The organism is Streptomyces sp. NPDC050806, from assembly GCF_055586425.1.
Map to the genome: position 1 here is coordinate 1 of NZ_JBVJIF010000018.1, position 54,667 is coordinate 54,667.

58 protein-coding genes and 1 pseudogene are annotated in these 54,667 nt (G+C 69.1%); 27 read left to right on the forward strand and 32 right to left on the reverse strand.

The window, feature by feature from the left end; translation table 11 throughout:
• Window positions 1–545 precede the first annotated feature (545 nt).
• A complete protein-coding gene (locus tag ACZ6WH_RS37600; RefSeq protein ID WP_469734475.1) occupies window positions 546–2,969 on the forward strand; it encodes a helicase associated domain-containing protein in 2,424 nt (807 codons plus the stop codon).
• A gap of 87 nt (window positions 2,970–3,056) precedes the next feature.
• Here ACZ6WH_RS37600 and ACZ6WH_RS37605 read toward each other — a convergent pair whose 3' ends face one another.
• On the reverse strand, window positions 3,057–3,269 hold the full coding sequence (locus ACZ6WH_RS37605) for a hypothetical protein (RefSeq protein WP_469734477.1): 213 nt from the start codon (window positions 3,267–3,269) through the stop codon (window positions 3,057–3,059).
• Between the two features lie 681 nt (window positions 3,270–3,950).
• Window positions 3,951–4,805 carry a hypothetical protein gene (locus ACZ6WH_RS37610; protein ID WP_469734479.1) on the reverse strand — a complete coding sequence of 285 codons (855 nt, stop codon included), beginning with the start codon at window positions 4,803–4,805 and terminating at the stop codon, window positions 3,951–3,953.
• Window positions 4,806–4,961: 156 nt separating this feature from the next.
• On the opposite strand from ACZ6WH_RS37610, the gene ACZ6WH_RS37615 reads away from it, so the two are divergent.
• Window positions 4,962–5,522, forward strand: a complete 561-nt coding sequence (locus tag ACZ6WH_RS37615; RefSeq protein WP_469734481.1) for a hypothetical protein — start codon at window positions 4,962–4,964, stop codon at window positions 5,520–5,522.
• 132 nt (window positions 5,523–5,654) lie between these two features.
• Here ACZ6WH_RS37615 and ACZ6WH_RS37620 read toward each other — a convergent pair whose 3' ends face one another.
• Complete coding sequence (locus tag ACZ6WH_RS37620; protein ID WP_469734483.1) at window positions 5,655–7,619, reverse strand: hypothetical protein; 1,965 nt, start codon at window positions 7,617–7,619, stop codon at window positions 5,655–5,657.
• Between the two features lie 247 nt (window positions 7,620–7,866).
• Between ACZ6WH_RS37620 and ACZ6WH_RS37625 the strand changes: the two genes are divergently transcribed.
• From ACZ6WH_RS37625 to ACZ6WH_RS37635, 3 genes are all read left to right on the forward strand, one after another.
• Window positions 7,867–9,156 carry a hypothetical protein gene (locus tag ACZ6WH_RS37625; RefSeq protein ID WP_469734485.1) on the forward strand — a complete coding sequence of 430 codons (1,290 nt, stop codon included), beginning with the start codon at window positions 7,867–7,869 and terminating at the stop codon, window positions 9,154–9,156.
• A gap of 694 nt (window positions 9,157–9,850) precedes the next feature.
• Entirely contained in the window at window positions 9,851–10,039 is a 189-nt protein-coding gene (locus tag ACZ6WH_RS37630) for a hypothetical protein (protein ID WP_469734487.1), read from the forward strand.
• Between the two features lie 148 nt (window positions 10,040–10,187).
• Window positions 10,188–11,408 carry a helix-turn-helix domain-containing protein gene (locus ACZ6WH_RS37635; protein WP_469734489.1) on the forward strand — a complete coding sequence of 407 codons (1,221 nt, stop codon included), beginning with the start codon at window positions 10,188–10,190 and terminating at the stop codon, window positions 11,406–11,408.
• A gap of 104 nt (window positions 11,409–11,512) precedes the next feature.
• On the opposite strand, the gene ACZ6WH_RS37640 is transcribed toward ACZ6WH_RS37635, so the two are convergent.
• The 7 genes from ACZ6WH_RS37640 to ACZ6WH_RS37670 form a co-directional block, all read right to left on the reverse strand.
• The gene (locus ACZ6WH_RS37640; protein ID WP_469734491.1) at window positions 11,513–12,208 is read right to left on the reverse strand and encodes a DUF4232 domain-containing protein; all 696 of its coding nucleotides are present in this window, start codon (window positions 12,206–12,208) and stop codon (window positions 11,513–11,515) included.
• A 226-nt stretch (window positions 12,209–12,434) separates the two neighbouring features.
• Window positions 12,435–13,097: an HNH endonuclease family protein gene (locus ACZ6WH_RS37645; protein WP_469734493.1), complete on the reverse strand. Its 663-nt coding sequence runs from the start codon at window positions 13,095–13,097 to the stop codon at window positions 12,435–12,437.
• Window positions 13,098–13,210: 113 nt separating this feature from the next.
• Window positions 13,211–13,702, reverse strand: a complete 492-nt coding sequence (locus ACZ6WH_RS37650; RefSeq protein WP_469734495.1) for a hypothetical protein — start codon at window positions 13,700–13,702, stop codon at window positions 13,211–13,213.
• 119 nt (window positions 13,703–13,821) lie between these two features.
• Complete coding sequence (locus tag ACZ6WH_RS37655; protein ID WP_469734497.1) at window positions 13,822–14,325, reverse strand: restriction endonuclease; 504 nt, start codon at window positions 14,323–14,325, stop codon at window positions 13,822–13,824.
• Window positions 14,326–14,417: 92 nt separating this feature from the next.
• Complete coding sequence (locus tag ACZ6WH_RS37660; RefSeq protein ID WP_469734499.1) at window positions 14,418–15,266, reverse strand: DUF5753 domain-containing protein; 849 nt, start codon at window positions 15,264–15,266, stop codon at window positions 14,418–14,420.
• A gap of 21 nt (window positions 15,267–15,287) precedes the next feature.
• On the reverse strand, window positions 15,288–15,812 hold the full coding sequence (locus ACZ6WH_RS37665) for a DUF6879 family protein (protein ID WP_469734501.1): 525 nt from the start codon (window positions 15,810–15,812) through the stop codon (window positions 15,288–15,290).
• A complete protein-coding gene (locus tag ACZ6WH_RS37670) occupies window positions 15,784–16,047 on the reverse strand; it encodes a hypothetical protein (protein ID WP_469734603.1) in 264 nt (87 codons plus the stop codon). The genes ACZ6WH_RS37665 and ACZ6WH_RS37670 overlap by 29 nt, the downstream gene beginning before the upstream one ends.
• Window positions 16,048–16,242: 195 nt before the next feature.
• Here ACZ6WH_RS37670 and ACZ6WH_RS37675 point away from each other — a divergent pair, with 195 nt between their 5' ends.
• From ACZ6WH_RS37675 to ACZ6WH_RS37685, 3 genes are all read left to right on the forward strand, one after another.
• Window positions 16,243–17,397 (forward strand): ParA family protein, encoded by a 1,155-nt coding sequence (locus ACZ6WH_RS37675; protein ID WP_469734503.1) that lies wholly within the window; start codon window positions 16,243–16,245, stop codon window positions 17,395–17,397.
• Window positions 17,394–18,566, forward strand: coding sequence for a ParB/RepB/Spo0J family partition protein (locus ACZ6WH_RS37680; RefSeq protein WP_469734505.1), 1,173 nt, complete (start codon window positions 17,394–17,396; stop codon window positions 18,564–18,566). The genes ACZ6WH_RS37675 and ACZ6WH_RS37680 overlap by 4 nt, the downstream gene beginning before the upstream one ends.
• 311 nt (window positions 18,567–18,877) lie before the next feature.
• Window positions 18,878–19,126: a hypothetical protein gene (locus tag ACZ6WH_RS37685; protein ID WP_469734507.1), complete on the forward strand. Its 249-nt coding sequence runs from the start codon at window positions 18,878–18,880 to the stop codon at window positions 19,124–19,126.
• 195 nt (window positions 19,127–19,321) lie between these two features.
• Here the strand turns inward: ACZ6WH_RS37685 and ACZ6WH_RS37690 are convergent, their stop codons facing one another.
• A complete protein-coding gene (locus ACZ6WH_RS37690) occupies window positions 19,322–19,528 on the reverse strand; it encodes a nucleotide-binding protein (RefSeq protein WP_469734509.1) in 207 nt (68 codons plus the stop codon).
• Window positions 19,529–19,653: 125 nt separating this feature from the next.
• Between ACZ6WH_RS37690 and ACZ6WH_RS37695 the strand changes: the two genes are divergently transcribed.
• Window positions 19,654–20,247, forward strand: coding sequence for a hypothetical protein (locus ACZ6WH_RS37695; protein WP_469734511.1), 594 nt, complete (start codon window positions 19,654–19,656; stop codon window positions 20,245–20,247).
• A 3-nt stretch (window positions 20,248–20,250) separates the two neighbouring features.
• Here ACZ6WH_RS37695 and ACZ6WH_RS37700 read toward each other — a convergent pair whose 3' ends face one another.
• The 18 genes from ACZ6WH_RS37700 to ACZ6WH_RS37785 all read right to left on the reverse strand — a co-directional run bounded on the left by ACZ6WH_RS37700 (window position 20,251) and on the right by ACZ6WH_RS37785 (window position 36,465).
• Complete coding sequence (locus ACZ6WH_RS37700; protein ID WP_469734513.1) at window positions 20,251–20,751, reverse strand: hypothetical protein; 501 nt, start codon at window positions 20,749–20,751, stop codon at window positions 20,251–20,253.
• Between the two features lie 423 nt (window positions 20,752–21,174).
• Window positions 21,175–21,636, reverse strand: a complete 462-nt coding sequence (locus ACZ6WH_RS37705; RefSeq protein WP_469734515.1) for a Pycsar system effector family protein — start codon at window positions 21,634–21,636, stop codon at window positions 21,175–21,177.
• Between the two features lie 15 nt (window positions 21,637–21,651).
• On the reverse strand, window positions 21,652–22,119 hold the full coding sequence (locus tag ACZ6WH_RS37710) for an RRQRL motif-containing zinc-binding protein (protein WP_469734517.1): 468 nt from the start codon (window positions 22,117–22,119) through the stop codon (window positions 21,652–21,654).
• 155 nt (window positions 22,120–22,274) lie between these two features.
• Window positions 22,275–22,508 (reverse strand): hypothetical protein, encoded by a 234-nt coding sequence (locus tag ACZ6WH_RS37715; RefSeq protein WP_469734519.1) that lies wholly within the window; start codon window positions 22,506–22,508, stop codon window positions 22,275–22,277.
• Window positions 22,509–22,744: 236 nt separating this feature from the next.
• A complete protein-coding gene (locus ACZ6WH_RS37720) occupies window positions 22,745–23,455 on the reverse strand; it encodes a hypothetical protein (protein WP_469734520.1) in 711 nt (236 codons plus the stop codon).
• A gap of 157 nt (window positions 23,456–23,612) precedes the next feature.
• Window positions 23,613–25,826, reverse strand: a complete 2,214-nt coding sequence (locus ACZ6WH_RS37725) for a hypothetical protein (RefSeq protein WP_469734522.1) — start codon at window positions 25,824–25,826, stop codon at window positions 23,613–23,615.
• Window positions 25,823–26,896: a hypothetical protein gene (locus tag ACZ6WH_RS37730; protein ID WP_469734524.1), complete on the reverse strand. Its 1,074-nt coding sequence runs from the start codon at window positions 26,894–26,896 to the stop codon at window positions 25,823–25,825. The genes ACZ6WH_RS37725 and ACZ6WH_RS37730 overlap by 4 nt, the downstream gene beginning before the upstream one ends.
• Window positions 26,897–26,988: 92 nt before the next feature.
• Window positions 26,989–28,443 (reverse strand): hypothetical protein, encoded by a 1,455-nt coding sequence (locus tag ACZ6WH_RS37735; protein WP_469734526.1) that lies wholly within the window; start codon window positions 28,441–28,443, stop codon window positions 26,989–26,991.
• A 5-nt stretch (window positions 28,444–28,448) separates the two neighbouring features.
• On the reverse strand, window positions 28,449–28,724 hold the full coding sequence (locus tag ACZ6WH_RS37740; RefSeq protein ID WP_469734528.1) for a hypothetical protein: 276 nt from the start codon (window positions 28,722–28,724) through the stop codon (window positions 28,449–28,451).
• Between the two features lies 1 nt (window position 28,725).
• Entirely contained in the window at window positions 28,726–29,739 is a 1,014-nt protein-coding gene (locus ACZ6WH_RS37745; protein ID WP_469734530.1) for a C40 family peptidase, read from the reverse strand.
• Between the two features lie 153 nt (window positions 29,740–29,892).
• Complete coding sequence (locus ACZ6WH_RS37750) at window positions 29,893–31,536, reverse strand: FtsK/SpoIIIE domain-containing protein (protein ID WP_469734532.1); 1,644 nt, start codon at window positions 31,534–31,536, stop codon at window positions 29,893–29,895.
• Between the two features lie 217 nt (window positions 31,537–31,753).
• Window positions 31,754–32,962, reverse strand: a complete 1,209-nt coding sequence (locus tag ACZ6WH_RS37755) for a hypothetical protein (RefSeq protein WP_469734534.1) — start codon at window positions 32,960–32,962, stop codon at window positions 31,754–31,756.
• Window positions 32,963–33,006: 44 nt separating this feature from the next.
• Window positions 33,007–33,237, reverse strand: a complete 231-nt coding sequence (locus tag ACZ6WH_RS37760) for a hypothetical protein (RefSeq protein ID WP_469734536.1) — start codon at window positions 33,235–33,237, stop codon at window positions 33,007–33,009.
• 196 nt (window positions 33,238–33,433) lie between these two features.
• Window positions 33,434–34,192, reverse strand: coding sequence for a hypothetical protein (locus ACZ6WH_RS37765; RefSeq protein WP_469734538.1), 759 nt, complete (start codon window positions 34,190–34,192; stop codon window positions 33,434–33,436).
• Window positions 34,193–34,336: 144 nt separating this feature from the next.
• Window positions 34,337–34,549 (reverse strand): hypothetical protein, encoded by a 213-nt coding sequence (locus tag ACZ6WH_RS37770; protein WP_469734540.1) that lies wholly within the window; start codon window positions 34,547–34,549, stop codon window positions 34,337–34,339.
• A 2-nt stretch (window positions 34,550–34,551) separates the two neighbouring features.
• A complete protein-coding gene (locus ACZ6WH_RS37775) occupies window positions 34,552–35,121 on the reverse strand; it encodes a hypothetical protein (protein ID WP_469734542.1) in 570 nt (189 codons plus the stop codon).
• Window positions 35,122–35,262: 141 nt separating this feature from the next.
• Window positions 35,263–35,760 carry an RNA polymerase sigma factor gene (locus tag ACZ6WH_RS37780; RefSeq protein WP_469734544.1) on the reverse strand — a complete coding sequence of 166 codons (498 nt, stop codon included), beginning with the start codon at window positions 35,758–35,760 and terminating at the stop codon, window positions 35,263–35,265.
• 153 nt (window positions 35,761–35,913) lie between these two features.
• On the reverse strand, window positions 35,914–36,465 hold the full coding sequence (locus ACZ6WH_RS37785) for a hypothetical protein (protein WP_469734546.1): 552 nt from the start codon (window positions 36,463–36,465) through the stop codon (window positions 35,914–35,916).
• A 430-nt stretch (window positions 36,466–36,895) separates the two neighbouring features.
• On the opposite strand from ACZ6WH_RS37785, the gene ACZ6WH_RS37790 reads away from it, so the two are divergent.
• The 15 genes and pseudogenes from ACZ6WH_RS37790 to ACZ6WH_RS37860 all read left to right on the forward strand — a co-directional run bounded on the left by ACZ6WH_RS37790 (window position 36,896) and on the right by ACZ6WH_RS37860 (window position 51,541).
• Window positions 36,896–37,657, forward strand: a complete 762-nt coding sequence (locus tag ACZ6WH_RS37790) for a GntR family transcriptional regulator (protein ID WP_469734548.1) — start codon at window positions 36,896–36,898, stop codon at window positions 37,655–37,657.
• Between the two features lie 121 nt (window positions 37,658–37,778).
• Window positions 37,779–37,928 (forward strand): annotated as a pseudogene (locus ACZ6WH_RS37795) (helix-turn-helix domain-containing protein); the annotation flags it as partial.
• A gap of 408 nt (window positions 37,929–38,336) precedes the next feature.
• A complete protein-coding gene (locus ACZ6WH_RS37800; RefSeq protein ID WP_469734605.1) occupies window positions 38,337–39,227 on the forward strand; it encodes a DNA-binding protein in 891 nt (296 codons plus the stop codon).
• On the forward strand, window positions 39,227–39,907 hold the full coding sequence (locus ACZ6WH_RS37805) for a RibD family protein (RefSeq protein WP_469734550.1): 681 nt from the start codon (window positions 39,227–39,229) through the stop codon (window positions 39,905–39,907). Before ACZ6WH_RS37800 ends, ACZ6WH_RS37805 begins: the two co-directional genes overlap by 1 nt.
• Window positions 39,907–40,374 carry a deaminase gene (locus ACZ6WH_RS37810; protein ID WP_469734552.1) on the forward strand — a complete coding sequence of 156 codons (468 nt, stop codon included), beginning with the start codon at window positions 39,907–39,909 and terminating at the stop codon, window positions 40,372–40,374. Before ACZ6WH_RS37805 ends, ACZ6WH_RS37810 begins: the two co-directional genes overlap by 1 nt.
• A gap of 127 nt (window positions 40,375–40,501) precedes the next feature.
• Window positions 40,502–40,753: a helix-turn-helix domain-containing protein gene (locus tag ACZ6WH_RS37815; RefSeq protein ID WP_469734554.1), complete on the forward strand. Its 252-nt coding sequence runs from the start codon at window positions 40,502–40,504 to the stop codon at window positions 40,751–40,753.
• A 312-nt stretch (window positions 40,754–41,065) separates the two neighbouring features.
• Window positions 41,066–42,580: a helix-turn-helix domain-containing protein gene (locus ACZ6WH_RS37820; protein ID WP_469734556.1), complete on the forward strand. Its 1,515-nt coding sequence runs from the start codon at window positions 41,066–41,068 to the stop codon at window positions 42,578–42,580.
• Window positions 42,581–42,650: 70 nt separating this feature from the next.
• On the forward strand, window positions 42,651–42,947 hold the full coding sequence (locus tag ACZ6WH_RS37825) for a hypothetical protein (protein WP_469734558.1): 297 nt from the start codon (window positions 42,651–42,653) through the stop codon (window positions 42,945–42,947).
• 889 nt (window positions 42,948–43,836) lie between these two features.
• Window positions 43,837–44,877, forward strand: a complete 1,041-nt coding sequence (locus ACZ6WH_RS37830) for a hypothetical protein (RefSeq protein WP_469734560.1) — start codon at window positions 43,837–43,839, stop codon at window positions 44,875–44,877.
• 1,103 nt (window positions 44,878–45,980) lie between these two features.
• Entirely contained in the window at window positions 45,981–46,283 is a 303-nt protein-coding gene (locus tag ACZ6WH_RS37835) for a hypothetical protein (protein WP_469734562.1), read from the forward strand.
• The gene (locus tag ACZ6WH_RS37840) at window positions 46,280–47,413 is read left to right on the forward strand and encodes a hypothetical protein (protein WP_469734564.1); all 1,134 of its coding nucleotides are present in this window, start codon (window positions 46,280–46,282) and stop codon (window positions 47,411–47,413) included. Before ACZ6WH_RS37835 ends, ACZ6WH_RS37840 begins: the two co-directional genes overlap by 4 nt.
• Before the next feature lie 998 nt (window positions 47,414–48,411).
• Window positions 48,412–48,831, forward strand: a complete 420-nt coding sequence (locus ACZ6WH_RS37845; protein WP_469734566.1) for a hypothetical protein — start codon at window positions 48,412–48,414, stop codon at window positions 48,829–48,831.
• Between the two features lie 79 nt (window positions 48,832–48,910).
• A complete protein-coding gene (locus ACZ6WH_RS37850) occupies window positions 48,911–49,654 on the forward strand; it encodes an ATP-binding cassette domain-containing protein (protein ID WP_469734568.1) in 744 nt (247 codons plus the stop codon).
• A 4-nt stretch (window positions 49,655–49,658) separates the two neighbouring features.
• Window positions 49,659–50,939 (forward strand): DUF7224 domain-containing protein, encoded by a 1,281-nt coding sequence (locus ACZ6WH_RS37855; protein WP_469734570.1) that lies wholly within the window; start codon window positions 49,659–49,661, stop codon window positions 50,937–50,939.
• Window positions 50,936–51,541, forward strand: coding sequence for a hypothetical protein (locus tag ACZ6WH_RS37860; protein WP_469734572.1), 606 nt, complete (start codon window positions 50,936–50,938; stop codon window positions 51,539–51,541). Before ACZ6WH_RS37855 ends, ACZ6WH_RS37860 begins: the two co-directional genes overlap by 4 nt.
• An 87-nt stretch (window positions 51,542–51,628) precedes the next feature.
• On the opposite strand, the gene ACZ6WH_RS37865 is transcribed toward ACZ6WH_RS37860, so the two are convergent.
• From ACZ6WH_RS37865 to ACZ6WH_RS37875, 3 genes are read right to left on the reverse strand one after another with little or no spacing between them, the layout of a single operon-like run.
• Complete coding sequence (locus ACZ6WH_RS37865; protein ID WP_469734573.1) at window positions 51,629–51,850, reverse strand: DUF6207 family protein; 222 nt, start codon at window positions 51,848–51,850, stop codon at window positions 51,629–51,631.
• A gap of 51 nt (window positions 51,851–51,901) precedes the next feature.
• Window positions 51,902–52,285 carry a DUF6233 domain-containing protein gene (locus tag ACZ6WH_RS37870; RefSeq protein WP_469734575.1) on the reverse strand — a complete coding sequence of 128 codons (384 nt, stop codon included), beginning with the start codon at window positions 52,283–52,285 and terminating at the stop codon, window positions 51,902–51,904.
• A gap of 2 nt (window positions 52,286–52,287) precedes the next feature.
• Window positions 52,288–52,629 (reverse strand): hypothetical protein, encoded by a 342-nt coding sequence (locus ACZ6WH_RS37875; protein ID WP_469734577.1) that lies wholly within the window; start codon window positions 52,627–52,629, stop codon window positions 52,288–52,290.
• 234 nt (window positions 52,630–52,863) lie between these two features.
• Here ACZ6WH_RS37875 and ACZ6WH_RS37880 point away from each other — a divergent pair, with 234 nt between their 5' ends.
• From ACZ6WH_RS37880 to ACZ6WH_RS37890, 3 genes are all read left to right on the forward strand, one after another.
• Window positions 52,864–53,121 carry a hypothetical protein gene (locus ACZ6WH_RS37880; protein ID WP_469734607.1) on the forward strand — a complete coding sequence of 86 codons (258 nt, stop codon included), beginning with the start codon at window positions 52,864–52,866 and terminating at the stop codon, window positions 53,119–53,121.
• Window positions 53,118–53,498 (forward strand): PIN domain-containing protein, encoded by a 381-nt coding sequence (locus tag ACZ6WH_RS37885; protein ID WP_469734579.1) that lies wholly within the window; start codon window positions 53,118–53,120, stop codon window positions 53,496–53,498. Before ACZ6WH_RS37880 ends, ACZ6WH_RS37885 begins: the two co-directional genes overlap by 4 nt.
• A gap of 733 nt (window positions 53,499–54,231) precedes the next feature.
• Entirely contained in the window at window positions 54,232–54,570 is a 339-nt protein-coding gene (locus tag ACZ6WH_RS37890; protein ID WP_469734581.1) for a hypothetical protein, read from the forward strand.
• Window positions 54,571–54,667: the final 97 nt, after the last annotated feature.

The window sequence follows — 54,667 nt, forward strand, 5'->3', positions numbered from 1 at the left end:
CCCGCGGAGCGGGTACCCCAGCGCTGGCGCGCTGGGCAGTGAAATGACTCCGCTGACGCTCCGTCAAATTCCCGCGCAAGCGCGGGAATTGAATTCCGCAAGCGGAATTCTAAAGCGATTCCATTCCCGCTTCGCGGGAATGGGGAAGCCCCCGCAAGCGGGGGCTTCAAAGCTGGCTACGAGGGAGGGTGCATCGCGTCCGGGCCCGTGTAAACCCTGGAATCCCGGGCCACACCCCCACCGTGGCCCGGGGCCCGGACCGGTGCCGGCACCACCGAAGAGAACGGGCTCCGCTGCGCTCCGTCTCACACCCGCGATCTCTCTTCGAGCCCCTGCAACATCCATCAGCATACACCCAATACTCCGTTGCTACACGGCAACTGGCTGTGCATCACCTCAACGAATCAATCTCGCCGAACAAGATGCATCACACCTGATGCAGTGTGTAGAGTTTGGTATCGTACTGCAGCACCACCCCGGACCCGCACCGCACCCGGGAACCCTTCTCAAAAAGCGCTTCTCATTCTCTTGAAGGAGTACGGGAAATGCCCGTGAAACTGCGTGACCATCAGGTCGAGGCCGTGGATGCCATCGTGCGCGGCCTCGACATTCCGCCGGGCAGGAAGATTCCCCGAAATGGCCTGCGCGGGCAGGTCATCGCCGCGTGCGGGACGGGCAAGACCATCATCGCCGCGTCGGCGGCGCGGCGTCTGGTGCCCAACGGCCGGGTTCTGGTGCTGGTGCCCACGCTGGACCTGCTGACGCAGACGGTGCGGGCCTGGCGCGAGGCCGGGCACACCGGGCCGGCCGTCGCGGTCTGCTCACTCCAGGACGACGGCGCGCTGTGGAGCATGGGCGTACGCGTCACCACCAGCCCCGTTCAGCTCGCCCTGTGGCACGGCCAGGGGCCGGTCACCATCTACGCCACCTACGCCTCCCTCGGCGTCCTCGCCGAAGCCTTCGAGGGCGCCTACGGACAGCAGCTCGCGCCAATGGACCTCGCCTGCGTGGACGAAGCCCACCGGACAAGTGGATCTCTGGGGAAGGCGTGGGCGGACATCCACCACCAGGACGTCATCCCCGCGGTGCGCCGGCTGTACCTGACAGCGACGCCGAGGATCTGGCAGGAGCGGCCGGCTTCCTGGGAGCAGCGGGAGGGGTTGCGGCGGGATCCGTTGCCGGAGGAGCTGGCGGCCTCCATGGATGATGAGAGCATTTTCGGGCCTGTGCTGTACCGGCTCACCCTGGCCCAGGCGGTGTCCCGTGGCTTGCTGGCGCGGTACCAGATCATCGTGGTCGAGCTTCAAGACCCGGTGGTCACGCCCGAGCGGCTGTTTGGTGAGCAGCGGTATGAGGAGCAGGTGCGGGGGGAGCGGCTCGGGGCGCTGCAGGCCGCCATGCTGCGCACTGCGGCGGAGCACCGGCTGCAGACGATGATCACGTTCCATCACCGGACGATAGAGGCCCAGGCGTATGCGGAGGGGTTGCCGGCGGTGGCGGCGAAGCTGCATGCGGATGATCCGGAGAAATACCCCCGCCGTATCTGGGCGGACTGGCTGTGCGGCGAGCACGAAGCCGAACAGCGGCGGCGCGTACTGGGTGAGTTCGCCACCCGCGCCGACCGGGCGATCCTTTCGAATTGTCGCGTACTGGGGGAGGGCGTCGACATTCGAGCAGTGGACTCGGTTGCCCTCCTAGATCCCAAGGGCGCGCCGCACGACATCGTGCAGGCCATCGGCCGGGCGCTGCGGCAGCAGCCTGGGGAGGGGAAACTCGCCTCTCTCATCGTCCCGGTCTTCCTGGCGCCCGACGAGCGGCCGGAGGACATGTTCACCTCCGGCAGTTACCGCCCGTTGATCAAGGTATTGCAAGGGCTCCGTGCACACGATGAACAGGCCATTGAGCTGCTCGCCATTCCTCAGGAAAATCAGAAGCGGGTCGTGGATCCGTCTTTGAGTATCGGCCCGGCGCCGGAGGAAGGGGAAGAGGAATCCCGCCTTCTGCTGCGGTTTGCGGCGCCACGGGACCCGGTGATGGTCGCCGAGTGGGTCAGCTTCAACGTCATCGACACCGAGCGGCAGGACTGGGCTCGGGGGTACGCCGCGCTGAAGCGGTTCGTGGAGCGGGAGGGCCACGCCCGGGTGCCGTATGACCACAAGGAGGCTCCCGGGCCGTATCCGCTAGGGCAGTGGACGGCAGAGCAGCGGCGCGCGTACGGGGCCGGGACCATGTCGGGTGCGCGGGCGGAGCGGCTGGAGAAGCTCGGCATGGTCTGGGACGCCGGCGATGCCGCCTTCGAGGAGAACCTTGCTGCGGCGCGCGAGTACGCGCGGCAGTACGGCACGCTCGCCGCGCCGCGGCCGGCCACCATGCTGGACAAGCCGGTGGGGCAGTGGCTGTCGAACATGAGGCGCCCGGGCGCGCTGGACGGACACCCCGAACGCGCCGCGGCGCTGGCGGCGATCGATCCGGACTGGAACCCGGCCTGGCCCCTCGACTGGCAGCGCCACTACGCCGCCGTCCGGGAGTGCCTGACGGGCGGGGCCCGGGTGGAGGACCTGCTGCCCGGCGTCACGGTCGGCGGCGCTGACATCGGGCGGTGGCTGGCCCGGCAGCGCGAACACACCGCCTGGACGAAGCTGTCGGCCGGGCAGCGCGAGCGCCTGGAGCAGCTCGGCGTCGAACCGCTGCCCGCCCCGGAGAAGGCGCCCGCGAAGGGTCGCAGGAGCGGTTCTGGAGCGTTCGAACGGGGTGTAGCGGCCCTGCGCCAGTACAAGGCCCGTACGGGCTCCGTGGGACCCATCAGCCGCTCCCACATTGAGGTTTTGGAAGACGGTTGGGACGGCGACGGCGGCGCGGCCGCAGAGGTTCGACTGGGCGTATTTCTATCGAACACGAAATCTAGGCGCGCCAAGCTCAGCACCGACCAGCTCGCCCAACTCGCCGAGCTCGGTATGGAGTGGGCATAGGAAGATGGGAACTGTGACTCATGGGGCACAGTTCCTGGGCCACGTCAGCGGGCCGGGCAGCAGGTTCTCCCCGACCCGCTGGCGTGCTCAGCCGATGAGGGAGCGGAGCACCGGGATGCTCACCCCTGTTGCAGTCAGGCCCGCGAGGACAGCGGCGGGCGCCTGCCCGCTGTGCAGGAAGGTGAGGGAGCCCGCTATCAAGCCGATGACGGTCGCGGTCAGGAGGACCACGGCGGTGTGCGTCGGGATGAACGGGGGCTCGGGCTGAGTTGAGGGGCGTGTACCGTTGGCGATGGACATAGTGGTGCCCTTTCGGTCGTGAAGATGGCTCTTCCCGTGAGGTGACGCTGCTACGTCGGACGGAGAGGCGGCGCGGCACCTTGCTTGCCGGCCAGAGTTCGCGCCGCTCTCCATCTCCGTGGCTGAACAACTACCACCAGAATACGGGCGGTTCCCGCGGCAGAAGACCATGGACCACAACTTCTGGTGGTTGCGGCCCATCCAAGCACTACATCTGGTGCCGGGTAAAAAAATGCACACACCGCGTGTCGCGATGGCGCGGTCGGGTGACGGCCTTTCGCAGGTCGCAGCAGGCGCCATAGTGTCCTGCTGCGGAGGCGCGTGCATGTCCATCCCTGATCACGGCGGCGCTGCAGTGCGCGATAGCGGCCGCCGCCCCCTGGAAGGCCAGCCAGAGTGCGAAAAATCTATCGAGACTCCGTTCGGTACAACCCTTTGAAAGCAACTACCGTTGGCTAACTAGGGAGAACATTCCGAGAGGGGCTGACGTGACCCCCTCCGGCCGCGGTAACCATCGCCCGGTGCGTCATGCCCGAGGGGGTCTGATGGGTTCCAGCTTCCACAGATAGGGGGTTGGGTCTTTTCTGTCTCACCGATAAGGGGTGCGGATGCACTCCTGCTCCCGACATGCATAGGTGTGGATGGGTTTCGCCTAATAGGGATGGGGGTGCTTTCCTCCCCCTACAGAGCAGGTGGTGAGGTGGGTTCCCAGCCGTCGAGGAGGTCGGTCAGCTGCCGACGCTGACGCCGTTCCTCGGCAAGGACCTCAGCGAGCGCCTGGTGATCGAGGTACGGGGCGACGGCATCGAGGACCAGGCGCTGCAGCTCGTTCGGCTCCAGGGCTTCGACCTCCCACTGCACGGGCCGGTCGACGTCAAAGCCGTGCCTCCGGGCGAAGCCAGGCCAGCGCGGATCGTTCTTCTTGCCTTCCGCGGCCGGCAGCCCGTACGCGAGGACCTGCTCGCGAGTCAGCGCGATCCGCTCCACGCGTGCCCAGCATCCGGTGCGCTGCACCCAGTCGCGTTCGATGTCGGCGCCCGAGCAGTCGAAGTCGCCGACGTAGAGGAGGATCACCTCGCGGGTCTCTTGGGCGAGGCGGCGGCGGACGACGTCGGCGTAGGACTGGCTGCCGAATCCGCGCACCACCAGGACGGGGATGCCGTACTCGGCGAGCCAGCCGGTGAGCAGCTGCCGCAAGGTGTCCTTCTCCGCCGCGACGTACAGGGCGTGCTTCTGGCCGCGGGTGCGGTCCAGGCGGAACCAGCCCGGGACCTCGTCGAGGAAGGCGCCGGCGTCGGGCCATGACGGCGGTACGTGGACGTCGCGGAGGGTGTCGATCAGGTCGGGGAAGCGGTCCTCGCGGCGGGCGCGCGCGGTCTGGGAGGACAGGCGGCGGTACATGGGCGGGGTGTTCGGCAGCAGGCCGGCGGCGACCAGGCGGTACATCAGCTGCCGCAGCGTGACGTCGCCCTGGTAGCTCTGCACGATCTGCCGCGCCCGGTTCACGATCGCCGGCCACCGGACCCTGCCATCCATGCGGTACATGTACCGCTTCCCCGCCACCGGCGACAGCCGCGGCGCCTGGCGTGGCCGCCTGTTCCCGCGCAGCCGGGTGGGACGGTCTGGTCCGTGCAGGTGAGCGACGGGCCGCGACTGCCGTGTTCGGGGCCGCGGCGCCTTTAGCGTGCGGGGATGGACTCCACGCCGATGCCGGAGCCGCTGCGCCGCGCGGTTCATCAGCTCGTCTCCGAGACAGTCATGCGCTGCCAGGAGGTGCTGCGGTACACCGAGCCCGACCAGGCGCACTCCTGGAAGCGGATGACGCTCTACCGGACCACGGACGCAGCGGACACGATGGACATGGCCGCGTTGCTGATCGCCGCGTACTGCCAGCGCATGGGCATGTCGGATGTGACGCACCGCTATCTCCAGGCCGGCCAGCAGCACAACCGCGCGGCCGGGCCGCAGAAGGCGGACCACGCCGAGGTCGCCGGCCTCCTGGGCGAGCCCGCCCCCACCACCGACGACAGCGGGGAACGGCTGCAGTACGCATGGGGCCAGCACTACGCCGAGGACGCACTCACGCCCGAGGACGCCCCTGAGAGGCTGCTGACCGAGGCGTGCCTGCACGGGCTGTATGCCCGGCTGAGCGACGACGTCGACTCCCTGGACAGCTTCCTTCCGCCCCGCATCGCTCAGATGGCGCGCAAGGTCGCCGACGTGCTGGAGGAGCCGCAGCCGGCACCCGCCTGAGGCGACGTCGGGCCGCAGCGCGGCAGCGGTCGCCGTCGTGCGCTGGATGGATGAACGCCGGGCCGCCTGCGTACCCGACTTAAACAGGTGACGCAGCGGTTCCTGTCCGCCGCGCTATATGCCTGCTGCCGTCTACGGCTGTGACGAGGTGGCCTCTTCCAGGGTGTTGTTGACCGTGGCGTTGTTGGTGACGCGTGGGCGCAGGCTCAGGCCGTGCAGGGCGAGGATGGAGGCGGTGCCCCAGGCGATGACGGTGAGTCCGGTGGCGACTTGGCGGGCGGGGCCGGGGGTGCCGGTCCACACCATGGCCGTGGTGGCTGCTCCCCACAGGATCCAGGTCAGCCGTGCGCCGAAGGTGCCGCTGAGGGAGAAGAACAGGAGTCCGGCGCCGGAGACGAGCCAGACGAGATGCACAGTGTCCGCTGTGACAGGCAGGCCGGCCGTGTGTGCGTCAAGGTAGGCGCGGATGGGCTGGTCGATCACGTCTGCGAGCCCGCTGGTGTCCCAGGCTCTGCCGAAGTGGTGGAGGAGAGCACTCACCAGCGCGCCTGCCGCGGACATCGCCAGCAGGCCCAGAGGTACCAGGGTGGCTGCTTTGATCCACAGTGGTGCGGTGCGCCAGTTGCCGGCCAGGGTCTCGGCGAGCTCGTGGCGTCGGGCGGCGAGCCAGTCGGCGTCGGTGAGGACGGCCAGGGGGCGCGGCGTGGTGGGGGCAGGCTGGGTGCGGGGGGTTTTGAGGTCGGCGGCGAGGGTGCCGATGGCTTCCTGGACGATCGGCAGGATGCGCCGGTCGTTGCCCAGGACGGTGTAGGCGGCGAGGGCTGCGGTGGCCGGCAGGAGGGCCAGGAGCCACCAGGGGCTGTAGCGGGTGGCTGTGTACAGGCTGAAGACGGCGGCCGCGGCGGCGAGGATGCCGGCCAGGCAGCGCACCAGGCGGCTGGTGGCGCCGCGGGCGCTGAAGTGGATCTGCTGGGTGGGCGGCTGTCCTCGCAGGAGAGCGCTCGCCCAGGGCCACAGTCGGCGGGCCGGTTCCCAGGGGTCGGCGGTCAGCAGCAGTCCGGCCATGCCGAGCAGGTCCAGCGGCGCGGCCCATCCGGCGGCGGCTGTGCCGCTGAGGGAGAGGTGGGCGACGGCTGTGGTCATCATCAGCAGGCAGCCCAGGGCGCGGCCCAGGAGGTGGGTGGCGGTCTGCCAGTGCTGCAGGCTCTGGGTGGCGGTGCGCCGGGGTGGGGTCAGGCCGAAGGTCTCGCGTGTCTCGTCGCGCAGGGACTGGCCGTCGTCGAGGAAGGTCTGCGCGGTAGCGAGCATCTGTTCGAAGTCGGCGCGGAAGAAGGCTTCCTTGAGGTCCTCCGGCATGGGCGGCAAGGCGTTGGTGTCCGCCTGTGGTGTGCGGGAGGCGGCTTGCAGGCGGGCGAGCTGTTCCTCGAGTTGGTCGCTGCGCCGGCGCAGGCGGCGACTGAGCTGTTCGGCCTCCTCCCGGCTGGCCCGGGCGCGTTCCAGGTCCTGCTGGGCGGTGTGGAGCTGGTGGGTTAGCTCGCCCAGTTCCTGCTGGGCGCGGGTGTCGTGCCGATTTTCGAGGCCAGTGATGCGGTGCTGGAGGTCGACGGTGAGCATGCTCAGGGCCGTGACCATCTGCTGGGAGCGGTCGCGTTCCTCCGCGAGGCGTTCGTTGCGCTCCTGCGCCTGGGCGAGCTGGGCCTGGGCCTGGGCCGCGTGGTCCTGAGCGGTGGCGGCGACGCTGGCGAGCGCCGCGGTAGCGGCCTCCTCCGCCGGCCTGGGGGCGGGCAGGTGGGCGGCGGGCGGCGCGGGGTGGGTTGCCTTCTCCAGCAGTGCGAGCGCCGCTCGCCGGCGCATCTCGCGTTCGAGCGGTGCGGTGAGGACGTCGACGGTCTTGACGACGAACTGCTGGGGTGGAAGCTTCTTGCCGCTGAAGAAATCTGAGATCCTGCTGCGGCTGTAGCCGACGGGCCCCTCCAGATCACGCAATCCCTTGTCCGCGCGATCGAGGAGATCGCGCAGGTACTGGGCCAGCTCCTGGCCCTCGACCGTGTCGGCCTGTAAGTCGCTCCATCTCCGGCCGGTCTTCTTCCCCGCCATGGCTCCCCTTGTTCATGCTCGCTGCACCCCTCTGGTGCCTCCTGTACTGGTGATCAGCGTAAGGATCTTCCGGCGGGAGCGGCAGGGCGCACGGCGGGGGCACGGTGGCTGTGCGTTGTCCGATCCGGCAGGGCCTTGTCCGCACTTCACCAGGTCAAAGGCGTGGACAACGTGTCGGACAACTTCTGCGCGGCCAGGCTGTGACCAGTCCCGCTCCCCTTGATCCCCGTCCCCGCCTGGAGTCGTCATGGCCCGCCCCGCTTCCACCGTCCCCACCCGCCCCCACACCGGCATCCGCTCCCGCCCGTCCAGCCCCGCGGCCGTGACTGCGGCGCGGTACGGCCGGCGCCGCACCGCGCTGCCTCGCATGAGTGAGCTGGCCGTCGACCGCCGCGACAACGGCTGCCTGATCGACTTGCGCCGCGACCCGGACGCGGTGCGCCGCCTGCCTCGCGGCCGCGCCGAGGGCCGCTACCGCTGCTGCGCCTGCGGCGCCCCGCTGCTCCTGGCCGGCCCCGCCAGCGAGGCCTCACAGTTCACCCCGCGCTTCCGCCACGCCAGCAGCCGGCCCGGCCGCGACTACTGCAGCGCCCCCGCGCAGCAGCAGGCCGACGTCCAAGCCGACCTGACGCGCGTCCTGGACCTGCGCGACCGGATGGCCGCCTGGCCCGGCACGAGCGCGTGGCTGCAGCTCGACCCCGGCCGGCTCGGCCACAGCTGGTCCCTGCCGCCCGCCCTCATCGTGCAGCGCGGCGAGGAGACCGCGGTCATCGAACGGCCCCGCCGCCCGCTCACCTCGGCCTGCGCGGAGGACCGGCTGCGCGCCGTGCGCGCCCAGTACGGCGCCCAGGTGCAGCACTGGTGGCTCTTCGACCACGACGACCCGGTGCACCACGACCTGGCCGGTCACCTCACCGTGCGGATCCGCGGCCAGGAGGCCACTCACCTCAAGGTGCACCCCACCCCCGCCCAGCGGAAACTCGCCGCCGGCGGCGCGCACGTGTACTGGCTCACCGGCAACCGCCTGTTCGTTCCCTACGGCGGCCGCTCCCACCTGCACTCGATACGCGAGGGCGAGGACTGGAGCGGGCAGATGGCCTCCTGGCGGCGGGACTGGCACCTCTCCCACCCCCAGCCCGCAGGCGACGCCGACTGGTGGGGCCTGGTCCCCGTACCGCTCACTGCCTGGGCCCGCCACCGCGCCCTGCGCCCCGTCACCGCGTTCACCGTCATGACCGACCTCGCCGCAGCCGAACAGGGCCGCGAACGCTACCGCAGGCAGCAGGCCCGCGCCCACGCCCGCGACCACGCCCCCTCCGACCAGTCGGACCTGTCCGCGACTGCCGCCGAGACCCCCTCAACACCCACCGTCATGTCGCCGCTTGGCGCAATCGACACAGACCGCTCCGCACCGCAGCACACCACCACCCACGACGCATCACCGGCCGCTGCGCCCCCGGCTCCCGAGCCTCGCACCGGCCGCACGACTGCCCTGCGCACACGCTGGCGCCGCTTCCTGCGCATCCGGCGGCGCTGAGCCACCCCACCCGACTGGGGCCGGGGGCAGGAGACGTGGCGCGCAGCCGCGTTCATGGCCCCGCCCCGGCCTGGGCGAGCGGGCTGCTCCAGGCGTCGTGCGGCGCGTCAAGGCGCAGCAGGTGCTGCCCGTGTTGGCTAGCCCTTGGCCGGTCCATGCCAGGACGAGGAGGGCGAACGTATGGGGACACGCCAGTGATGCATAAACGAGTAGTCCGGTTCCACGGGTCGGCCGACTCGCCGTTTCGTGGGTACCGGTGAGTGGATCAGCGGTATGAGCTGGTCTATTGCTCTCGGAGCCGGGTCGGCAGCTGGCCTGCCCGCGTCGTGGCTACCAGGTTTCCGGGGGCCGGCGACGTGTCGGGTTTGGCTCGTAATACCAAGATCACGACATTGTCGGGCGATTTTCCGGAAGGTGCCCCGAGTTACCCGCAGATCCTCTACGAAACTGTCCGTTCGGACATCAAATGCCCCGGAAGAAGCCACATTTGACCGAGTAGCTTCGAGCCTGTCGGTGTCACTACGCTCACAGAGCGCGAACCCAGGACCTTGGCCGGAATCGGGTTCGCGCTCCTGTAATTGAGTCAACAAGCTCAGGAGGCTCGATGCCTTACTCCCCAACTCGTTTCCGGATCAAACACCTCCGGTGCCGATCCGTGCGTCGTGACAGTAACAAAGGGGCCCCGGTCCTGGATATGCCTGGCAACAGCGCTCCCCCGGCAGGCAACGCCTTTCCGGCGCTGCCGGGCGGCGGTGCCCCGATGCCGGCGGTGGTGCTCCTGCCGGACGCGGCCGGCGGGCAGAGCCTGACGGTCTTGCTCGTCACGGGCCTGCTGTGGGCAACAGCGTTCTGGCTGTACACCCGTCGCCGCCCCGGTCAGTGATCGCCTCGGGGGCCGGCCGGGAGCCGGCCCCCGAGTGTCGTCTCCGCGCTTTCGTTCCCTACGAAACGGAGACACCCACACCGTTATCCGTCACGTTTCCCGGGCGGCCGCAGCGCTTGGCCGCCCGGTTTCAGACAGGGGAACCACAATGAGGTGGAACGCCTTTTCGAGGCAGCAGTGTAAGTGGTGCGACAAGCCGCTGAAGCTGCAGGACACCGGCCGCCCCGGCGAATACTGCGACACCAAATGCCGGCAGGCCGCCTACCGCGCCCGGAAGAAAAACAGCTGCGACACCGAGCGGTATGACCAGTGGCTGCGCGAGAACCTGGCCGCCGCCGAGAACGATATCCGCCGCCTGCGGGAGGGGCTGGCCGCATCCTCACAGTGTGAGGAGCCGCTGCGGCGCCTGGTCGCCCTGCGGCAGCACGTGGAGCAGATGTGCGCCGTCGCGGTCGGCCGCACCCGGCACCGCGGCGCCTCCTGGCAGGCCGTCGCCGAACTGCTGGCCATGAGCAAGGACCACGCGCGCAAGAAGTACGGCCCCGAGGCCGTGGCCCGTGCTCTTGGCCGCCGCCCGCCCAGTCCCCCCGCCGCACCGGGATCCGACGCCGGGCCACCGGGCCCCCGCCCGACCGCCCCCCTCCCCCAGCCCACGGCCCCCACCACGGCCCCGGACGACGAGGGAGCCCACGACGAGGCGGCCGAGGTGCGCCCGTCCGGGGCCGGCGACCTGGCCAGCGTGCTCAGCAGCCTCCAGCGCGCCTCCGACCACACCCTGCGCACCCTGGGGAAAGAGACCGGGCTGTCGGCCTCCTTCCTCTCCCGCATCATGAGCGGCGAACGGTTCCCCACCTGGCGGGCCACCGCGCTCATCGCCCGCGCCTGCGGCGCCGACCCCGAAGTGCTGCGCCGCGTCTGGGAGGACGCCGGCGCCCGCCGCGACCGCAAGGAGGACCCGCACGCCCTGCTGCCCGCCCTGCGCTACCTCCACCAGCGCGCAGGCAGCCCCTCCCCCTGGGCGATCGCCGTCTCCAGCAGCCACACCCTCAACCAGGAAGCCATCACCGCCGTGCTGGAGGGCAACATCCTGCTCTCCTGGGAGGACACCCAGCGCCTGATCCACGTCCTGGACGGCGAACCGGCCTTCTTCGAACCACTGTGGCAGGCCGCGGCCGCCCATCAGCCGGTCACCGCCCAGCCCGTCCGCAGCGCACCGCCCGCCATCCCCTCCACCGCCCCCACCCACGGCCGGGTCTCCGACCTGTGCGCCGCCTACAACGCCACTCTGAAGACCACCACCACCCGCCTCTTCCACACCCGACGCATCCTCCCCGCCCCCATCCCCGCCCTCGCCCACCCCAGCTCATAGGGGCGACACAACGACACAGGACCGGCAGCCCATCGAGGTGGGCTGCCGGTCAGCACTGGGCAATCACGGTCGCCCATACCGGGTCTGGGAGGGCTGGCGGGGCGTCAGAAGTTGTACGGCTTCGTCGTGCTCCAGTTCAGCACGTCAGCCTCATTCCAGCTGAACTGCTGGTTCTCGCCCTTGAGGGCGACAGAGTAGGAGGGGCCGGCCTGGCCGTCCGCGCCGCGCAGCGCGAGGGAGAAGGACTGCTCCGTGTGGTGCGTGGAGCCGTAGTCGAAGAGGTTCACCGCGCTGTACACCTTGCCCCCGGGCTGGAGCGTAAGGCGCTTGGTGCCGCCCGGCCTGTCCTTCTTCGAGTGCGGCAGCGCGGCCACGTCGACGTCGCCACCGAGCTTCACCGACGGGTAGGAGGTCACCCAGCACGGCTTGGAGCCCTCGTTCGACGCGGTGACCAGAAGATGGTCACCCTGCTGCCCAGCGAACCGATGCACCGCGGTCAGCAGCAACTCATCACCACGGCACTGCGCGGCGCCGGCCGTGGTGCCCTTGCCCGCCGCCTCCTCCGTGCCGCCCGAGGCAGCCTCCGAGCGCACGCCCTCCTTGGTGCCACCGCCGGTTGCCTCCGCACCACCCTTGCCCTCCCCGCCCGACGCGGACCGGCTCTGCGCCGTACCGGAGGCGCCCTCGCCACCCGCCGCCTTCGAACCGCTGTCATCGGCGCCACCACAGGCCGTCAGGCCCAGCGCCAACGCGGCGGTCACGGCGGCCAGAGCGGCGGTACGAATCCGGGCAGTACGCATGATCGGGTCCCCTGCTGTCCGTGCGGGAGCCTTCTGCGATCGTTCCCGCGGTGTGCACACCACCCTTCCCGCAGCCACTGACGTCCTGGAAACGCCTCACTCACGTCCCACAAGCACGCCGCGCGCCAACCGGAGCGGACCGAACCACGGACAGCCTGCAGCTCCTCACCGCCTCTGCATCGCCCGGGCCGGCCGGTCCGGACGACGCAGAGCAGGGCTGCTCCTCTCACGCGAGGGTGTACTCGACCTCCGTGTGGCCACAGCCGCGTGCGTACTGGCGCAACGTGTCCTGCTCGGTGCGATCGACGGTCAGCTCCCAGCGGAGCTTGGTGGACACCCAGTCCGAGAGGTAGGTACAGCGGGCATCGGCCGAGGGCGGCATCCACTGCGCCGGGTCCTGATCGGCCTTGGACCGGTTGGTCTTGGCAGTCACGGCAACCAGGGAGCGTTCGGCGGTGAGGTCGTTGGCGTAGGCCTGACGGCGCTCCTTGGTCCACTGGGAGGCACCGGAGTCCCAGGCTTCGGCGAGCGGGACCATGTGGTCGATGTCCAGGCCGCGGGGGGCGGTGACGGTCTGCTGGTCGTAGTAGGAGAACCACTGGCCCGAGAGGACCTTGCAGCCGGGGCCGGTCTCGGCCGGCACGCGGGATTCGGCGATGAGCACCTCGTTGCGGGTGGAGCAACCATCATGGTCTTCGTCGATCCAGTGCTTGAAGCTGGTGCGCTGGTAGCCGTCGCGGCTCTCTGCCGCGGACGGGAGGACCTCAATGCCTTCTTGGAGGGAAAGGACGTGGGACTCGGCTGCGCCAGCCGGGGCGGCGGTGCTGGCGGTCAGGGGCAGCAGGGCGAGGGCGGCGCCGAGCGCGGCGACCACGGTCTTCTTCAGCATAAGGAAGAAGTAGCGGGCCCCCTCGGCGCGCCGGAATGGTCTTTCCTGACGATCACTCCGGAGGGTGTAACAGTCATACCGGCGCAGCACTCCGCGAACAGCGCTCGCTCAGGTCAATTCCAGAAGTACGCGCGGACCATCGCTCTTATCGGGATGCGCGCCGGATCGTGCCACGGCGGCGTTTCGTGCGCCTCCCGCAAGTCGACGGCGAACGAGTTGGTGGCGTCCTTGTACTTCCTGAGACTATTGGAGGTCGCCAACGCCATGCTTACTTCGGTCCCCTGGTCCCACATCGTTCGCAAACACTCCTCGGCCCGCAGAACCAGGGCGTCGGCGCTCGCTGAGACGCTTCCCGGGCCCGCCACCTTTACCCGGAGCAGCGCAGCCTTCAGTTCTCGCAGGGCCTTCTCCGCGTCCGTGACCGCCTTGGCTCTGTTCTCCTGGCTCTCACCGGCATCCTGCTGAACACCAAAGAGCCGTGTGAGCTCGGCGTTCTTGTCCAGTGCATCCACGTATGCCTGCTGGCGCTGGTCACGTAACCAATGCCAGTGGTCGACCTGTCCTTGGCGACGCGTAGTCGCATGCGTGACGATCGCGGTAGCCACCGGCCCAACGGTCGCGACAGTGGCACCCAGAACTGCTGCTATCCCTGCATCCATAAGCGCATCTTGCCCTGGATCACCAGTGGCGTTCTGTGCCGGGCTTGGGTGAATGTGCGGCAGCTTCAGACAGTCTTCACGGGCTGGGAAGCGAGGCCGTCCAAGCGGTCCAAACGCTCGTATAAGGCGCGGACCAACCGGGCGCGCCCCTGTGCGCAGCCCACCGTGGTTTCCAGTGCCTCGGCCAGGTGCCGGTCGGTTTCCTCCAATACGTAGTCGGCGAGCGCCCGGGCGGCGTGCTGGGTGGGCAGGCGGTCTGCAGCCTGGCGGACATCGTCGGCGACGAGGCGGGCGGCACCGGTGAGCTGGAGCGCAGCCTGCCGGCAGGCGTCCTGATCCATGACGGGCTCAGTGCCGTTCCAGGACAGGACGGCGGCCACCAGGCGTTTGTGGGTTACGCGATCCAGGGGGAGCTCGGTCTCGCTGGCGAGGTCGCCGGGCTGGTCGTGGACAGCGAGGAAGCGAGCGAAGCCGCGGTCGGCACGGGATCGCAGCGCCGGGGAGAGGGTGCCGTATCCGGTGGGTTCTGGGCGGCGTCCGGTGGCGCCGACGTCTGTGGGTGCGCCCATCAGTCCGCCTCTCGGGCCGTCTCGTTCAGGGGTGTTGAGGCTACGGAGGCGGCGGGGCGGCTCTCAACGGAATTGCGGAGGATTGCGCGGATTCACTCCAGGGCGTTGATCGCGGCTCGGATGAGCGCGCGGGCTGCGTCGCCGTGGACGGCCATGGTGGCCAGGCCGGTGAAGGCTTTCGCGTAGTCGGCGAGCTCGCGGGGCTGGCGGATGTTGATGCCCGCGGTGAGCGTCTCCACGACGGTGGCGTGGTCGTCGTAGAGGTAGAACGCCTCCAGCGGCCACACGGTACGTTCGGCGCCCTGAGGGATGATGCCCAGGGAGACCGAGGGCAGCGGCATCACGGTGAGCAGGTGCCGCAGCTGACCGGCCATCGTCTCCGGCGAGCCGATCCGGACGCGCAGCACCCATTCCTCGATCAGGACGACGAAGCGGTGCCCGCCCTCGTACAGGAAACGGGAGCGTGCCAAGCGGGCGGCGACCGCTTCGGGAATGTCGTCGGGGGTGCCCTGGAAGTCGGTGATGGCGCGCATCAGGGCTTCGGCGTAGCCGGCGGTCTGGAAGAAGCCGGGGATGACGTTGGAGGTGTAGGCGCGGCACAGGCGGGCGGCGGCGTTGCGGACCAGAACCTCCTGTTGGGTGCGGCGCATGCCGTTGCGGTGCTGGCGTCGCCACTCCAGATACATCGACTCCACCGCCCGGGCCGCGGCGACCAGATCGGCCGCCTGGTCCTCGGCGTCGCAGGCGGTGCACCAGGCGCGGATGTCGGCGTCGGAGGGGGCGGCCTTGGCGGTCAGGATGCGGGAGGTCTTGGCCGGGTGCCAGCCGCACCGGGCGGACAGCTCACGCCCGTTGATCCCCGCATCCCGCACCAGGTGCGCGAGGCGTACCGCGAGAGCCTCGCGGGCGGCCTGGGCGCTGGAGGAGGGGGAGGCGGGCATGAGCTGTTCCGGCGGCCGGCGTCAGACGGTGTACTTCTCGTGCGGGGTCGCCCGCTCCCACACCGCCTCGAACGCGGTCGCGCACAGCGCCGCGACATCCGGGTTCTCGGTGCGTTCCTTAGCTGCCCAATCGCCGTTCCCGGTGAAGTGGTTGAACTGCACGAGCCGACCGTCCAAGAGCCAGAAGTCCGCGCCGGGCAGGGCGAGGTCGGCGGCGCGTGGGCGGGGAAGCCAGCGCACGTTCTCCCCCGCCTGTAGGTTCAGCACGGTGATGGCGTGCTCGTAGCGGATGTAGTCCGTCACCGGCTCGGAGACGATCCGGGCGCGGCGCATCGCCACGCCCCGGGCGACCGCGTCGGTCACCAGCGGCAGCCACTGCGGCCAGAACGAGCGGGCCGGGTCGGTGTTGGCGACCCCGGTGCGCAGGAAGGCCGCGAAGTCCTCGGCCTCGTCCCCGACCGCGTACTGGTCGCGCATTTCCAGATGGACGGCGCTGTGGCGGGTGGCGGCGAGCAGGTCAGCGAAGGGTGTCTCGTTCAGCGACATCGCACGCCTCCCTCAGAATCGGCACCATGCGGGCCGGAATCCGGATCACCCGCTCATGGGCCGGGATCCCTCGCGCGTGCCCGGCCACCCACTCGGTTTCGCCGACCAGCGCTTTGAGGAGGTCGTCGGCCTCCTCGCCCTGCAGGACCAGGTCGGCGCTCTCCTCCTCCACCCACACCGTCGGAGATCCCTCGCCGCCGGTGTTCGGGTCCATCCCGACGAACCGTAAACCCATGCCCGCCTCCACTGTCGAATCCGTTGCGCACAGTTGCGCCACGACCGTCCCGTGCCCACTAGGCCGGGTCAAGCCCTCACCCGAGCCTCATGGTGCGTTCCGGAATGGGTGGTGCATCGCTGCATCCGAAGGGACTTTGGCGTTTTAGGGAGGGAGGTGTCTCCTCACGACACTCGGGGTTAGTAAGGTGCCATCATGACCGCCCCTTACAGTCCGGACGACCGGGAAAAGGTAGTAGCCAAGCTGCCGGCGCTCCTACGGCAGGAACTGAAGGTCCGCGCCGCAGAGCTCGGCATCGACATCCAAGACGCCGTCACAGAGGGCGTCCACGCCTGGCGCGGCGATCCCGCGCCGCGGCCGCCAGTCGATACGGCCGGCGGCATCAGCTTCGCGACGTATCTGCCAACCGGGCTGTACGACCAGCTGAAGGCAGAGAGCAAGGAACGTGGGCTGCCTGCGGTGCAAGGCCTCGCGCAGTCCATCCGTCTATGGCTGGACAGTCACCCATCGCCCCGGCGTGTGCCGCGTGCTTCCGGGGCGCGGCGGCTGGTGTTCGGCAACCAGAAGGGCGGAGTCGGCAAGACGTCGACATCGGCCGGCGTGGCGACGGCCCTGGCAGAGCTGGGCCAGCGGGTGTTGCTGGTGGACTTCGATCCGCAGTGTCACCTGACTCGCCAGCTGGGGTATCCGATGCTCGACATCGACGAGCCCAGCTTGGCCAAGCACATGCTCGGTGACGGCAAAGGACAGATCCGGGATCTGCTCACCCCGATAGAGGAGGGCACTTTCGGAGGCCGGCTGTTCCTGCTGCCGGGCTGCAAGGACGCCTTCCTGCTGGACGCGAAGCTGGCCACGACCCGCCACGTCCGCATCAAGGAAACCGCCCTGGAGAAGGCGCTGGAGCCACTGGAAAGCGACTTCGACTACATCATCATCGACTGCCCGCCCAGCCTGGGCTACTCGATGGACACCGCGCTGTACTACGGCCGCACCCGCGAGGGCGAGCACGAGAACACGTCCGGCATCTTCATTCCGGTGCTGTCCGAGGACTCCTCGGCCGACGCCTACGACATGCTCTTCGATCAGATCGAGGACCTCTGCGAGGACCTCGACATCACCATCACCAAGCTCGGATTCCTGGTGAACATGTACGACAGCCGCAAGGGCTACATCGCCACCTCCTCCCTGGACAGCTGGAAGGCCATCGGAGAACCCCCGGTCGTGGGCGTCATCCCCGAACGCAAGGACCAGCGAGAGGCCGTACGACTCAAGCAGCCACTGCTGATCTACGCCCCCGACAGCGAGCAGGCTGAGGTCATGCGCGGGATCGCCTTGGCGGTGAACGCATGAAGGCCGCAGACAAGCTGGGCACCGGCTCCTCTTTCGGCTCGGCCGGCCGCGCCCGCACTGCCCGCGGCCGGGCCAAGGCCATCGCCCAGGGCGACGTCCCCTCCTACGACCTTGTCCGTCTCCACCTTGCCGAGGTCGCTCCCACTCCCCTCAACCCTCGGCGGAACTTCGGCACCAAAGCGCAGCTTGCTCGCTTCGGTGAGGAACTGCGCGCCGCCCAGCTCGCCGCCTGCGTCGCGGTCACCCGCGACGTCTATCTTCGCCTGTGGCCCGAGCACGCCGAGCACATCGGCCCCGCGGCACATGTGCTGGTCAACGGCGAGCGCCGGTACCGGGCTGCCGACCAGGCCGGGCTGGAGGCTCTCGACTTCGTAGTCCGTGATGACCTCGCCGCCTCCCGCGAGGAGTTCATCGACCACCTGCTGAAGGAAAATCTGGCCCGCGAGGATTTCGACGTTATCGAGCGGGCCCGGGGTGTCCAGCAGCTGGTTGATGCCTGTGCCGAGGACGGCGCTTCCGGTGCCCGCACTCGCGCCGCGCAGCGGCTGGGCAGGGACCGGTCCTGGATCACCAACCAGCTCTCCTTGCTCACGCTTCCGGAGCCCATCCAGGCCTTGCTCAGCGCGGGCGACATGCCGGAGCGCGACGGCCGGTTGCTGGCTCGGCACGCTAAGGAGAACCCCGGTCTCGACGCCCCCCAGCTGCTGGCCATCCTGGAAGAGATTCGCCAGAAGCAGGCCGCCGCGCGCGAGGAGGAAAAGGCGATACTGCAGGCGGCGAAGGTAGGCCGCACGCAGACGCCCGTGTTGTCCGCGGACAACAACGCCGCTCCCTCCTCGCCCGCTGCAGAGCCCTCAGCTCAGAAGGACGAGACTCTGTTGTCCGCGGACAACAGTCTCCAGTCGACTGAGGCAGACCCCGAGGCGGGAGCCACCGTGTTGTCCGCGGACAACACCACGCAGCCGAACGAGGCGAAGCCGGAGACGACAGCGCCTGTGTTGTCCGCGGACAACAACGCCCCTGTAGTGCCTAATCAGACGCCCCCCACCAGGGGCTCCGTTGTGCTCCGCCTCGCCGATAGCCCGAGAGACCAGGCCTCCGCCCTGGCGGAGGCGTTGTCCGGCGAGGCGCTGACCGCACTGATCGAAGAGCTGCACGCGTACGTCTAACGTGGGCGCGGCAACGCGACAGGCCCCCGCTTCCGGGCGTTCTGAGAGCGGGGGTCTTGCGGCTTGCTTCGTGTCGCTGGGTTGTTGTCCGCGGACAACAGCCTCCAGCCGGCTGAGGCAGCCTCCGAGACCACGTGTTGTCCGCGGACAACAGACGCAATGAAGCCCTTCGCCGCGGACGTGTCCAGACCGGACCCCGACGGCACGTCCACCACTCTCCTGATCGATCTCATCTCCGTATTCGTCAGCCTCGCAGCGGCAGGGGCGCCATGCTCATAGACGTCAAAACCGTTGTTGTGAGGAGATGCACGATGGCCGCTCACGAGACCGAGCAGACTGCCCACCAATGGCTCCTTGAGGCTGACGAGATGTACGACCTCTCGTGCTCGCTCAGGTACGAGTCGATCGACATGTGCCAGCCAGCCCCGTCGACGCCCATCGATGATCTGCGCGGCAAGGTTCTCGAAGTCGCCGCTATCCGCGCGCAAGCAGCCAATGCCGCCGCTCTTCAGGCCATCTACGCACGAAGCCGTGCTCAGGACATGGCCGCCGATGCCTGAAGGCCCCCCTCAGGTCCTGCCCCGCCCAGTTGGGGCCAGGGGCTGTTTTGAGTTCGCACACATTCTTCTGTTGGCTCGCTTCCATCGGCTTGGGTGGTGTTGTCCGCGGACAACACCACCCAAGCGGGCGAGGCGATGACGACACCAGCTTCTTCTTTGTTGTCCGCGGACAACAAATTCTGCGACCGAGCCGAGCTACGCGGCCTCGACTTCATCCGGGGTCGGCAATGCCTCGGCCGTGACGTCGACGCGCAGGACGTTGCCTCCACCAGCGGCGCCTAAGCCTGCGAGATTGGATGCCACGGTGGTCTTGCCGACGCCGCCGTCCTTGCCGTTGGCGATGACATAGGTCTTGCTCACCACTGCCCGGTCGATCAGCGGGGTCTCGTCGTCATCGAGCATGGCGTCTTTTCCTGGGGGATGCAGGTGGGGCCGTCTGACATGTCCCACGGGCTCGCGATGCGCCGCCGTCTTTCCTGAATCGACTAGCTTCCTGGCGACGGGACCGCGATCGACCGGAGGATGCCGTGCTGAGCTTCACGCTGGACACCAACTGCCTGATTGCGCTCGAAGAGCAACGGGACACCGCACCCGGAGTCCGGGCGCTCCTGAGCAGGCATGCTGCCGGATCGGCACTCGTACGACTCGCCGCGACGACTGCTGCCGAGAACCAGTCCGATGGCGAGCCTTCGACCAATTTCGCCGTCTTCCAGAGGCGCTTGCAGGCGGCCGGCATGGGGCACCTGCCCATCCTGAAGCCCGTTCTGGTCTTGGACTTCGCGTACTTGGACTGGGCCGTGTTCGCAGGCGAGTCCGCAGATAGGGAATTGCGGGAGGTCCACGAGATCTTGTTCCCTGAACGGCCGTTTACCTTCACGGCAGATGACTCGATGAGCGATGAGGAAAGGAAGAAAGCGCTGCGCAAGTGGCGGAACCGGCGCCTGGACGGACTGGGCCTGCACACACACATTCAGGCTGGCGGGGACGTGTACGTCACGTCCGACCGGAACTTCGTGAAGGCAACGAAGAAGGACCCCCTTGCCCAGCTCGGCGCCTCGATCATCCTGGACCCTAACGAGGCCGAGGACTACGCAGCTCGCATTGATCAGCCCAGGGCCTGACGCCTATTGCAGCGGGGCCAGCACGCCGTACCGGAGTACGGCCAGGACCTGGAAGGCAGTTTGGAGCTCCCGTCGCAGCGGGCTGCCCAGCGGGCTCCATACCCGTTCGACGGTATGCGGCTCGGCGGCGGCCGGGGCCATCGTCTGGTCGCGCAGCACCGTTTCCAGTTTCTCGGCCTGCTCGCGGAAGCTGCCGCACAGAACTGCTGTGGCTTCCAGTGCATGCAGCAGCTGGTTGTCGACCGCGCGGTGGTCGACGTCATCGAGCACGGTGTGCAGAACCGCGCCGATGTGGACCAGGCGCTGGAGGGACTCCAGCAGCCGCGGTGCCCTCGGCAGGCCGGCGACGTCCTGACGCTCGGGCGCGGCGTCCAGTGTCTCGGCGAGGAGCCGGCCGAGCCGCGCCTCCGCATCCACTGGTCGCCAGGGCCGGTCCGCCAGGTGCTTCTGGGCGCGCTCGACAGCTCGTAAGGCAGCGGTGTGTGGTGCCGTCTCCTCAGCCATCTCGTCAGAGTGCGCGGCGCCCCGCATTGCGTCCACCCCGCCTCGGGTGGCGTGGCGGAACGCTCCGGAAACGACGAAAGGCCTCCGGTCATCCCGCGTGGATGACCGGAGGCCTTTGCGGAGTGCGCAGGTTGCCCCTCGTGTTGCCCTCCGTATCGCCTCTCCTGTTGCCCTTCGTGTTGTCCCTCGGATTGCCTTTCAGGCTGCCCCGGCAACCGCGCCGTCAGCGCCATAGGGGCCCTCTGACCAGGAGGACAAGGGGGTGCCACCTTCCCTTCCGGCCGCCGACTACTTCTCCACGACCCCGATCCGGTCCTCCTGGCGCAGTGCGGTCCATATTCGAAAGAGGCTCGGGTGCCCGGCTGACCGCCGAGTATCCGCGCCCCGTGGTCGGTCTGGTCGCAAGGGATCAGCGCTGATGCCTCACAGGGCAGTGAGCAGCGCCAGCGCGAGAGCGACGAGGGCGGCTGCGGTGATGTCGCCTGCGACCCTAAGCCCCCGGTACTTCTTCTTCGCGATCCGCGAGAGACGCATGACCTGAGAGGCTCGGCCTCCTGCGCCTGCCAGGTCGGCCAGGACTTCGTCCTCCGTGGCGCACTCGGCCCATTGCAGGTAGGAGCCGGGAGCGTGGCCGGTGATGCGGGGCCGGACGACGAGCAGGACGACGAGCATCGCGGTGACAAGTCCGACCGTGCCGGTGCCGATCAGTACGGCAGCGGAGGCGGGGAGGTCGCGGCCGGGGACGGCGGCGACGAGAGCGGCAAGCGGTAACGAGAAAGCGGTGAGCAACACCCCGCTTTTGGCGTCGGTGCGGCTGAGTTCGGCAAGGACTTGGTCGGTGGCCGCATCGAGCCGGGCGTCGATGTCGGTACGAGACTGGGTCATGAGAAGCCTTCCTTGTCAGGCCGCCAGCCGGTGGCCGGCGGGCGGGTTGATGTACGTGGTGGGGTCGGCGGGTGTGCCATCTGCGCATTCCAAGCAGCTGCCGAGCGTGCGCAGCGGCAAGCAGTGGATGTACCGGCGCAGGCAGAGCGGGCAGGTCTGCCGCGCGGCCATCGCCCGGTCCAGCGCGGCTTCCTGGGCAAGCGTCGGTGTGCGCTTCGGCAGGGCCAGGTCGACGCGGTACAGAAGCGCCATACGGCTGCAGGGGCGGGTCAGTCCGAGGCACTTGCGGCAGCGCAGCTGGGCGACGGGGTCGTGGCCGCCGGGACGCAGGCCGGCCGCGCGTAACTGCCGACGAGTGGCCAGCCGACTGACATCGACGGTGCCCCAGTCGTAGACGGGGAGCGCACCGGCCCGGCCGGTGGCGTGGACGTCGACCAGGTTCTTCTTCTGGTGCGTCGGCCGCGCGGGGGAGGGGGTGAGCACGGTGTGCCTCCTGGGCTGAAGCGAGGGGGGCGGTATGGACAGCGCCCGCCGCCCTGGAGTGGGTGGCGGGCGCGTGCGGTGGCCGTCTCTCGGCCCGCCCCGGACCGCGGGCGCGGCTCGGGGCGGACAGGCAGACGTCAGCGCTGAGGGGAGTGTTAGGCGGAGAGACCGAAGACCATGTGCGTGCCGTACAGGCCGGGAGTGGCCGGCGCGGCATGGTCCGGGTGCAGCTTGTCCTCCTTCTGTGGCGGAGCGCCGTGCAGGTGGGTGCCGATCCAGTAGCCGATCAGCAGTCCGAGGGCGCCATAGACCTTGTGCCGGTTGGCTTTCCACCAGGTGGGCGCTGGGGGCTCGGTCAGCACACCTATGACGGTCGGTGGTTTCGCCAAGACTGGTGCTCCTTGTCGATCGAGGGGGGTGTGGCGGCCTGTGTGGACGGTTGCCACGGGCGGTACGCAGTGCGCCCCGCCGACGGGTGTACGGGCGTCGGCGGGGCGCGGGTGGTAGGCCGGCGGCCTGCCGGTCCAGGAGGGGGCCAGGCAGAACAGCCACGGCTTAACGCGCTGGCCCGCACCCAGTTCTGCGTGCGGCCCAGTTTCTCTGCAGAGGTCAGCGCAGGTGTGAGTTACGCCTGTGGGAGCTCTTTTCCGGTTTTGGTGTCGATGGCGGTCCGGTCCGGATGGAACTCGATGATGCGGTACGCACCCTGGGATCCTGGCTGCCAGTGAGGACCACGGACCACGACTGTCAGCCGGGCTGCCTGGTAGCGGTCCTTGACCGGCACCTTGACCTCGAGGTGGATGAGCCCGGGGAGTTGGCCGGGCTTGAGCGGCTGGATCTTCTTCGTCGCGGTGTGGTGGCCTGAGCCGATGCTGATGGCCTTTGGCCTGTCTTCCCTGTCGACCAAGGCCTCCAGCAGGACGGACCGGCCATCGTCATTCCAGGACGCCAGGGTTTGCACCGTGACTCCGTCCACGCTCAGGTCTGTAGCTGATGCGCCCTTGTAGGCCGCGGCCTTCTCCTCGTCGGCTGCGTGCTGCCGGACACCGACGATGGTGAGCCCCAGGACGACGATGGCGGCGAGGTAGGGCCAGAGCCGCCGCCGGCGTTCCTGCGCGGCCGGGGACGCCGGCTGCGGCGCGGTCACGGGAGCGGCCGGCCCCATCTGGTGCCACGGCGGCGTTCCGTTGTTCTCGGCCGGCTTGTCGAACCAGTCGTCGTTGCCCATGGGGGTGAAGGTAGCTTGCGTCCGGGCGGGCGGGGCGGGGCTTTCCCGCAGATCGATCTCCGTACCCGACTGCTGCGGACCGGCAGGTTCTGTGTTGGTGTCGGTCAAGATCTCTCCTTCGGGCTGTTGTGGGGCTTGGTGGCCGGGTGGCCTGTCCGGCCCTCACCGCTGTGTCGTCTGCGCAGGTGAGGACCGGGCGGAGCCCCCGGAGTTCGCGCTGGCCCGCATCCGGCTGGATGCGGGCCACCAGCGGTCGGACGAGACGTCAGGCAGCCTTGAGGGCCTTGCCGGTCTCGGCGTCGTGCGCGGTGCCGGTGGGGGAGAGCCGGATGGTGCGGGAGGCGGCACGATCGCCGTCCTTCCACTTCCGCCCGCCGATGGCCACCCGCACCGTCACCTCCGCCATCGGATCGTCGACCGGCATCACGATCTCGGGATCCTTGGGGTACTGGCCGCTCTCGCGAGTGCTGCTGGCACTGCGGTCGCCGTCTCCGTCGAGCCGCAGATACCGGGCGTTGGCATCGAGGTACGAGCGCAGCTGGATGATCACGTGATCCTTGTCGGTGCTCCACCGGGCCTGGACCGTCGCGCGCACCCCGTCGACCTTCAGGGCGGCATCGGACCGGCCGGTGAAGGCAGCTGCTTTGGCCGGGCGTTCCTGGGGCCGCTCCGCACCGTCGCTGGCGGCGTTCTGCCAGATGCCGGCGACAGCGACGGACAGGGCCGCAGCGCCCGCGAGATAGGACCATGCACGCCGCCGTCCCGGCTTCGTCACGACGGCCATCTCGTACGGCACGAGCGGTTCACTGAGGGGCGTGCTCCGCCCTGTCTGGTGCCCTGCCGGAGCTGCGTCGGCATCGATGTGATCGACGGGGGCGGGAGTGTTGAGGCGGGCGGCGGTCGCCCGCAGGCGGGCGGCCTGGTCCGCGGCTCCGGACAGCTCTGCAACCTCGGCGCGGGTGGTCAGCCAGGCCGTGGCCTGCGCGGAGTTGAGGCCGTGGGCGTGGATGTCCTCGCGCTCTCCGATAGCTGCCAGCTGCGCGGCCTCGTTGACGCGTCCTTCGCGGGCGGCCTGGAGGACCTCGTGGTGCCGGTTGTCGTGGTGCCAGTCGATGACGTTGGGCGGAAGCTCCCAGGCCCACTCGCCCTCACCACCGTCGATCTGGCCGCCGCCGGCGGCCTGACCGTCAGCGACGCCCCGACCTTCGCCGGGCGCGGCCTCCAGGTCGGCCGCGTGGCCGTCCAGCTCTACCGCCTCCACTTCCTCCGTCTCCGTCTCGGTCAGCTCTTCGTGCTTCTCCAGGACGACGGCTTGCTGTGCCGTGCGGCGGCGGGAGGAGGTGTCGGTGAGGGCCACCTCGTCTTCGGCGATGACGGTCTGCACGATGTCGACATAGTCCGGGCCGACCTTCCACACGGCCTGCCCCGGGGCCAGGGCAGGAATCTTGTCGATGGCCCAGGACGGGAGACTCAGCAACGCACCGACGATGGCGGCCTCCTCCGGGCCCAGACGGCCGATGTGGGCGACCTCGCACAACCTGGCCAAGTCCTGGGCCTTGCCCTCGCCCAGGTCGGAGAGCGTATGCATCACCACATCGAGGCTCAGCCCGGCCTTGCGGGAGTTCTTCAGCAAGCGCTGGATGAGTTCGCTGGTGGCGGGGGAGAGCAGGATCTGCCAGGCCTCCTCGATCACCAGGTGCCGGTGGGCAGCGGTGGACTGCCGCAACCACACGTGCTCGACCCAGCAGGAGACCGCGGCCATCAGCGACGGGATCGCGGGGCTGTTGCGGTCCAGGCTGGTGAAGTCGAAGGAGATGATCGGCAGGTCGGTGTCGGGCAGTCCGGCGTCCGGGCCGTCGAACAGGCCGCGCAGGCTTCCTTCGGTGTACCGGCTCAGCGCGATGGCGGCGCCCTCGCCCCAGTCAGTGAGCTTCGCCGCCGACCACCGGCCGTCCTCCGGCATGACCAGTGCGTCGACCAGGCCGTTGAGCGATGTCGCCTTCGGGTGGTTCAGGGCGTGCTGGAGGGCATGGGTGGCCTGGTGGGTGAGCGCGCCCGGCTCGACCGCGGCGATGAGCGAGCGGACCAGCTGCTCGCGGACCTCGGGCGGGAACAGGCTGCTGCAGGGATTGAGCGTGAAGTCCCCGGCCTTGATGACTTGGCCGCTCAGAGAGTGCGCCAGCGGCGCCCATTCCCCGGACTCCTCCTCGCCGAAGGAGTCGATGACGACGGCCTGGTGATCGTGGGAGAGGAGCTCCCGCCGGATTCGCGTCTTGGCGGTGGTGCTCTTGCCGGAGCCAAGACCGCCCAGGGCGAGGCTGTTGGTGGCGGGCAGCACCGCGTCGTCGGTGAGGACGGGGGAGAGGTGAAAGGGGCGCCCATCCAGCAGCGAGCGGCCGATCAGGATGCCGGGGAAGGCGGTGCTGGAGGCGACGAGCGGTGCGGTGATCGCGGCGTGGCTGCTCGGCAGGCGGATCACAGGATCACTCCCTTCTGGGTGGAGGCGCCGTGCGGGGTGGTCATCAGGTGGGCGCGGTGTTGCTGGCCGGGGAGCCAGTCGAGCTGGATGCGGTGCCGGTCGGCGGCCAATGAGGCCTGCCAGCGGGCGTCGGTGACGGCCGCGGGGCTGGTGCCCCACACGGTCAGGTAGGCGTCCAGGTCCACCAGCGTCGCCCCCTGGACGAGCGCGCCGTGCGCCGTCCCGGAGGCCAGGTCGTGAGCGTCCTGCTTGACCTTGTCGGTGGTAAAGGCCTCGCTGGCGGCGCGCTGCCACTTCGCCGAGCGGCGGGACTGGCCCGCCGGCAGCGGCCTGTACAGCACCGCCACGGAGCGGTCGGCGTCCTGGCCGAGGAGGAGCTTGGGCATCAGGTCGCCGCCGGTCTCCTCAGGCCATCCGGTGATTCGCGCGGTCGCCGCGACCCGGCCGTCCTCCAGCTCCACCCAGCCCGCATCCCGCTGCACGACGGCGGGGACCGGCTCGGGAGTGAGGGGGCTCAGGATGCCCAGGCCGGCGAACTCGCCTTCCAGGGTGTCCAGGAGTCGCTCGGGAGCGGCGGCCAAGCCTTTGGGGACGTGGACGGAGAGCGTCTGGGTGTGGTCGGTGTAGTCGCCGGCCGCCGCGTGGTGGGTGAGGTGCACCTGGATGCCGGCGCGCCGGGCCTGGCCCCCTGCGAAGGCCAGGGCGCGGGAGAGCGCCTCGTGGAATGCCGCGCGCCGGTGGGTGTCCTGCATGGTGCCGTGCTCGGGGTACAGCGCCCAGCTCGCGGTCGCCCCGGGCTGGTCGAAGGCCTGCGGTGGCGGGGTGTGTTCGCGCAGGTGTCGGTAGCCGACCGCGGCCCACCGGGCGAGCGAGCGGGGGCCGGGTGCGAGGTTGAGCACCGCGGCGGCCGCGCCGACCGCGCCGAACATCCAACCGGGCGGCGGGGTGAGCATTGCGGACATCAGCACCGCGCCCCCGACCCCGGCGTTGGTCTTCGTCAGCATCGTCTCTACGGGGCTCAGTCCGCGCTGGAGGGCGGGAACGCGGTAGCCGGGGGTCAGGGAATACACGAGAAGGTCTCCTCAACTGTGCGGGCTGCGCCGCGCCGACCGGTTCGGCGCGGCCCAGGCGAGTCGGGCCCGAAGGAGGCCATGGGCTGGCCTCAGGGCGTGTTGGACGGGCCGGTGCCCGGCCCCGGCTGCGGGTTGGGGGAGGGGGGCCGGGTGGCGGCGCGTGCCTGCTGCCGTGCCTGGCGGATCTGTCCGGCGCGGGCTCCGCGCTCGGTTTCCTCCCGTGTCGCGTTGGCGACGGCGGAGGCGGTGGTCAGGCGTCCCGGCCGCTGCGGGCGGTTGATGCCGTAGGCGGCGAACAGCACGCCGCGGTCTTCGGTCATGGCGCGGCCCGGGGTGTCCACGGTGCGCGGGCCCCGGGGGGTGTTCTCCTGCTCGTAGACGGTGGGGGCGCCGGCGCGGACGACCGCCCGTGCGAGCGGGTTGTCGGTACGCCGCTCCACCGCCGCCCTGGCGGCCCCGGCGATCCGCGGGCCGAAGTAGGGGATGCCGTGGAAGATCATCCGCAGCATGAGCGCGTCCGCCGCGACCAGGAGCACGGCGTCGACCACCAGCGAGCCCTTGGCCATCTGCACGAACGGGGAGACCAGCAGCAGGGCGAAGGGGGCGAACATTAGGCCCAGCAGGCGCATCGCCCATGTCTTGACCGCGGAGGTGTCACCGCCGCGGGCGAGGGAGGCCAGCACCAGCGGCGCCATGCACACGAACACCAGGATCCCCAGGCTGCGGGTCATGAAGACCAGCGCCGCGAAGGCAAGGGCGACCACGAGCGCGGAGATGATGATCAGGATGGCCAGGGGGTTGCCCGAGTCCGCAGCCTTGCCCATGTCGACTCGGAGGACGGTGAACAGGGTGGACTCGCTGCTGTCGAACGCGGCCTGGAACGCGGAACTGACGGCCTTGTTCAGCAGCATCACCGCTCCGGGGATGGAGGCCATGCCGGCGACGGCCGCCAGCGTCCACCCGGTCGAGGCGCCCATCTGCCGCATCCGCGGCGCGCCCTGCCAGGCGGTCAGGCCGCACACGACGACGATGCAGAAGAAGATGGCCACGGCCAGGTGCTGTCCCAGCCACAAGAACTGGCTGTACAGCCAGTTGCTGGGCTTCTCCGGCGCCCATCCCTGGTCCGGGGCGACCAGCCCCTGAAGCTTTGTGATCAGATACCCGGCGAGCTCTTGGACATGGTCGGAGGCCCCGTCGGTGATGCCGCCGGCGGCCCCGTCGCCGAGGATGCCGCCACTGTCCTCACGTGGATCGCTGTGCTCCTTGCAGTACTTCTTTCCGTAGTGGTCGAGTGAGTCGCACGGGTCTTCGGCCTTGTTCCCCCTCTCCTCGCACAGCTTCGACGCCTTGGTCTCCTTCCCGTCTTCCTTCATCAGGTCGCAGGGATTGTCCTTGGCGGGGGCCATCGGCGCCGCCATGACCTGGGGCCGGGCCCCGGCCGTGTCCGCGGTGGATGCGGATGCGGCCGGGGCGAGCGCCAGGCCGCCGAGCAGCACCGCGAGGAGCACGGTGGCCAGGCGGCACGCGGAGCGAAGTTCCGGCACGGTGATCAGCCCTTGGCCTGGGTGACGGTGGAGAAGAGGGTGTCGCCGTAGAGGGCGAGGATGACGGCGACGAACAGCGTGCCGACCGCCATCGAGCCCTTGCGCAGGGCGGCCTTGGGGTCGTTGGACAGCTGCAGCAGCATCCGCACCGCGATGATGGCGATCACTGCGGCGATGCCCTTGGTGACCAGGCCGCCGCCGGTCAGGCCGATGGTGTCGAAGAAGTCCTTGAAGCCGCCGGACATGTCGACGGGCTTGGCGAGAATGAGGAACTTGGACATGTCAGATCTCCTTGCTGTGCTGAGTGACGGGGCGGGCGACGCCGAAGAGGTCGGGCATCGTGCCCAGGGGAGAAATGCGAACCGGGGTGCCGGGGCGGGGCGCGTCGATCATCCAGCCGCCTCCGAGAGCAATGCCGACGTGGTGAATGCTTTTAGCGCTTTTGCCGTAGAAGACGAGATCACCGGGGCGAACATCTCCCGGCTTTACCGGTTCGGAGGCTGCGTACTGCTGGGCTGCGGTACGCGGGAGGATGATTCCGGCCCGCGCATAGGCGTAGAGGGTGAGGCCGGAGCAGTCGAATCCCTTGATGGACTCTCCGGACTTTCCGCTCGGGGAGCAACAGGTTCCCGTGCTGGCTCCGTCCGCGTTTCCGCCGCCCCACGAATAGGGCGTACCGAGCATGTTCCCGGCCGCCTGTATTGCGGTGCGGGCCTGCTGAGTGGTGGCGGATTTCCCTTCACTGCCGCCGGGTGCAGGCTGCTTGGCGAGGGCGGTGATGGATTGGACGTAGTTCTGTGTTTCCTTGTACGGCGGCACGCCCCGGTATTTGCGCACGGCGCCGCTTCCGGCGTTGTAGGCGGCCAGCATATTGTTCTGCTGATCGCCGGGAACGCCTTTGACGTCCTTCGCGATGCCGCACAGGTATTTCGCAGCGGCGGGAATCGCGTCCTGGGGGTCCCACACGTCACGCTTTCCGTCGCCGTTTCCGTCGACGCCGTGGGTCTCCCATGTGGACGGCATGAACTGGGCTATGCCCTGGGCGCCGACGCCCGAGCTCGCTTTGGGATTGAAACCAGATTCCTGTGTGAGCAGAGCTGCGAGGAGGTTCGGGCTGACCTCGGAGCAGGTATTGCCCGCCTCCTCGACCAGATTCTTGTAGTCAGCGGGTACGGACACGCTCAGTGCTGCTGCCGCGCCGACGGGGTCGTCGCCCACGGTCTGCACGAGGGCGGCCACCGCGACGGCCGCGGTGGCTCCGACGCCGATCGCGACGGCTGTAGAGGCCCGAATCAAGGGTTTCCCTCCTTCCTGGGGTTTCGTGTGTTTGTGCTGGTCAGGACCGCCACCCGTGTCCGCCATCGCACCGCCACCCGTACCTGTGGGACCGCCACCCGACGGTGCCGGGTGGCGGTGGGGTGGCGGTGGCCGGGCGGTGCCGGTTGGCGGTCACGAAGCGGACATAGCGGCGGCGGTGAGGTCGGCCAGCCGGTAGCCCCGCACGCCCTTGGCGCCCTTGTCCGCGGAGACGCCGAGCAGCCGGGAAAGCTGCTTTCCGCGCTCGGTCGGGTCGGTTTCCGTGATTCCGAGTGCGGGGGCCAGCTCGGGTGTGGGCATGAAATCCACGCCCTTGCTGCGCATCAGGTCGATCGCCTGCTTGAGCGGGGATTGAGGAATCGCCTTTTCTTTTCGGGCGATGACCTCATCAACGACGGACCAGATGAACTCATCCTCGAAGCTGAACCCGCGAATCAGAGTGGATGCGCCGTTCGCGAAGAGCACCGCCTGGCCCTTGATGTCCGGGTCAAGGAGTGCCGGGTGAATCGGAGCGACCGTGTCGAAATACGAGTCGCCTAGGGCGACCTTCGCACTGCCCTCCGACGCCACATACAGGCACATCCGGTACAGGAATTGATCCCGTACCTTCACCGGAATTGCATCCTTGGCCGGTCGCTGCGTGAGCATCACCGTGGAAATCCCCGATTCCAGGGACTTCGCGACCAGGGACCGTGACTTGTCCACGACCCGGCGTACCTGCTCCTTGGATTCCTTGGAGCCGTCATCGGTGTAGAAGTCGGCGGCCTCATCGATGATGAAGAACACCGGCTTGAACTGCGGTGCGGGCTGCCGTGCACGGATGGCGTTCTGCAGCTTCACATACCGGCCGTCGACGCGGGCGTTCAGCTCATCGAGCATGTCCTCCAAAACGGCAGGATCATCCGAGGCCTCGTAACGTACGGCGATTTTCTCGAACTTGGTCAGCCCGCACAGTTTCCCGTCGAGCAGATACAGGTCGAAATCTCCGTACGCGATCAGCAGGCAGGTAATGAGCCCGTTGACGAGCGTGGTTTTGCCCATCTGGGTCATGCCGCCGATCAAAAGCGAGGCTTTGTCGAACGTCGGCACACCGGCGAGTTTCCCGGTCACCTCATGGCCGAGCGGCACCCCGCCGAATGCCTCGATCTCCTGTCGGGTCGGTGGGCGGAACAGGCGGCTGAAGGGCGGCTCGTTGAGCACCAGCAGCCGCACCCGGCGCTCGGTCTGCCGGCTGGTCTCCAGCTTCAGATGCAGCCGGGTCACCCCGAGCATCGACGCGATGGGACCGAGCCGTTTCGCGACGTCCTCGTGCGTGCGTCCTTCGGGAACCAGGAAGTCGTAAAGCCTGCCGACGTCCAGCAGCTCGACCTTGACGTCATCGGCGAGGACCACCTCGTCTTTGCCGATGGCCCCAGCCCTGCTCAGGGCCGTGGTCAGCTCCAGGTGAACCTCGCGCTGGGAGGCTTCCGCGGGCGTCTGCCCCTCGACCTCGTCGGCCTTGGCGGGTGCGTCCTGCCGCAAGGCCACGGATACCTCAGCGGAGCCGTCGCGCGCCCACAGCTGCTTCACGCCCGTTTTGACTCGCCAGGCCAGGTAGCCGAGCGCGATGAGCGCGCCGACGGTGACCAGCACGGTGGCCGGCCAGGACAGGCCGAGCTTGTCCTTGATGGCTGCCAGGACGCCGAAGGCGATGACCAGGACGCCGATCGCGCCGGCGGCCTGCCCGTAGGTCTCCTCCTGGGCCTGTTGCTTCTGTTTCTGCTTGGTTTTCGCCAAACCCCCTCCTTGGCTGAGCGCGCGAGCACGGGCCGCGGGCGTATGGGTTTTCCGGTGGTTGGGTGCTCGCCGGGTCTGCTTCCTGGGTCTGCGAGAGGCCGCTCGCCAGGTCACTCACCGGGTCTGCACCCGTGTCGACTGCGTTGTTGTTCCGGCAGTCGCAGCAACGCCCAGCCCGTTGGCCGGGCTGGGCGTCACTGGTGGTGCCGGACACTCCTCAGGCGCCTGTGTCCTCGGTTTCCTCCTCGACCTCCTCCTCGGTCCTGGTGTTGGCCTCGTTCGACGTCAGCGCGCGCCAGGCCGGGCGTACGCGGTCCTCGGAGCCGATGAAGCCGCGGGCGCGGAAGGCGGCGACGGCCTGGCGGTAGGAGGCCGGCGGGTCCTCGCGGTAGCGCAGGTGCCGCAGGACGACGTCGAGCTGCGCGTCGTCCAGCTGCTCGCCGGGGCGCGGGACCGCCACGCCTGCGACGGCGGCGAGCTCATCGAGGGTGAAGGCGCTGTCCTCGGTGTCCGTGCCGGTCTCGTGCGTGTCCGTCACGCCCGGTGTGACGGCGTCTTCCTGCGTGCCGCCCGGGTGTGACGGCTGGGCAGGCGGTTCGCCGTTGACCTGCGTGACGGCAGGCAGCGCAGGCGTGACGGTGGGTGTGACGGAGGTGAGGGCAGGTGCGACGGGGGACCACGTGCCCAGCTCCGGCAGCTCGATCGCCGTGACGGAGGCCGGCAGCGCCTTCTCCGCCATGGTCTGCTCGGTGAGCTGCGCCTGATCGTGCAGCGCCTCGGTCATCTCCTGCCGCATGGTCAGCACCGACAGGCGGTAGTCGGTCTCCGCCACCGCGACCCGCTGCTCCAGGTCCCGGGCGGCGGTGAGCAGTTCGATGCGGTGGGAGGCCTTGGCCTCCATCTCCTCCAGCTGGTCGGCGACCTTCTGCCGCTCGCTGGCCAGAGCCGCGGCCGTACTGGTGGAGACCTTCCGTCCCAGCGACGGCAGGGTCACCCACCAGGCGATCTTCGTGGCGACGATGGCGATGGGGGTGAGCACCACCGCCAGGTCGAAGGAGCCGTCACCGGTGAGGATCAGGTCGGTGGTCGGGATGGCCGCGAGGGTCGCGGTGAGGGCCAGGCCCGCCCACCGGACCCGCCCGGCGCGTCGGGCGTTGTTGCCGGCCAGGACCTCCGTCGCCTGAAACACCAGCCACAGCGTGTCCAGTGCGCCGACCGTCGGGATCGACCAGCCGCCGAAGCGGGGGGTGAGGATGCCGTAGGTCGCGTACATCGACAGCACCGCGACGCCCAGCGTCACCACTCCCAGCGCGCCGAGGATCATCCCCCGCGGCGAGCGGAGCACCTCGCGCGAACCGCGCGGGTCGGCCGCCGGCTCTTCGGGAGCTGCCTTCCTCTTCTTGAACTTCTTCTTGAGGTTCGTCATCTCTTCCTCCTCTTATTTGTTCCGGGCCGGGCGGCGTGCGGCCGTCAGGCGGTGGCGGAGTTCTGGGCGGCACGGCGATCGACGGCCTGCCGCAGGTGCTGGGGGGAGTGGCGGCGGCCGACGAGTGCGGCCGCGAGGAAGTGGATGGCTTCCTCCGGCTCGATGTGCTCTCCCGTCCGGCCGAACACGGCGCTGATCAGGTCGTCGACCGTCACGCTCTCCACGCCGCCGCGCTTGTCCTCGGCGTCGAAGACGAGCCGGGAGGCGATGGTCATCAGGCGACGGTGTCGCAGCTTCTTGATCACGGGGTCCTGTCTGTCTTGGTCTCAAGGGGGTTTGGCCGCTCAGCGTGCAGGGCTTGCGCCAGCCGCGCTGGGCAGCAGCCCGCACGGCGGTACGCCGCTGCCGGGGCGTGCCGGGAGGCGGGAAACGGATTCGAACCGCTGCCCGCCGGGCGGGACGACCGTCAGGTCAGCCGGTCGTGCCGGAGAGCCGGCCGACCTTGGCGACGTGGGCGTCCTGCCGCTCGACCAGGCGACGCACCTGCTCCTCAAGCGGCAGATAGGTGTCCACGTCGCTGTAGTAGTGGCGCTTGCCGTAGTCGCTGGCGTCGGCGATGTGCCAGTTCCTGGCCTCGGGGATGCCGGCCGCCTCCAGCGCCTCGTTGTGGCTCATCTCGGCGTAGAGGTGCCGGTCGTGGACCTCGGCGATTCGCTCCGCCCGGGCATCGAACGCCTCGGCGGCGGCCTTGGTGCGGTCCTGGGCGTCGATCAGGCGGGAGAGCGCCGCCGGCCACTCCCGCGCGGCCTCCGGGGTGCGCAGGTAGTCATACGCCGCGTCCAGGGCCTTGGCCTCGTGCTGGTAGGTCTTCCAGCGCTGCGGAGCATCCCCGATCACGGACTTCAAGTCCCTGACGTAGGAGGCGATCTTCCACTGCTCACGCGCCGCGTCGTACAGGTCGCACAGGACGTACTGCGCCTTCAGCCGCAGCACGTGCTCCGTCTGGTCCTCGTCTTCGCGGACGTAAGTAAGGCGCGGGTCGTCGTAGTAGGCCTGGGGCTTGGTCGGCTCCGCCTCCCGGCCGGTGAACGGCCTGAACTCAAAGCGCAGCCCCCAGCCACTCGGGTTGGGTTCGATCCGCGTCAGCTGCGACGGGTAGTACGCCTCGATGCGGGAGTAGATCTCCGTCTGCTCGGCCGGGGTGATCTGGAAGCTGGTGTCGAGCGGCATACTGCTCTCCTTGCGAGATTCGATGCTGGTCAGGGGCACGTCGCTTGTGGCGGGTCCGCCACAAGCGGGCAGGGGCGGCAACGCTTCTCGCCGGTCGGCGAGAAGCGCCAAGCCCCTCATCAGGCGTTTCATCACGGGTGCTGGTCAGCGGCCCGTCGGTTCGGGCGGATCCGCCCGAACCGAGGTGCGGTGCAGCTCATGTACGTGGTGGCCGGCCTCCCAGGCCGCCGCGGCCGCGAGAGCCGCGACGGTCAGGAGGGCGCGGGCCAAGGGGTGCTTGAGCCCGTGGCGTGCGACGGCCCGCGCCGCATCGTGCTGGGCGGCACGGGCCCGTCGTATGTCGTGAGGCAGTGACACGGTCAGCCGTTCTTGCCGTAGTCGCTTCCGCTCGACTGTTCGTTCTTCTGCCGGTTCTTGTCCGACAGTTCCTCGCGCTCGGCGTCTGTCATCGCCTGCGCACCGCTCCCGCTCCACTGGACGGAACCGAACTCGTGGCAGCGGCACGTCCAGTACCCGCACAGCGGGCACGCGTCATCGGCGGCCGCAGCAGCACGGTGGTGGTCGAGGATCCATTCCTGCTCACGGCGCTGCGGCTCGGGCTGGTGGTCCTGCTCGCCGCCCATCACCGCAGCCGTCGTGCCAGGGTCGATCCAGGCGCCGCACGTGCGGCACACGAGCTGGGTGCCGTCCTGTTCCATCGAACGGCCGCAGCAGACCTGCGCCACCGCACGCTGGCGGCCGCGCATCTCCGCCACCGGGACGCGCCGATCGGCGGTCAGGGCGCGACGGTCGCCGTCAGCGACCAGGTGCGCGACGAGCGCGGTGAACTGGTCGTCGGCTTCGGGGCCGCGCTTGTTGTCCCAGTCTTCGATGTCGTCGGCGACGTCGGTGAGACCGGCGCGCGGCCGGTCTGCAATGATCGTGCTCATCAGGTCCTCCTAGATCAGGTCCTGGTACTGACAGCCCTCGGTCGCCCCCGGGGGCTGTCGCCGTTCGGCTGCACGGATGAGCAGCCGCGGACGCCGCCACCCCTCTGTGGTGGGGTGGGTGGCGGCGCCCGTGGCGGCTCGTCAGGCAGCGGCCGGCAGCACGGTCTCGGCCGGGATGAAGCGCGCGGCGGCGGGCGGCGGGGCCATGTCGGCGGCGGCCTGCCGCAGCAGCGCGGCCTGGCCATGCTCAGCCAGGACCTGGTGCCAGCGGTCGGGCCAGCCGCTGCTGTGACCGAGCAGCTGCGTCAGCGGCAGCCAATCAGCCTCGATCGCGGGCGACTCAACCGGCGCCTCGGGCCACAGCGCGGAGCCGCCGGTGAGGTGGCGGTAGATCACGTCTCGGGCGGCGCGGCGCAGGACCAGCGGCAGACCCTCGTCCCCGGCCAGCGGCGTGGGCAGGCCCTCTTCGAGAACAGCCAGCCAGGTCTCCTGCGCGAGGTCCTCCACGGTGTGAGGATCGACGCCGGCGCAGTCGGCGATGAAGTTCACGAGCTGCGCCTGGTGGTCGATGACCAGCTGCTCGGCGGCCGAGTAGCGGCGCGGGGCGAATCGGAGGGTGCGGCTGCGTACGCTGGACATGTCGTCTCCTCTGGGCATTCAGGGGATGAGCGGCTGGCCCCGGCGATGTCAGCGCCGGGGGCGTTCTCGTTCGGCTGCGGTACGAGCAGCCGAGGCCGCCGCCATCCCGGACGGGATGGCGGCGGCCTCGGTCGTTCGTCGGTTGTATGTGGTTCAGCAAGCGGGCTGCTTGGGGCGGAGCGTGGTCATCGGGACCGGGGGGCTGTCGAGCGGGGCGTCACCGGCGGGTCGCTGCGCACGCCGGAGGTCGGCCTCGCGCACCGCCGGCGCCGTCGACGCCCACTTCATCTCCCGCAACAGCCACGGGGCCCGGTCCTCCGCCTGCTTCTGCGCGGCGATGTGGACGACGGCGGGCGCGGCCGCGGTGCGCGGCTTGCGGGTGACACGGGTCGAACGGCGACCAGCGGCCGTGCTGTCGGCAGCGAGCAGCCGCTCGCCCCACTGCTCGGGCGTGAGGTCGACGGTGATCCGCTGCGCGCTGCCGGGGCAGCGGCGGCCACCGGACGGCTTGTCGCCGTGGTAACGGCGGGGCTCGGTGACGCGGACAGCGTCGGGAGCGCGGTGCGGCAGGATCATCGAGCGCTGAAGGCGGTGCCAGGTGTGACAGTCGGGGCAGACCACGAGGCGGGGCTCGCCATCGCGGAGGGACAGGTGCTCAGGCCGCATCTCGCTGGCCAGCAGGGGGGTACGCCCGTTATGACGCATCAGGTCTCCCAAGAGTCATCGGAGTCATGCGGCTGTGCTCTCCTTCGGCCAGGCGACCGCCTCGTAAGGGGCAGGTCCTGACCGGCGGGCAGCACAGCGGCTGCAGTGATACGGGGTGGCGCACCTGGCTGTTCTCCGAGGGACCGCGTCGATCTCGTCACCCCGGCCGGCCTGTAAGCAACGGGCAGCCAGACGTATGAAGTTGGATTCGGGCCAAGACCCGGCTGCGTCAGTATTGAGAGGAGCGCGAAGCAACTGGCGAGTCGCCGTGCGCGCCCTCGTGCTGAGCGATCTCAGTGAAGCAGGATCTCTATAGTGAAGTCAAGACTTCTATATAGAGAAGCCCGTGGAGCGGACCATTCCGCGAGGGGAGGTGACGGCCACCCCTCTACGCCCGTAGGATCTGCTCTATAGAGAGATAGGGAGATCCATGACCCCCGACCCAAGGCCGAAGCAACGCAAATACGTACAGATCGCGGACGCGTTGCGGACAGCAATCGAGAGCGGCGAGTACCGAGCAGGAGACCGGCTGCCCGGCGAGAACGCCCTGGCACAGAACTTCGGCGTCGCCCCCCTGACTGCTCGTCAGGCCCTCGGAGTCCTCCGAGGCGAAGGACTTGTGGAGTCGCGCAAGGGCTCCGGGGTCTTCGTCCAGTCGTTCCGCCCGATCCGCCGGCGCGGCATCCCTCGCCTCTCCCGCGACCAATGGGGAACCGGCCAGACGATCTGGTCCGCCGACGATGACCGAGCTCCCGCTGTCGACCAAGTCGTCGTGGAAGAGGGGACTGTCCCACCGGACCACATCCGGCGCGTCCTCGACCTCGGCGACCACGCCACCGTATGCGTGCGCGGTCGGCGCTACGTCATGGACGAGCGCCCCGTCATGCTCGCTACGTCCTACCTGCCCCAAGAGCTGGTCGCTGGTTCCGCCATCACGCAGGCGGAAACTGGCCCCGGCGGCATCTACGCCCGGCTGGCCGATCTGGGCCACGCACCGGTGCGCTTCCGCGAGGAAATCCGCAGCCGAATGCCCTCGGGAGAGGAAGCCGCTCGGCTCGCGATTCCTGCCGACCGCTCTGTTCTCAAGTTGGTTCGGACGGCTTTCGACGCCGAAGGACGCGCTGTCGAAGTGAACGAGATGACCCTCGATGCTGCCGCATACGTACTCGACTACGAATTCGACGCTCACTGATGCCCCCTGACTACGGTCGTTTTCGCTGGTGATTGATTTCTACGACAGATTCGGGAGCCGGTTCTAGGGCTGACATGTAGCCGGAGAGAATGGCTACATGGAGACATGAGAAGGAGGTGAAATGGGGCAGCGACCAAAGGTCCTGACACCAGAAAAGTCGCCCCTGCATCACTGGGGGTGGAAGGTTCGCGAGCTCCGTACCCAGCGTGGCCTCAGCCTGCGCGGCCTCGCGGAGAAGACCTTCATCAGCCACTCTCAGCTCGCCAAACTCGAACAGGGAGAGAGGGTCCCTCGGCGTGCTGACGCTGAGGTCTTGGACGACGTGCTCGATGGCCGTTACGAGCTGATCGAGCTCTGGGAGCGAATCGGTGAGAGGGATGTATCCAGGCGTTCCCATGTATCCAGATCGGCGCCCCATGTATCCAAACCATCGTTGGACCTGGCGACGGCCCTGTCCGAGCAGGCAGCGTCGGACGATGAAGGGATCTCCGTTCCTGGTCGTCTAGCAGATGGGTCGGTGGTTTGGGTGGCGCTCAATAGGCGTGCACTTCTGCGCAGTGGAGTCGGACTCGGGGCTGCTGCCGCAATCGGCATGGGAACGCCGGCGGCTGCGGACTCGGGCGCTGTTCCAGGACTGGTTCGCAAGGCCCGGGCAGCGTCGGCATACGGGTCGACGCCAGTGGAGTACCTGCGCCGCACTCGACGTCTGCTCATCGACACCGACAACCTGCTCGGGCCCCGACGCGCGGTCAGTGCGGTACGGGACCACATCGAGGTCATCCAGGAACTGCGGCGGGACGCAAAAGGCACCGACCGGCGCCACTTGATGGAGCTCCAAACTCAGTACGGAGAGTTCCTCTCCTGGCTTTACCAGGACCTGGGCCAGCCGCAGGCCGCGTCGTACTGGCTGGACCGGGCAATGCAGTGGTCCACCACCGTCGGGGATGACGACCTGAGCGCGTACGTCATGGCTCGTAAGGCCCAGCTCGCGGGCGACACGGCGGATTTGGTCGACGTAGTGGACCTCGCCGAAGCCGCCCAGCGCATGGCGCGGCCGCGTAGCCGGCTCGCCGCCGTCGCGCGCACCTACGAGGCGTATGGGCATGCGCTGCGCGGTGACGCAGACGAGAGCGAGCGCGCCATCGACGGCGTGCGCAACGCCCTCGATGGCGCGCTCGCCGATCCCACCCCGTGGGGTGTGTGGCTGAACGCGGCCTACGTGGAGACCCACCGTGCCCAAGGTCTGCAGGTCCTCGGAAAGCACGACCAGGCGGCGGACTCGTTCGCCTCCGCGATCCGGATGATGCCGGATGACTACCACCGCGACCGCGGCGTCTACATGGCACGGCAGGCAGTGGCCTTAGCTGATGCCCGGGCCCCGGAGCAGGCCGCGTCGATCGGCATGCACGCCTTGACCGTCGCGGAGGACACCGGCTCCGGCCGGATCACGACCGCGCTCGCCCAGCTCGATAAGGCCCTGATTCCCTGGCAGCGCGTTGCGGAGGTCGAAGAATTCCGCAACGCCTTCGACGCCAACCTCGCTCACGAGACTGAAACGGAACTGACCTGATGACCGCCCGCCCCTACGTCGTGCTGTCTGCCGCCATGTCGGTCGACGGCCACCTGGACGACACCAGCCCCAAGCGGCTGCTCCTGTCCAACGAAGCGGACTTCGACCGAGTGGACCAGGTCCGCGCGGATTCCGACGCCATCCTGATCGGCGCCACCACCATGCGGAAAGACAACCCCCGCCTGCTGGTGAACAGCCCTGAGCGGCGCGCAAAGCGGGTGGCCGACGGCAAGCCGCCGTACCCGCTCAAGGTCACCGTCACCAAGTCCGGAGACCTCGCCGCCGACCTCAAGTTCTGGCACCACGGCGGCGAGAAGCTGGTCTTCACCGTGGACGACGCGGTGGCGAAGGTCCGCGCGACGCTCGGTGACCTGGCCGATGTCGTCAGCGTCGGGCCGGAGCTCGACTGGGGCCTGGTCCTCGATGAGCTCGGCCGCCGCGGCATCGTCCAGCTCATGGTTGAAGGCGGCGGCACGATCCACACCCAGCTCATGGCCCAGAACCTGGCTGACGAGGTCCACCTCGCCGTCGCGCCGCTCCTGGTCGGCCAGGCCGACGCCCCGAAGTTCCTGAGCGCTGCCGATTACCCGGGCGGGACGACCGCCCGGATGCGTTTGCTGGAAGCCCGCACGGTCGGCGATGTCGTGCTCCTCCGCTACGCACCGAAGGAGCGCGCCTGATGTACGCACCCGGCCGAGACCAGGACCTGCGCTGGATGCAGCGCGCGATCGACCTCGCCGCGCTGTGCCCTCCAGCTCCGGGCGCCTACTCGGTCGGCGCGGTCATCGTCGGCGAGGACGGCACCGAGCTGGCGGCCGGCTACTCCCGGGAGACGAATCCGCATGAGCACGCGGAGGAGGCAGCGCTCGCCAAGCTGCCCGATGATGACGTGCGCCTGGCCGGAGCGACGATCTACAGCACGCTGGAGCCCTGCTCCCAACGGCGGTCATCCCCGACGCCATGTGCGCAGCTGATCCTCGCCGCCGGCATCCCGCGTGTCGTCATCGCGTGGCGCGAGCCGAGCCTCTTCGTCGACGACTGCGTCGGCTACGAGCAGTTGGTCGAGGGTGGGGTCTCCGTCGTAGAGCTGTCTGAACTCGCTTCAGCTGCGAAGGCGCCCAATTCTCACCTGGGAAAGCTCTCGTGACCGAGACTGCACGGAACTTGAGCCAACACGCCCGACTTTCCCCCACTCAAAGCCAACTTGCATGTATAGTTTCGCGAGTATTGATCAACTTCTCAAAGGCCCAGGAACGATGGAGAGGTGAGCACCAGTGGATGACATTGACGCCCTCCTGGCACGCCCTGAGCTACCGCCCCCGGTAGTCCGCGCAGCCCTGCGCAGGGCGGATAGGTTGACTCAGGCCGAGGCGGCCGAGGCTATCGGCGTAACTCGCGTTGCCTTCCAGCGGTGGGAGACAGGTCGAGCTGAACCACACGCTCGACATCGCGCTCGCTATCTGCGCTTGCTCCAGGGGCTCGCCGAGAAGCATCCCGAAGCTGCAACACCAGCACACGCCACATAGAAAAATAGACCGGTCCTCGTCGCCACAACGAGGACCGGTCCCTTGCAATCGACTCCAGCCGGCAAGCTCCGAGTCGTGAGCAGCGAGGTGACCTCGACTGCCGGGTGATGCCCGTGGACCGTCGGTCCGCGTGGTCACCTACCCCCAGGATAGGCAACCTCGTCAAGATGACCAGCAGCGGTCGCCTTTTGTCCGCATTTTGGCCGGTCGTCTGCTCGCGGCTCCCCTACTCAGGGGAGATCCACCGATGTACCCGCATTCCCCCCGGCCCGCACCGCCTCCCGCCGACCTCGGCGCGACGGGGGTGACCCGATGAGCAACGAAGCCCAGGCCTATGTCGCCACGCTCAAGGTCGGCGACACCACACGCAAATTCATCTTGCTTCGCCTCGCGGACCGCTGCGATGAGCGCTTCTCCTGTTTCCCCTCCGTCCCTCTCCTGGCTGCCGAGGCGGAGACGAGTGAGCGGACGGTTCAGCGGCATCTGGCGAAGCTGCGGGAAATGACGCTGATCTCTGACAAGGAGCGTCTGCGGCCGGACGGTTCGACGGCGTCCAGTCGGTACTTCCTGCATGGCCCCTGGGACGACTACGCGGGCACGGGGATCCCGTTCGAGACCATCGTGACGCCGAAGCAGAAGCGCGAGCAGCAGTGGGCGGAGCCGCCCCGCGAGGGTGCCTTCCGGCCCGGTACGGCAGCTGCTGCAGCCCTGGGGCTTAACTCGATCGTTTCCGCAGGTCAGGCCGGGGTGACATCCGTGTCGCCCCGGAAGCACGAAAAGGCCACTGACGTTAACTCGGCTATTTCCGCAGGTCAGCAGGGGGTGACGCCCATGTCACCCCCCCCGGTGACGCTCATGTCACCCCCCCCGGTGTCACCGGTGTCACCCCTTGAACCCACAGAAGTAACCCCCACGACCGAACCCTCAAAAGCGCCTGCGGCGCGAGCCGCTGGTGACGCCCGTAGGGCTAGTGCGGGTAGTAGCGCGCGCGAGGCGAAGAGCGGCTCCGCCGCGTCCGGCGGCGCCAAGGCGCCGAAGAAGTCCTCCCGTGCAGGAAACGCCGACAAGGCGCGGGTCCGGATGACTCGGGAGCAGGCCGCGGCAGTGGCGACGGTGGAGGCCGCCTGGCCTGCCGAGCTGGCGGCACTGCTGCCGAAGTACCGGCCGGAGGTGCTGCGGGACGCGATCCTCGACGCCCTGGACGGCGGCCGCAGCGCGGATCAGGTCGCCGAGAGGGTTCGCCGGCGCTGGACGGCGCACGGCTATGCAGCCGACGTGCTGCCCGGCGGCAAGGGCCTCAGTTCACCAGTCGGTGTTGCAGTCGGCCTGGTACGCCCGTCCACGGACTGCCCGGACCCGATGTGCGAGGACGGGATCACGATCCACACCGGTGACGCCTGCGCGAAGTGCGCCCAGCGCCGGATCGACCGCAAAGCCGACCGGCGTCAGGGCCGCGTTCCTGGCCCCCGGGAGGACCAGCCGGCTCAGGCGTGGTGGGTGTGCGAGAACCCGGACTGCGAGAAGCCCGGCAAGGGCGAGCGTCCCCAGGACGGACTGTGCCGGTCCTGCCGCGAAGAGCTGCAGGCAGCGACCGGTCAGCTCGCTGCCAAGTTGGCGGCCGACGAAGCCGAGGCCGAGGCCCGGAACTGGGCGCTGATCTTGGAGGCGGCCTACGCCGAGCACGAGGTACGGGAGCGTGAGGCCGCCGATCGCCACGCGACCGCCGGGCGTGAGGACCAGCAGCAGGCTGTCGCCGAGGAGCAGCAGCGCCTTCGCGAGGAACTGCTCCGCCAGCACCCCGAGCTCGCTGCGTACGCCCAGACCTGACGGTTGTAGCTGTAGCGGCGGACCTGCAGTCCACCAGCCCGCACCGACGCCCCGCCCTCTGGAGGGACACGTGACGTTCCGGAAGACACCCGAAAACCTCGCCGCGGTGAAGAAAGAGGCCGAGCAGATCAGCCGCGCGCTCATGGCACGCGGCCAGACCGAAGCCGCGCCGGCCACGGATATCGCAGTTGTCTTTGAGCTGATCAGCGCTGCAGACCGTCATCTGGAGGAGGTCTCCCCGGGCCTCTACGAAGACGAACTGGAGCGAGTACACCTCGACCTCGCCGCGAGCTACGCCTCGCTCGCCAAAGCCGGCGCCCGTGCTGTTGCTTCCCGGTTGGACATTGCTGACGCACCCGATCAGTGATCGCTCCGGGGGCATCCGGGCCCCTGGAGGCCGCTCTGAGTGCCTCGCGCCTCCCCGGCGGCAAGCACCCTGGCGGGCCGTACGGGAGGCCCTCAGCGCCCCACGCAAGCGATCTTGGCGGGCGGTGTTCGTGGCCGGGAAGACGCGGCTACGGAAATCCCCTTACGCGCCGGGAGGCGAGTTTTCACCGGCCGGCGCGGTGGTCAGGGGCTGCTGTGGACCTGGCTGCGGATGGATGCTGCACAGAAAGCTCACAAATGGGCCGGTCGTTGAGCGCGGTCGGCCCGCGCGTCCGTCACGGGTGGCGGGACGCAACGAAGGCCCCGACCGGTTATCCGGGCGGGGCCTTCGCCATGTCAGACGCAGGGCGTGGAGCTGGCGCCTATCAGCGGTCGGCACCGGGTGGGGGCACGTCTGTCCCCGGCACCGTAGTGCCGGGGACAGACGGCCGCTAGGCCATCACAGCGTGCAGCGTGCCAACCGCCGTGCCGAAGGCGGCAAGGGCAGGCAGCGGCCCGCCGACGGCGAAGACGACCGCAGCTGCCAAGGCGGCCGCGGTGAGGATCACTCCCCAGCGGAGCGGCAACCGCTCCGGGGCGGGGGTGTTGTTTGCAGAGTTACGTCGTACATTGGCCAAAGCGGATTCCAATCTGCAGGCGATAGCTGAAGCGGCCCCGGGGGCATCCGGGGCCGTTCGCGTTCTCGGCGAACGGCTGGCCGCTGAGCCCGAAGTTCCGGGCCCTATCTCCATTCTCTGATGCTCCTGAGGGGTCGTCACAGGCATCTGGAAACGCTTTGATCCGCACATAACTTTGACTAGACAGTTAGTAGTTTCTTATGCGGGGATCAAAGCGTTGAGAGCAAAACGTGACTGGGAGCAGTGACTGCGATGACGGGGGACCTGGAAGCAGTGGAGCGACGGCACCGGCGCCTCAAGCGGCTCAAGGACACCAAGGAGATCGAACGGGCGAACGCTGCCCTGCAGGATGCCTGGGAGAGCGGCAGGCAGCCGACGGAGATCGGGGTGCGCACCCAGCTGTTCTCGTCGGACGGGGCTGTTCCGGCGCCCGTGACGAGGCTGCTCAATCCGCGAGGCATCGCGCTGAGGTTCTACCTGATCGCGGTTTTCGAGGCCCACTGCCGCCTCGCCCCGGGGAAGCAGTGGTCGGCGACGCGCCCTTTGCAAGGCCCGCAGGGTTGGACCAACTTCGTCGCTATCGACGCCGCCTACAGCAGTACGACGGACACCTACCTGCGCGAGACGAAGCAGTCCCGGGACGCGGAGACCAGCCGCCTGCGGCAGCTCCAGGGCGCGCTGCGCACCCTGGAGGACATCGGCATCGACGGCGAACAGGCCCTGGTGGAGGTGCCGCGCAAGGCGAACGGGCGGACTCGGCACTACGCGGACTTCCGGCTGCTGCGGGAGAGTGGCCGCGGCCGCCTGCACACGCCGGAGCACTACAGCGTTCCCTCCCGCGCCGAGACCACGACGGCCACCGAGATCCCGCTCGACTTCTTCCTACGCGGGTGGGTGCACGTGCTGACCCCGGCTGAGATGGTCACCTGGCTCGCGCTGCAGGAACTCAGCCAGGCCTACCCCGGCTCGCATGAGGCCGCAGGGGTCTACCTGTACGCGAAGCGGAGGGAGGAGGAGTTCGGGCTGCTCCGCGATTCCTACGAGGACTCGTGCAACACGCTGCGGGACCTCGGCCTCATCCGTACGGTGCAGCCACAGATCGTCGTGCCCGTGACCGTACGTCCTGCCGCGGCATCCGGCGCCCAGAAACCCTCGTTCCTCTACAGGCCGGACCGCTACCAAATGGTCGACGAAGGGCTCCACGCGGACGCGCTGGAGAAGACCATGAAGGAACTTACCCTGCGCCAGCACGACCTGAAGCAGCGCCAGCTGAGCAGAGCAGCCACCCGGTGACCAGAGCCGCACCGCGGGCCTGCCGTCCAAGTCGCCCCGCCGCCCGGCTCAGGTGCCCGCGGGGCTCCCAGGCACCTGGGCCCGTTCTACTTGGTCCGTTGGGCAGTTGACTCCAGGTCGGCGGGCAGCGGACGCCCTCTCCTCGCGCGCCTGCGGACAACGAGATAGATCCGTTAGACCTAATAGGGTCAATTGCTGCTGAGCTGCAGGCCCGCATGCCACGCCACCAAAGTTCGCCACCGTGGCCGGCAAGCAGGAGGACTCCGGCAGCTCCGCTGCTGGCCCGAGCGTCCAGCCTGACGGCTTCCTTCGCATAGGTGGTTTCAACGCTGACGCCGCGCTCGGGGCCGCTATCAACAGATAGTGCTCAAGACGACACTCCGGGCCCTTGCTGGCGCCGCCCTTGCGACTCTGCCCCTGCTCACCGCCGCCCCCGCCCCCGCCCAAGGTCACGCACGCGAGTCGATGACACTCGCCGCCGGGGCGGAGGCACTGCCGCTTGCCGCGGAGAACCGGGACGGCTACCAGCGCACCTCCTTCAAGCACTGGATCGACGAAGACCACGACGGCTGCTCCACCCGCAACGAAGTGCTCCTCGCCGAGTCGCGGACACCGGCCGAGACAGGCCCCGGTTGCAAGGTCCTCTCGGGAGAGTGGTTCAGCTACTACGAAACGAACACGCCCAAGGCTGATACCTGCCCCCGTCGGCATGCTGTCGTCACCCCGGTCCGCCGGCACGCAGGCCGGGGATGTCTGACCCCGTTAGGCCCAACAGGGGCAGTTGTACGCCGCGCGTCTGAAGCGCCCAGGGCGTCCTCTGCCGGCGTGCACGTGCGCCGGCACGAACGTCTCCACACGAGGCCTGTAACGAAACCGATCTAAGTCCGCGCTGCTCCGCCCGGCGAATTAAACCTCTCTGACCTGCAGAAACACCTTCCACTGCGGCGAATTACATCCGGGAGCGCCGTGAAATCGCTATGTTGAGACCCGGTTAGGACACGTGTGCCTGACCACCGCCCCGCTCTCCGCGGGGCTTTTTTGTTTCCGATGGCCCCCGACACCGCCGGTGTCGGGGGCCATCGGTGTTTTTGGACGGAGGAGTCGTGTCGAACCCTGTGCTGGCGTTGGTAGGCGTGCTGTTCCTGGCTGCCGCTGGTGTGTGCTGCCTGGCCATCGTGAGCCACCGGCGCATCACCGAGCAGGCCATGGACCGTGCCCGCCCGGAGGACGTTCCGGGGATGCTGGAGACCAGTGGGAGGACGCTCACGGGCCTGCTCGGCTCGCTGAAGCTGTGGGCGCGAAGGATTTTGCCGGGCGCCTCCGGCGCGGGCGTTGGTGAACTTCCGCCCGCCGACAGTGGTACGCCGGGGAGCACGGCACCGGGGGCAGAAGGGGCGGGGCAGTGAAACAACAGCACAAGATCGGCTACGGGCCCGATGCGGACCCGGTGGGCCGGCACGCCGGTGAAGACCTCCTCGGGCGCGAGCTGCGCCGGCTACTCAAGCCCGGCGAGCGGAAGGTACTGCTCGACCACCTCCACGGCGTCCCGCTTGATCAGCTGGCGCGTCACAACGGTCTGGCCGTTGAGTCCGTGGAGAAGCTGATCTCCCACCTGCTGCACCGGCTGCGCACCTCTGAGCACGCCGACCAACTACGTCAGGAACTCCGCGACCGGCACGGTCCGCGGCACTCCCCCGAGGTCTGGCAAACGGCCGAGGAGTTGCCGGTGCACCGATGCGCGGGCCCCGGCTGCACCGCGCCCCCCTTCACCCAGGCCGCCGTCGGCCGCACCCGCGAATTCTGCTCGGTCCGCTGCCGAGTGGCCGCACACCGGGCACGCAAGCGTGCCGCAGCGGGGCCACTTCGCACCCGGCGGAGCGCCAGGCCCACACAACTGCCGAAGCAGCGCAAGTACCGGTGGCAGGACTACTCCGCGCCCCTGCCGGAACTGCCCACACCCCGCAGCGCCCCTCCTCCATACGCGGAGTCCCTCCAGCACCGCCTGGACATGCGTCTGCGCTACGGACGGCCGCACCCTGCAGCTCAGCCCGAGTCGCTGGCGACCTTCCGCAGCACCGAGGCGAGCAAGACGTTGGCGTACACAGTGCTTACGTACATGCAGGACACCACGTTCTCGCTCAGCAGGCAGCCCGGCCAGATCGGTCGGTTCGGTATCGGCGCCCGCCTCCTCATGCGACTCAACTCGCGGGCAGGCCTGCGAGCGCATCTGTACGACCCCTACACGAACGCCCTGGAGCAGCTCAGGGAAGAGGCTTCGGTGCGGGTACCTCTCCAGCAAAGCCTCACCAGCCCCCTGCACAGCCAGCTGCCCCAGCCCAGGCCAATGCAGCAAGCAGCGTCGCGGGCCTGGGCGCCACTGCCCGTTCTTCCCGCACGGGCCCGGCTCTGGGAACAGGCACCGTCCCCGCAATGCGGTCCGCCGCTGCCTCGGTCCTCCACCGGTCGCCGTCTTCCATCGCCACCCGCTCGGCGGTCTTGGCGCCGGGGACGCACCCGTCGGGCTGCCCGGCGGTGACCTACCGCGGCGTGCGGGCCCGCAAGCGAGCCGCCGGCCCCACACCACACAGCAGGAGGGCGTAGCAATTGGCCCTGTGGGCCTAACAGGGCCACGTGGACCTGAACTGTGGGTCCCGAAATGCAGCACCCGATACGTCCGCGAGTAGCGGGCGCGTCGGGCGCCCGGGAAGAGGTTTCGTTGGCCCTGTTGGCCCCAATAGGTCTACGGAGGAGTGAGGTGCACGACGCGGTCCAGGGCGCGCAGCAGCTCGGTTCCCATCCGGTGCGCGGGATGTCGTTGTCGAGCAGGCCGGCGCCGGCCAGGGTGGCGAGCTGGACCTGGTGCTCGATGCCGAGTCGCCATGCCTCGCGCAGACGTCCCGGGCCTCGTCGCGGGCTGGCGGCCGACCTAGCGTGCCCCGTCGAAGTCGCACAGCACCGCGTTGAACGGCAGCGTGTCCATGACCGGTGATGATGCCATTTGCCGGATCAACCGGCAGGGGCTGTTCGACGGCGAAGTACTCACCGACGGTGCGTGGCCGCATCTGGATGCGGCCACGCACCGTTCTGCTCGTCCCCTGGTCGACCAGCAGCGCAGCCAGAGAATTCACTTCGGGTATGGGGACGAGCCGGTCACGAGAGCGGGGCTACTCCCTTCCGTACAGGTCTCTGCGCGAATGCGCCTCGATACTGCGGCGGAATAGTGCAATTTTTGACGACTCGTAGGGCGCGGGGGGCTACCAGTTCGAGCGCCCTTCCGCTATTGATTCCGGCCGCGTCGCACAGAATCAGCCATATGCGACAGGAGCGTGCCAGGTCGTAACTCCTGGCGGGCTGTGGCGTCTTGTCGGCGAAGTGGCTAAAAATCGGGCACATCTACGCGTGAAGACTGACGCAAAAGTTCGATTTTTACTTGCTGCCTACAGCTTGATCACTGCATCCTCACACGGCTCCCAGTCGAAAGGATCGGCTCGCGCTTGACCAGCGTGCGGGGGAAGTCAATCTCAAGGAGGGGACATGCGCGTCTCGCGTCTGTCTTGTGCTGCGCTGACCGGCGCAGTGGCCACGATGGTGCTCGGTGTCGTCCCGGCTCACGCCGAGGGCAGCAAGACCACCTACATCTCGAACTGGGCGACCGGTTACGAGTCCAGCCGCTGGCACGACACCAACAAGGACAGCGCCAGCACCACCGTCAGATTCTCCGGCTGCTCGATCCCGAGCTCGCCGGGAACCAAGGCGTCTGCGGCGATATCTGTATGGAAGGACACCTTCGGGCCCGACACCAACTACGGATCGAAGAGCAACGCCTGCAGCGCCACCCTCTCCTGGGGGGACCGCGCCAAGGGCGACTACTACTTCCGTCTGGACAAGATCAACGGTGCGTCGGGTTCGGGGACGTTCCACCTCAACGCCAAGACCGTGACGATCAAGTGGTAACGCACCACCAGTGACGAACACCGCCGGGCGGAACCTCTTCCGCCCGGCTTTGCCATCCCCCACGACCAGCAAGGACGAGATGTCTCTGCAGTTCACCCGATGCTCCTTCCAGTACGGGCGGAAGGTGCCGGTTCTGGACCGGCTCAGCCTGACCATCGACCACAGAGCCACCGTCCTGCTGGGACCCAACGGTGCCGGCAAGTCCACGATGATGGGCATCGCCGCGTCCTGGCTCAGCCCCACCCGCGGCACCGTCGCCTGGCGCGGCCGCAAGCCGGACAGCGCCCGCGACCGCGCCGCCTACCGCGCAGCTGTCGGCTGGCTCCCGCAGCACATCAAGCCCATGCCGGGCCTGACGGTGCGGGAGAACGTCGCCTACATCGGCTGGTTGAAGGGCATGGCCCGCCGCGAGGCCTGGGACCGCTCCGCCCCGGCTCTGGAGCGCGTCAGGCTCGGCAGCCTCGCCGACCGCAAGAGCCACCAGCTCTCCGGCGGCCAGCTGCGCCGCATGGGCATCGCCGGAACGCTGGTTCATCACAGCGAACTCGTCCTGCTGGACGAGCCGACCGCCGGCCTGGACCCCTCCCAGCGCAAGGTCTTCCGCCAGGTCCTGGATGACCTCCTCGCCGACGTCCATGTCGTGGTCTCCACCCACCAGACAGAGGACCTTGATGCCGTCTACGACCACGTCGTGGTCCTGGACCGCGGCAAGGTCCGCTTCCAGGGCGACACCGCCGGCTTCCTTGCCCTGGCCCACCCCGGCCTGCCCGAATCGCGCCGGGCCGAAGGCGCCTACACCCAGCTGATCGAACAGGAGGTGTGAGGCCATGCGCTGGCGCACCGTCCTGCGTTCCTCCTCCGCCGCCTGGCTCGCCCCGCTGCTGGCTGCCTTCGTCGCCTTCCTGCTCCGCGACGACCTCGTGGCCGGCGTCACCGCCGGCTACTGGCCCAGCGTCTTCGGCGCGGCCGCCTTCGCCCTGCCCTTCGTCACCCCCGCCTGCGCCGCCGCCGGCGCCTGGGAAGGCTCCCGCATCGCCCGCGGCAACGTCGCCGCCTGGGCACCTTCCCGCGGTGGCCTGGCCATCGCCTGGCCCCTGCTCCTACCCGTGGTCGTGCTCGGCCTGCTCGGCATGGCCATCGCGGTCGGCTTCACCCTGACCGAGGCCGCCCCCGACGGCGGCACGCCTCCGCTCGGCGTGGCCGCCATGTGGCTGGTCATCCTCCTGGCCAACGCCATGGCCGGCTTCCTCCTCGGCCGCAAGCTGCCGCTGGTCATCGCCGCCCCGCTCGCCCTGATCCTCAGCTTCGTCCTCACCGCCTACCCCGCCACCCTCGAACCGCTGTGGCTGCGCCACATGGTCACCGGTGGCGTCAACGGCTGCTGCTCCCTGGATCAGACCCTCAGCTGGCGCGCGGTGGCCAGCGCCACCGCTCTCGCGGCGGCCGTCGTCCTCGCCGCCGCCCTGGCACTGACCGCCACGGGCAAGCGCGCGGTGCGCCTCGGTGTCACGGGGCTGCTGACGGTCGGGCTGCTGGGCAGCGGCGCCCTGGCCTACGGTCTGCCCGCCGAGCCGTCCAACGCTCGCTCCACCACCGCTCTGACCTGCAGCGGATCCGATCCGCAGGTGTGCGTCTGGCCCGAGCTGAGCAGCGACCTGCCCACCATCCAGCGTGACGCCGCCGACGCCCGAGCCCGCCTGCAGCGGGCCGGGCTGAGCGTGCCGGCGAAGCTCACCATGGCCGAACACCCCGGCAACGGCGCCCAGTACATCGGCTCCTGGGAGCAGGCCACCGCCGACAACGTTCGCATCGGCATCGCCGCGGGACTGCTGCCCGCCAGCCCGCCGGCCTGCGCCGCCAAGGGCGACTTCCCCGGCGAGGTGGCCTTCGGCCCCCTGGCCTCCTGGCTGTCCCTGACCGCCGATGCGAGCAAGAGCGAGGTCGCTGGCCGCTACGGCCAGCAGGAGACCGCCCTCGCTGCCCGGGTCCGTGCCGCTCCGGCATCCCAGCAGCGTGCCTGGTTCCAGCGCAACGAATCCGCGCTGCACGACTGCACCACCAAGCCTGAGCTGAAGCTGACCGGCCGGACCGCGGGAGGAGCGCAGTGATCTGGTGGCTGAAGGCCAGGGCCGTACCGCAGGTACTGGCCACCATGTGCGCCACCCTGGCGCTAGCTGCCCTGGCCCAGGACGAGGCTATTCCGGTGCCGACCATCATCGGGCCCTCCGGCTCGCTTCTCTTCGGCCAGATCCTCGGCCTGCTGCCCACCGTGGTCCTGCTCTGGGGCATCGAACGGGGCGATGTCATGGCCGAAGAGGTGGCCGTCCGGCCCGCACGCCCGCGCACTCTGGCCCTGTGCCTGGCCTACGTCGTCGTTCTCGCCGCGCTGGCGACCGTGGTGCATGTCCTCTTCGACCGGCCGGATGTCCTGTCCATGGCTCGCAACAGCATCGGGTCCCTCGGCGCAGCCCTGATCCTGCGGGCACTGGTCGGCCCCGGCATCGCAGCCATCACCATTGCCGCCCTTCCGCTGCTGTGCGCGGCCGCCGGCCGCCGTCCCGGCGGCTCGGCCCAGCCGTGGGCCTGGCCGATCCACCCGGCCCACTCCGCCCTGGCGCTGGCTGAGGCCGGCTTCCTGCTCCTGGTCGGCTGCCTCCTGCTGCTGTGGCGGCGCAGGCCGGTAGCGAACCTGCTGGCCCTCGGAGCCTGACGCGCCAAAGGGCACCTCCTGGAGCGCGCACGAGTCAGTGCTCGACTGCGGGAAGGCCCTGCGCCGGCAGACCGGCGCGGGGCCTTCTCATCGCTCGTGACCGTCCCGGAGACGCCGAACGTCGGCGTAGAGGCGCACCCGTACGCCGTCCTCGCCGGGCGTCCGGTACGGCGCCGAGGGGCCGCTGGACCACCACAGGGCGCTGACGGCCTGCGCGGCGGCTGCGGCGGTCTGTTCATCCGCGGCCGTCACCTCGACGGCGACGAAGCCCGGCTCGCACAGGCTCGGGTGTTGGCAGATCGGCTTCATGGCCCGTCAGACGCCGCCGCGCTGCGGCGCAGTTCGCCCTGCGGGCCGTTGTCACCCGGTCGTGGCCGCCGCCGTACGGTGACGGGGCGGGCTGACAAGGTCTGCGGCCGGCCGGCAGCTGGGGCAGGCGCCGTAGCGCGGATCGGTGAGCAGCGCGCGGGCCTGGTCGGTGGTCACGGTGGCCGCGTCCCGCGGGTACGACCAGCAGGTGGTGCGGTGTATTTCCCATTGCGGGCCGCGGCCGCGCACCCGGCCCGGGTGTGCGGCCACCGGCCAGCGGTCAGCCGGCGCCGGTGCGGCCGCGTGGTCCTGGTCATAGTCCTGCTCCCCCTGCCGCCGGGTGATCTCGGTGTCGACGGCCGCCAGCTCCTCGGCCAGCTGCGCCCGCAGCTCGTGCAGCTCGCCGAGCGACAACGGCAGCCGCCCCTCATCCATGGCTACGCCGCGTCAGTACCCGAAGCGTCGTGGACGTGCTTGAGCGCGCTGCGGGCGGCGACGACGTTGCCGCCCAAGGTCGACCAGTACGGATGCGTGCCCACCTGCGCGGTCAGCTCACGCAGACGCTGCTCCAGCCGCTGCCGCTGCTCGCGCTGCTCGGGGGTGTAACCGGGGGAATCATCGCGTCGATGGGGATACCAACGCCCCTCCGGGCGCTCCCAGCCGGCCATGGGAACCGTCGACCACGGCAGGGACTTGCCCAACGCTTCGTACTCGGCACGCACCTGGTGCAGCTCCAGCTGGGCTGCGCAGAGATCTTCGGGAAAGTCGCACTCGGCCACTCTCGAATAATACGCCTGTTCGATTCGCGCTCGGCTGAGGCGCGCCGCACCCCGGGCGATGACCCCTCCGGTGGCCGCCTCTGCCCGGCGAGTAAAGGAGGCTGTCATTGGCTGCTTCGGGCGGCATGTTCTCGGCTCTTGTTCGTACGCGACGAGATGAAGCGCATACCCCGGGCGGAAGAGCGATAGGGTGCGGGTACGTACCCGTACCCGCTAGATGGAGGCGGCGTGACCATGTCCGATGCCAACGTCCGCATCCCCGAGGAAGCCAAAGACCGGCTCGCGGCCATCGCCGCCAGCGAGGGACTGTCGCTTCGGGCCTACCTTGCCCGCCTCGCCGACACCCTGCTCACCCCCCAGGAGCGAGCGGAACGTGCCGAGCAGGCCCGCAACGCGCTGCAGAAGTGGAATGGCTACAGCCCGACCGCTGCCGAAGAGCGGCACCTGGATGAGGAGCTGGACCGTCGCTTGACGCAGGCGGCCGGCCGGTGAGCGAGGCGATGCACATCGTCTTCGACGACACGGCCATGACTGCGGCCGGGCAGGGCAATCTGCTCGCCTCCCGGCTGATTCACCGGGCGCACACCGAGGCGGGCTGGTTTCTGTACGCCCCTGCCTGCGCCTTGGTTGAAGCCGACCGTGCCAGACCGGGTACAGCCGAGCACCTCGCCGCATTGCCCGGCGTCACGGTGCTCGACCTCGACCTTCCCGCTGCCCTGGCCGTGGCCCGGCAGGAGACCTGGGCAGTCGCCCACGCCCAGCACGCGGCGCAACCCACCGCAGACCGGCCGGACGGAGCGATCGTCGCCACTACCGCTCCCGAGCGGTGGCACGGCCAGGCGGTACGTGTACTGGACCTCACCCCCTGAAGGAGCCGAGGCACACGCGGGATCGGACGCCGCAGATGGTGGAAGGGCCAGTGCTACGCCGATTTGCTGGCTGCGACCCCACCCGGCTGCGATCTCGGGGTATCAGCAGCGGGGCGGGGCCGGCGACGGCGTGCCCGCCCCGCTCGACGAGGGCGGAGCGGGCTTGCGCATCGCGTTCCCAGCTCAGTGCCTCGTCGCCGCCCGCACGGTCAGCCGTGCATTGGTGTGAGCTCAGCCCGCTTCGGGGCTCTCAGGTCTCCAGACGTTGATGTCGCCACCGCGCCACTGGAACCACTTTGGGTCATCGACCGCCATCTCTGACGGGTCCAGTCCGGCCCGACGCAGGCACTGACCCAGATCACTTCTACGGCTCCGTTATGTCCCTACCTGTGACACAAGGTGGGGCTCGGGCTGATGCACTGGTGGGAAGCCTCAGGGCGCGCGAGGCAGGGAATGTGCAGTACATCACATCGCCTCATTTTTCTGGTTTCTTCTGCCGCTCAGCTGCCAGAAGTCTCACCAGCCGTGACGTGCCCATTCGGTGATGGCCGCCTGTCGAATGGCCAGACGAATCCCCGCAAATGTCAAAGTTTCGCAGGTCAGGCGGTCTCCCAACTCCCGGTAGAGTCACGCGTGTTCATCTCTGCGTAGCGGTGCACCGCGCAGGGGCAGTCATCGGGCTGCCCTGCGGCTGTCCCAGTCCGGTGCATCAACCAGCAGAGGAGGAACAGGCATGGAACCGACCGGCACTGAGGGCGATGACGAAGAATCGCCGCGGGGCCGGGAGGACCGCAGCGACGAGCGCAAGCGGATCGCCCGCGAGGCGGCGGTGAACATCACCGTCGCTGTCCTGAGCGGCGCGATCGTGGAATGGCTCTCGCGGCTCTTCAAAGAGCTGCGGCCCCAGGCGCCGCGAACGCCCGGGGCCGTTATTGCGGTACTCCTGCTAGACGTGCGGCCCCGTCAGCCGGCCAGGAGGGCGGGGCCGTACTGGCTCACCAGGGCAACCACCCCCGTGGTCGCTCTTTGGGTGAGCGGCGCCGAACCCCGGGTACGGCGCGATGATTCCTAAAAGTTGCTCGGTCCCAGCGGGAACAGTCAACTTTTAGGAGTCACCACAAGCCTAGCGCGTATGACACATGGCGTGTCACCAGCGAATGCCTCACACC

What these genes read in the sequence shown, in the direction of transcription:
- ACZ6WH_RS37630 (WP_469734487.1), top strand. Translation starts at nt 9,851, where the DNA reads ATGCCTGGCAACAGCGCTCCCCCGGCAGGCAACGCCTTTCCGGCGCTG.
- ACZ6WH_RS37780 (WP_469734544.1), bottom strand. Translation starts at nt 35,760, where the DNA reads ATGTCCAGCGTACGCAGCCGCACCCTCCGATTCGCCCCGCGCCGCTAC.
- ACZ6WH_RS37810 (WP_469734552.1), top strand. Translation starts at nt 39,907, where the DNA reads ATGTACGCACCCGGCCGAGACCAGGACCTGCGCTGGATGCAGCGCGCG.
- ACZ6WH_RS37785 (WP_469734546.1), bottom strand. Translation starts at nt 36,465, where the DNA reads ATGCGTCATAACGGGCGTACCCCCCTGCTGGCCAGCGAGATGCGGCCT.
- ACZ6WH_RS37655 (WP_469734497.1), bottom strand. Translation starts at nt 14,325, where the DNA reads ATGGGCGCACCCACAGACGTCGGCGCCACCGGACGCCGCCCAGAACCC.
- ACZ6WH_RS37765 (WP_469734538.1), bottom strand. Translation starts at nt 34,192, where the DNA reads ATGCCGCTCGACACCAGCTTCCAGATCACCCCGGCCGAGCAGACGGAG.
- ACZ6WH_RS37665 (WP_469734501.1), bottom strand. Translation starts at nt 15,812, where the DNA reads ATGTCGCTGAACGAGACACCCTTCGCTGACCTGCTCGCCGCCACCCGC.
- ACZ6WH_RS37610 (WP_469734479.1), bottom strand. Translation starts at nt 4,805, where the DNA reads ATGGATGGCAGGGTCCGGTGGCCGGCGATCGTGAACCGGGCGCGGCAG.
- ACZ6WH_RS37670 (WP_469734603.1), bottom strand. Translation starts at nt 16,047, where the DNA reads ATGGGTTTACGGTTCGTCGGGATGGACCCGAACACCGGCGGCGAGGGA.
- ACZ6WH_RS37615 (WP_469734481.1), top strand. Translation starts at nt 4,962, where the DNA reads ATGGACTCCACGCCGATGCCGGAGCCGCTGCGCCGCGCGGTTCATCAG.
- ACZ6WH_RS37680 (WP_469734505.1), top strand. Translation starts at nt 17,394, where the DNA reads ATGAAGGCCGCAGACAAGCTGGGCACCGGCTCCTCTTTCGGCTCGGCC.
- ACZ6WH_RS37740 (WP_469734528.1), bottom strand. Translation starts at nt 28,724, where the DNA reads ATGTCCAAGTTCCTCATTCTCGCCAAGCCCGTCGACATGTCCGGCGGC.
- ACZ6WH_RS37865 (WP_469734573.1), bottom strand. Translation starts at nt 51,850, where the DNA reads ATGAAGCCGATCTGCCAACACCCGAGCCTGTGCGAGCCGGGCTTCGTC.
- ACZ6WH_RS37790 (WP_469734548.1), top strand. Translation starts at nt 36,896, where the DNA reads ATGACCCCCGACCCAAGGCCGAAGCAACGCAAATACGTACAGATCGCG.
- ACZ6WH_RS37755 (WP_469734534.1), bottom strand. Translation starts at nt 32,962, where the DNA reads ATGACGAACCTCAAGAAGAAGTTCAAGAAGAGGAAGGCAGCTCCCGAA.
- ACZ6WH_RS37675 (WP_469734503.1), top strand. Translation starts at nt 16,243, where the DNA reads ATGACCGCCCCTTACAGTCCGGACGACCGGGAAAAGGTAGTAGCCAAG.
- ACZ6WH_RS37845 (WP_469734566.1), top strand. Translation starts at nt 48,412, where the DNA reads ATGCGCGTCTCGCGTCTGTCTTGTGCTGCGCTGACCGGCGCAGTGGCC.
- ACZ6WH_RS37625 (WP_469734485.1), top strand. Translation starts at nt 7,867, where the DNA reads ATGGCCCGCCCCGCTTCCACCGTCCCCACCCGCCCCCACACCGGCATC.
- ACZ6WH_RS37685 (WP_469734507.1), top strand. Translation starts at nt 18,878, where the DNA reads ATGGCCGCTCACGAGACCGAGCAGACTGCCCACCAATGGCTCCTTGAG.
- ACZ6WH_RS37760 (WP_469734536.1), bottom strand. Translation starts at nt 33,237, where the DNA reads ATGACCATCGCCTCCCGGCTCGTCTTCGACGCCGAGGACAAGCGCGGC.
- ACZ6WH_RS37645 (WP_469734493.1), bottom strand. Translation starts at nt 13,097, where the DNA reads ATGCTGAAGAAGACCGTGGTCGCCGCGCTCGGCGCCGCCCTCGCCCTG.
- ACZ6WH_RS37640 (WP_469734491.1), bottom strand. Translation starts at nt 12,208, where the DNA reads ATGCGTACTGCCCGGATTCGTACCGCCGCTCTGGCCGCCGTGACCGCC.
- ACZ6WH_RS37850 (WP_469734568.1), top strand. Translation starts at nt 48,911, where the DNA reads ATGTCTCTGCAGTTCACCCGATGCTCCTTCCAGTACGGGCGGAAGGTG.
- ACZ6WH_RS37620 (WP_469734483.1), bottom strand. Translation starts at nt 7,619, where the DNA reads ATGGCGGGGAAGAAGACCGGCCGGAGATGGAGCGACTTACAGGCCGAC.
- ACZ6WH_RS37805 (WP_469734550.1), top strand. Translation starts at nt 39,227, where the DNA reads ATGACCGCCCGCCCCTACGTCGTGCTGTCTGCCGCCATGTCGGTCGAC.
- ACZ6WH_RS37700 (WP_469734513.1), bottom strand. Translation starts at nt 20,751, where the DNA reads ATGGCTGAGGAGACGGCACCACACACCGCTGCCTTACGAGCTGTCGAG.
- ACZ6WH_RS37820 (WP_469734556.1), top strand. Translation starts at nt 41,066, where the DNA reads ATGAGCAACGAAGCCCAGGCCTATGTCGCCACGCTCAAGGTCGGCGAC.
- ACZ6WH_RS37660 (WP_469734499.1), bottom strand. Translation starts at nt 15,266, where the DNA reads ATGCCCGCCTCCCCCTCCTCCAGCGCCCAGGCCGCCCGCGAGGCTCTC.
- ACZ6WH_RS37880 (WP_469734607.1), top strand. Translation starts at nt 52,864, where the DNA reads ATGTCCGATGCCAACGTCCGCATCCCCGAGGAAGCCAAAGACCGGCTC.
- ACZ6WH_RS37830 (WP_469734560.1), top strand. Translation starts at nt 43,837, where the DNA reads ATGACGGGGGACCTGGAAGCAGTGGAGCGACGGCACCGGCGCCTCAAG.
- ACZ6WH_RS37855 (WP_469734570.1), top strand. Translation starts at nt 49,659, where the DNA reads ATGCGCTGGCGCACCGTCCTGCGTTCCTCCTCCGCCGCCTGGCTCGCC.
- ACZ6WH_RS37890 (WP_469734581.1), top strand. Translation starts at nt 54,232, where the DNA reads ATGGAACCGACCGGCACTGAGGGCGATGACGAAGAATCGCCGCGGGGC.
- ACZ6WH_RS37775 (WP_469734542.1), bottom strand. Translation starts at nt 35,121, where the DNA reads ATGAGCACGATCATTGCAGACCGGCCGCGCGCCGGTCTCACCGACGTC.
- ACZ6WH_RS37605 (WP_469734477.1), bottom strand. Translation starts at nt 3,269, where the DNA reads ATGTCCATCGCCAACGGTACACGCCCCTCAACTCAGCCCGAGCCCCCG.
- ACZ6WH_RS37705 (WP_469734515.1), bottom strand. Translation starts at nt 21,636, where the DNA reads ATGACCCAGTCTCGTACCGACATCGACGCCCGGCTCGATGCGGCCACC.
- ACZ6WH_RS37635 (WP_469734489.1), top strand. Translation starts at nt 10,188, where the DNA reads ATGAGGTGGAACGCCTTTTCGAGGCAGCAGTGTAAGTGGTGCGACAAG.
- ACZ6WH_RS37870 (WP_469734575.1), bottom strand. Translation starts at nt 52,285, where the DNA reads ATGGATGAGGGGCGGCTGCCGTTGTCGCTCGGCGAGCTGCACGAGCTG.
- ACZ6WH_RS37600 (WP_469734475.1), top strand. Translation starts at nt 546, where the DNA reads ATGCCCGTGAAACTGCGTGACCATCAGGTCGAGGCCGTGGATGCCATC.
- ACZ6WH_RS37690 (WP_469734509.1), bottom strand. Translation starts at nt 19,528, where the DNA reads ATGCTCGATGACGACGAGACCCCGCTGATCGACCGGGCAGTGGTGAGC.